Consider the following 57671-nt stretch of genomic DNA (forward strand, 5'->3'; position numbering starts at 1 on the left):
GGTTCAGCACAACACCGCGGTGGCCGAGCTGTCCGGCCCGGGCATTCTTACCAATGTCCAGGTCAACGATTGGGTTATACCGGCGGAATAACCGATAACTGGCGTTCCCGGCAGGAGTCGAACCTGCGACCTGCCGCTTAGGAGGCGGCTGCTCTATCCTACTGAGCTACGGGAACTTGCCGGCGCCGATTATGCCAAAAAGCCACGGTCTTGGGCAAGCTCGCGCCGCTCAATGTTATCCTTGCAACGCGGCTCTTACGGATTGGCGGATGGTTTCATCATCCCAGGGCTTGGTCAAAAAGCGAAATACCTCACCCTCGTTCAGCGCCCGCGCCAGTGCCTCTTCGTCCTGATAAGCGGTCAACACAATACGTTGTGTGTTTGGATACATGGAACGAACATGGGTCAAAAACTCGACACCCTGCATCTGCGGCATACGATGGTCGGAAATAACCACGTCCACGTTATGCTGGGCCAATAAATCAAACGCCTCATTGGCCGAGTTTGCGGTCAAGATATGGTAGCCATCTCGCATCAGTAAGCGCCGCAACGATTTATTCACGTTTTCCTCGTCGTCAACAATCATGACGGTCGCTTCTGAACTCGGCTCGTCGGTACTGATGGATGCCTGATACTGACTCAAAAACTTGTCCAGTTGCGGTTTAGGCATTGGCTTAGCCATCAAAAAGCCCTGCATGGCATCACAACCGCTGCGCCGCAAGTAATCCCGCTGGGCGGTGGTTTCCACACCTTCCGCCATCACTTCCAGTTGCAGGTGATGAGCCATTGAAATGATGCCTTCGGTAATGGCCGCGTCACGGCTGTCGTGAGTGAGTTCGGTGATAAAACTGCGATCGATCTTAACCCAGCTAACCGGCAGGTCTTTGAGGTAACTCAGGCTGGAGTATCCGGTACCAAAGTCGTCCAGCGCCAGTTTGACACCAAGCTGATTCAATTTCGCCAATTTCTCGCTGATCAGCTGTGGATATTCAACCAACACCGACTCCGTCATTTCGAGCACCAGGTGGCGCGCATCAAGGCCACTTTCACGCAATGCCTGCGCCACTTCGTCGACGAATTCATGGCGCAGTAGCTGGATTGCCGAGATATTAACCGATACCGTTGCCTTGTTTGGCATCTGTTGCTTCAATTGCACGAAATCCTTGCAGGCACGCCGCAAGATCCAGCGCCCCAGACGCACGATTTCACCGGTATTTTCGGCAATCTGGATAAACTCGGCCGGCGAAATCATGCCCATGGTGGGATGATTCCAGCGCACCAGAGATTCGACCCCGACCACGTCGTTATTATGCAGATCGAACTGCGGCTGATAGTGCAGTTCAAACTGCTTTTGCTCAATGCCGGACTGCAGTGCATTACGAATTTTTAGCGATTTTACCGTGCGGGTATCCAGTGATTGGTCAAACCATTGGTACTGATTACGACCCCGGCGCTTGGCCTCGAACATGGCCATATCGGCCTGGCGGATTAACTGCAGCGGATCTTCATCATAAAGCTCGGTGGTGGCGATACCGGCACTGGCGCTGATGTGTAGCTCGTTGCTGTCGAGTTCGAATGGCTCCGCTACCGACTGCAACATGCGCTCAGTCACCGCCGCGGCGTCACCGATATGCGACAGATCCGGCAATATCAATACAAACTCATCCCCGCCGAGACGGGCCAGCGTATCGCTCGGCCGAATGTAGGACCGCAGCCGTTCAACCACTTGCTTTAGCAGGCGATCGCCGAGTTCGTGGCCGAGCGTGTCGTTGATCGGTTTAAAGCCATCCAAATCAAAAAATACAACGGCCAATACCCCTTTATTACGTTGTCCGAACGAAAACGCCTGTTTCAGACGATCTTCCAGCAAACCGCGATTCGGCAGGCCGGTCAGACTGTCATAATTGACCAGATCCGACAGTTGCTGTTGTAGCCCCTGCACGGCAGAAACATCTTCTAAATGCACCATCCGTACGGTATTACCATGCCAGACGGTGGGAACGTTAAAATGTCGAACCGGCAATTGCTTGCCATTGGGTAATTCCAGCTGTCCGGTGTTACCCAGTAACGCGTCTTCAGTTAACTGCAGTGGCAGAATTTTGTCGCACAGTTCGCTGTCGGTTTGCTGCAGCAGTTTCTCAGCCGCCGGGTTCGCATACAGAATGCGTCGTTCCAGCGTCACCAGTAAGGCAGCTGTCGGCATATCTTCGAGTAACTGCAGTAGCAAGGTATCAGAAGTCATTTTTTGTCCCGTCGTTGGCCTGCTGCAGCAGGACCTTTATCACACAGCCCTGTTCTGCAGCGGTCTCTATCATCAGTTTTCCGTGATGTATGTCAACTATTTTTTCTGCCAGAGCCAGCCCCATGCCACTGCCTGGGATGCCCTCGGCATCGGCTTCATCACCGCGGTTAAAGGGTCTTAACATCCTTTTTAATTGCTGGTTTTTCATGCCCCTGCCGTTATCGGCAAAGCACCAGGCAACTTTACCGTTGCCGACAGACTGGGTGTAGACAGTGATTTTTAGTCGCCGCGTCGGCGATCTAAATTTGATCGCGTTACTGATGAGTTGTTTGGCCAGCTCATACAACAACCCGGCATCTCCCGTCGCGCTCTCGGCAACCTGTATGTCCAGATTTGCCCGCAAATGCTGCAGCCGCTCATGGTATTCCAGCGCCACCTGATGCGTGATTTCATTTAAGTCACAGCGTCTTTGTTGCGGTTGGTGATTGTCTAACAACGCATAAGCCTGGGTTTCCTGCAGCAAGCGCTGCCAGTGGCGAATACTGCTTTGCGTTTGTTGCAGTAGAGTGGTCGTCTGCGGATCCAGCTCGACATTGCTGTCGAATTGTTGCAGTTGTGTCAGCACCACCTGAACCGGTTCCTGTAAATGCTGATCAATAATGTATGCGAGACTGTCGCGGGACCTTAATGCACGGTCACGTTCCGCTTCGATCTGTGCATACTCTGTACGATCGTTCACGATCATTAACCAATGACCGTTGTAGCGTTTGATCAACAGCTCTACCGGTAATTTCACGCCGTCGCTTAACCAACTGCCGTGCCAGCGCATCGGCTTACGATCGGAGGGTTGTTGCTGCACTAGTTGCTGGCGTAAGACGTCCCAGTCGGCATCACTCAACCAGCAGTCGATACTGCGGCCGGGCAGACGACTATTCTGCGCCGCAATCCAGCGCTCCGCCAGCGCATTGCTGTTAACGATTTTTCCATCGCTCTGCACCACCAACGCCGCCAATGGCAAACTCATTAGACGATCATTCATCGCCACATCAGTGGCCCGACGCGAGTGCAGCAGCGTGACATAAGCCAACAACAGTTGTCGCATGATTTCAATCAGGCTAAGGCCGGCAAACGCCATCACCAGAAACAGTCCGGGCAACGAGTCGTATAAGCCGTCACTCCCCTGCAACGGTTGGTTCACCACGTGTAGCCAGATAAACGCCAGTAATAACGCCAGCGTCAGGTAAGCCCATAACCAGATGTTATCCTGCTGATCCCTGTAGCCGCTGTTCAGGTAAGGCAGCAACCAAAACCCCAGTGCCAGTTGTAGCGCAATAACGGCGCGGTAAATCAGCAAATCTGAGCTTAATCCCTGGTACAAAAACGCAGCGCATGCAACCGCACTGATTAGCGCCAGACCGCGCCAGTACCAGCGTCGCATCGCCGTTAATCGTATCCGCAACCGCGAACTGAGCAGCAGCGCCCATCCCAATACCGCCAGCAGCAACGTTAGCAAACCGTCAGTCAGGGATAAGCGGCTGGATACACTGAACAAGTTCAGAGTCAGCCCAAAACTTAACAAGCCGCCCCAGATCGAGCAGAGACAGGTTAGTGCAAACCAGTAACCGCGTGCGACGATGTTTATGCCGTTATTCGAGTTGTTTGCCATGATTACACTCCTGTGCCAACGGGAACCACACGCCAATACATGTTCCCTTACCGACGTCACTGTCGATGGTTAATTTACCCAAGTGTCTGCGTACGATGTTATAAACCAGTGCCAGACCGAGACCCGTGCCCTCGCCTTCGGGCTTGGTGGTATAAAATGGTTCCAGCGCGCGCTTGCGGGTTTCTTCACTCATGCCCTCGCCATTATCGGCTACTTCGATGTAAACAAATTGCTCGACGACACCGGTACGGATCGTGATCTGCCCAAATCGATTGATTGCTTGCAGCGCATTCACCAGCAGATTCATCATCACCTGATTAAACTGAGCCGGATCGCAGGCAATATTGAGCGGACTGCCATTAAAGTCCCGTTGGATACGGGCTTTGTTTTTAATCTCATTATGCAGCACCCGCAAGGTGGTATTGATCTGTTCGTGCACATTGCATTGCTCGACGTTACCGGGCGCCCGCGCGAACTGCGTCAGCGCTGAGGTGATTGAGGTGATGTGCGCGACGCCCTGTTGACTTTCCTGCAGCAAATCCAGTAAATCAGCCGCAATAAACTCGAAATTTTCCTGTTGCAGTCGTTGCTTTAACAGACCCTCAGCGTTATCCGTTAGTACCTTGAGCAGTTTTTCCACATAATGACTGAGGCTGTTCAAGTTGGACTGTATGTAACCGACCGGGTTGTTGATTTCGTGGGCAATACCCGCTGACAGTTGCCCAAGCGCCGCCAGCTTCTCCGTTTGTAGCAGTTCATAATTGGTGTTTTCGAGCTTTTCCAGTAGCGCTTTTTGCTTGTTACGTTCATTCCGTAAGTGCTGCTCCCGCCGGCTCAGTTCCCGGTTCAGGCTTTCGGTGTATTTGCGTTCCTGGATCAATTGCTGTTGCAGCGCCAGATGTTGATCGGCCTGCATCAGTATCAGTAATGCGGTGTCGTTATCCTGCGAGTGTGCTGACACAATAAACGGCCGACAGCCTTGAGCTGTGTTCAAATATAAGGTTTGTTGTTCGCAGTTCTGGCGCTGACGTAGCTTGATGTCGATGGCGGATAAGTAGTAAAGGCGCGAGGCCGCGGTTAGAACATTGTCCAGACTGGTATTGATGAGTTGCTCTGGTGTACGTTTCAGCAACGCCGCAAACTCGGGACTCAGCTCATGCATGATGCGCCCGTCCAGCGCTATCCGCACGGCCAAACCAGGCCAGTCGGTCAAGTAATCGGTCATAAGGGCACCGTAGCCTGGTTGAGCACTCGTTCGATTTGCGCAATCACCTGGGCCGGTGCGCTGACATGCGGGTAATGTCCCCTGGCATCTATCACCGTCAGCTCGGCCTTAGGCAACTGAGCCACGGTGTACTCCGCCACCCGTTGCGGTACCACGATGTCTTTATTGGCCTGAACCACGGTTACCGGGCAATCAACCTGCGCCAGTTCGGCGCGCACATCGGAATAAAAGGTCGCCCGCGCAAACGCTCGTACTATGCGCTGTTCACCGGCGCTAAACTGACGCGTCAGCTGTTCGGTCAGATCACGGCGTTCCGGGTTTTCCATCACTTGCGGTGCTAAACCCTGCGCCCAGGCAAAAAAGTTTTGTTCCATCATGACCATCAGTTGATCAACGTCTTCGCGGTCGAAGCCGCTTTGATAATGCGGTTTATCGTGAAGATAACGTGGTGACGGGTTAAGCATGACGATGTGCTTAAGCCGTTGCCGAATGGCCGGATAGGCAAGGGTTGCGATACTGCCGCTGACCGAGTGGGCAACCAGGATCAAGTGCTCGGACTCGAGACTGTTAACGACGTCGATTAAATCCTGCGCATAGCCGCTGAGCGACTGATAACGCTGTTCATCGTATTGGCTCAGGTCAGAATCACCGCTGCCGACGTAATCAAAGGTCACCACCGTAGCGCGGTCATGAAATGCAGGCGCAACCTGATGCCAGATGCTCTGATCGCAGCCAAAGCCGTGCGCAAACAGCAGCGTCGGCGACCCGGTTCCGATGACTTTTACGTTATTCCTTAACCGTACCGCTTTATCTTCCATGCTAAACGACTCATATTGTTAACATTTCGTTTACGAGTCTTACCATAAAGCATAAAAAATAGAAAGTCCGACCAGCCTATTTATACGGGGTGCGGCAACGCCATTATTTAAAAGGAATGCGTAAAAGCCCCCACAAACGCGTGGTCAAGTTACCGTCCCGATAGTGTTCGAGGCCGATGTCGATGTGGTCAGAACCGGCGCTGGGCTGGTCGGTATAGCTGTTAAACAGGTGATCCCACCAGCTCACGCTAAAACCATAATTGGAGTTGGTTTCCTGCTTTACGCTGCTGTGGTGGATGCGATGCAATTCCTGCGTAATTAAGACTTTTCTTACCCGCGCTTCCCATTTCGGTGGCAACGCCACATTGCCGTGATTAAACAGGGAACAGGCATTCAGCACCACTTCGAACACGATAATGGCCAATATCGGCGCGCCGAGGGCAACGGCAACCGCCGCTTTGATGCCGAGGCTGAGGAGGATCTCAAGCGGATGAAAACGCAGGCCGGTGGTGACGTCAAAGTCAGGATCGGCGTGATGCACCCGGTGCAAACGCCATAGAATGGGAATGCGGTGAAAAGCGCGGTGTTGCCAGTAAATGGCGATATCGAAAAGCAAGAAGCTGAGTACTACTTCCAGCCAGAGCGGCCAGCTAACGACGTTAAACAAGCCCACGCCCTGCTGTTGTGCCCATACCGCCGCGCCGACGACCCCTGCGGGTACCGCCAGACGCGCGATCAGTGTATCAATGGCAACAATACCGAGGTTCGCCGGCCAGCGCTGCCAACGGGTATAGCGCGACTGTCGTTTCGGCCGCCACAACTCCCAGCCGATCATCAACGCCAGCACCGTCACAAAAATCGTCAGTCGAACTATCGTTTCCATTAACCCCTTTTAACCCTTTAACCCTTTAACCCTTTAACCGCAGAGAGCACAGAGAGCGCGGAGGTTTTTTTATTGTAAAACCACCAGCCCCTCTCATGATATCAACCGCGGTGGTGACAACAGGCACACAGCATCAACCCAACAAAAAAACCAACCCATTGGGTTTTCCATTAAAGGTCTTTTCTCTGCGGTTCTCCGCGCCCTCAGCGGTGAAAACCTCTGCAGCTTAGTGTTTATCCGTCATTTTCAATGTTCGGTAGCCGCTCCACAAGCGTGTGATGGCGGTTATCCAGCAAGCCGCGGCGAACACGTAGGCAAGCGTTGCGAAGTGCTGCGGCCATACGCAAAAGGCGATGAAGGCGACGATGGTTTCGAAACCTTCGGTTAATCCGCCCATATAATGCAGCGACTTGTTTGGGTAGCTGACATTATCAATGCCGCGCTTGGCAGCGACACCGGCAAACGCCAGAAAAGTCGAGCCGGTACCGGTAAAGGTTAGCATCAGCACCCCGGCAGCGATGGCATTTTGCGATACGTCCGCGATTAAAAAGCCCAGTACCACGGCGTTGTAAAACATAAAATCCAGCACGATGTCCAGATAGCCACCGGCATCGGTGAGTCTTGTCTGTCGTGCCACCGCACCGTCCAACCCATCGGCGAGCCGGTTCAGCAGAATGAACAACAGCGCCAGCGTGTAGTACTCCCAGGCCAGTGCCGGCAACGCCAGCAAACCGACAAAAAATCCGCCTAGGGTGACCTGATCAGCATTGATGTTACGGCGGATAAGCCAGCCGGCGGGCGCATGCAGCAACTGCCTCGTTACCGGTGTCAGCAGCGGATCAATCATTGTGTTTCCCCAGTTCAAGCAACGGGCCGTCACCGTGATCGGCCGGGTCGTGTGTGACTAATACCGCAGCGATATTACGGGCCTTTATTTGCGCAAAGGTCCAGTCACGAATTTGTTGACGCAGTTGGGTATCCAGCGCCGAAAAAGGTTCATCCAGCAAAATCGCACGCGGCTCGGCCAGTAACGAGCGCACCAGCGCGATGCGCGCTTGTTCTCCACCGCTGAGTTCGGCTGGCATCGCCTCAGCTTTGCTCTGCAGCCCGACCGCATCGAGCGCGTGTGCGGCGCGCTGCAGTTGCTCACTGCGGCTTGCGCGCGGGAGCGCAAACATCAGGTTTTGCAGCACGCTAAGGTGCGGAAATAAGTCGCCCTTTTGATACATGAGTCCGATACGTCGCCGCTCAATGGGATACTCATCAATACGTTGTTGGCCCAGCCAAAGTTCGCCGTTGGCGTCGAAATCGGTTAACGGTTCGCCCAATATCCAGCGCAACACGGTGCTTTTACCACTGCCGCTGGGGCCGATGAGCGTGGCGATTTCGCCGGGCTCAACGTCAAGCCGGTCAATGCTGACCAACGGTTGCTGGCGACGAGTAATCATCAGCGAACGTATTCGTAAGGCATCAGTAACTGACATCGGTACCTCGTTGTCGGGTTTGCATGAACATCACCAGCGATAACACCAGCAGCGGCAACAGCGCCTGCATCAGCGCGTACAACGAAGCCAGCCGCCAGTCGCCGCCGGACGCAATGCTGACCGCTTCGGTGGTTAAGGTTGGCACGGTGCCGCCGGCCAGCCACAGTGTCGGCAGGTATTGCGCAATACTCACCGAAAAGGCGATGGCAAACGCGGTTAATAACGGTCCTCGCATCATCCCGGGCACCAGTGTAAACCAGGCTCGGCGGTAGCTGTAGCCTAAACTTTGTGCCTGATAAAGCCAGCGTTGACTCAGATTGACCCAAGCGCCGTGCAGAACCAGATAGGCGTAAGGGAAGCCAAACGCGACATGCGCCCACAGCAACAGCGGACCCTCCGAGCCCTGCCCCAGCAGGTGTTGCCAGCCCAGCACCAGTACCAGTTGTGGTAACAGCAACAGCAGTAGCGGTACGACGTTGAGCTGCCGTTGTCCGCGTTGCCGCTGATGCTCAAGTACCGCAACCGCAGCGGCAACGGATAACAGTCCGGTCAGCAACGCCAGCCAGAATGTGTCCCACAGTAACGGCGCCAGATGGGGCCATTCTGTCAGCCAACGTTGCGGTTGCCATTGTTGTGGCAACAGCGCCGGATAGAACCAACTGCCGGCCAGGCTATGCAGCAACAGTGCCAGTACCACCAATAACGACACTATCACCAGCGTCGGGGTGAGCAGGCGACCACCGCCGGCCAGTAGCCGGCGCCAGCGCGAAGCCGTGGTTTTCACCAGACCTTGCCGGGCGCGGTCCGCCAGTCGCTGATAGCCGTTTACCGTAACCGTCGCCGCCAGCAGCAACACCGCACCGGCCAGGATCAATAGCCATACGCCGATGGCCGCCGCTTCCGTATTCGCCCATTGGTAATGTTGTTCAAACGCAACCACCGCGAGTAAGCCCGGCGCGTTAGGCCCCAGCAACAAAGGGATATCAACCACCGAAACGGTATAAATAATGATCGCCGCCAGCGGCAACTTCAGCCGTTGCAACAGCTCAGGAACAATCAGCCACCACCAGGCTCGGGTTGCCGACCAGCCCAGACTCTGAGCCTGCAGCAACCAGCGTTGTAGCGGCAACTGTTTAAGCTGGGTGGCGATCATCAAGAGCAGAAAGGGCAGTTCTTTCAGCACCAGCACGACGGTTAGCGTGAGCAGTGACTTTTCCGGCAAGGGCCAGCCGTTTGCCGGCACCGGTAGCCAACCACTCAGGGCATCAATAACACGCACCAGGTAGCCACTGGGACTGAACAAAAACATCACACCAACCGCGAAAGCAACATGCGGAGTCGCCAGTAACACACTCAGTGCACTGAACCATCGGCTTGTTGCCAACGTCCGCGCCGCCGACAGGCTCAGCCAGGTCACCACCAAGGTACTCAGTAACGTCACCAACAACGTTTGCATCAGCGCGTTCAGCCACGGCGCCAGTGTCATCGCGGACGGCCACTGCAGTGCCGGCAACGCCGCCAGCAACGGTAACCCGACCAGCAGCAGTAGTACCGTTATTGAAAGCGCTCTGACCACGCCTGCTCCAGATACGCTTGCCAGCTGGCATGAAAATCGGCCGCCACCGGTAACCGCTCGGTTTCGTCATCAGCGCTCAAACGGATTACCGCCGGATCGCCCCAGCCGTCGAGTTGCGCCTTACGACGCTGCGCTTTCTCGCTCAGCAGAAAATTAATGACTTGAGTTGCAGACGGTTTCGCTTTCGCCGTTGTCGGCACCGCCAGGTAATGATGGTTGGTTATGGCAGCCTCACCCAGTATCACCCGCTGCGTTTGCGCCGGAATCCGGCCTTGATTCACCAGCGTCTGAACGTCGTTCGGGTTAAAGCTTACAGCAATATGTAAGACACCATTAGCAAACCAGTTTTGCATTTCAGCGGCCGAAGCAGGGAAGTTTTCACCCTGTTGCCATAACAAGGGGTGCAATCGCTCGAGATAATTCCAGAGCGGTCGGGTTAAAGCATCGGCATCGACCTCAGTCACCGGTTGCTGGAACGGCTCATGGTTTTCGCTCAGCGACAGCAATAACGCTTTTAGAAACGTGGTACCGTGAAACTCTGGAGGCTTTGGATAACTGATGGTGCCGGGATGTTGCTCAGCGTACAGCAGCAATTGTTCGGCCGATACGGCATCGCCGATAAGGCACTCGTTGCAGCTCAACAGATAGAATTGCCCAAGTCCCCAGGGTACTTCCAAGCCGTCAACCGGCTCACCGAAGTCCGTGCGCCAATTCAGTTCATTGCTCACCTGACTTAGATTGCTGACCTTATCAGCGACTGGGTAAAGCTTCCCTGCGGCCTTTAAAGCGTGAAAATTTTCACCATTAATCCACAACAAATCGGCATTGCTACGACCATCCGTCAGTTGTTTTACCACCTCGGCAATGTCAGCGACTTTGACATGACGCAGCTCGATATCCTGCCGACGCAACTCGGTTGCAGCCCAGCGCAAATAGTCATTGACCGCCGGGTTACCGCCCCAGGCGTAAAAATACACGGTTTGCGTCTGTGCCAGACTGACGGCGGGCAACAGGCTCGCAATAACGATCAAACACAATAACCACCCTCTCATGTTAGCTCCGGCGCCAGCGATGAAATTTTTCGACCCAGTTCAGCACCCGCTGCGGGGCATGCGCACGTTTCCACTCGCCGGCCACGTATTTATTGGCTTCGGCCAGGGTTGGGTAACTGTGAATGGTACCCAAAATTTTGTTCAAACCAATGCCGTGTTTCATGGCCAGTACGTATTCTGCCAACAACTCCCCGGCATAAGGTCCGACAATATTCACGCCCAAAATCTTATCCTTGCCCGGCACGGTCAACACCTTAACACGACCGTAGGCACTGTCATCGGCAATCGCCCGATCCAGCTCACCGAAGTCATAAGTCGTCACTTCATATTCTTTATTGTGTTGTTGCGCTTGCTGTTCGGTCAGCCCAACGTTCGCCACCTGCGGCGAGGTGTACGTTACCCAGGGAATGACCGAATAATCAACACGAAAGGTCTTAAACGGATCAAACAACGCATTTACCGCAGCATACCAGGCCTGATGTGACGCCACATGGGTAAATTGATAGGGACCAACCACATCGCCACAGGCGTAAATGTTTGGGTAATTGGTTTGCAGCAACTCGTTGGTGTTAATGGTACGGTCGGTTTCAACGCCCAACGCTTCCAGGCCAAAACCGCTAACATTGGCCTGACGGCCCAGTGCTATCAACACCCGGTCGAACGGTATCCGCTGTTCTTTACCGTTGTATTCGGCCACCAATACATGTTCGCCGTCGTGCTGTTCAAAGCGCTTGCCTTTGTGACCGGTTTTTAAGTCAATACCATCCTTTTGTAGCTGCTGAGCTAACAATTCGGCCGAGTCCTGATCCTCTTGGCTTAAAATACGATCCGCCATCTCCACTAGGGTGACCTGTGAGCCGAGCCGCTGAAAGGCCTGCGACAGTTCGCAGCCAATCGGCCCACCACCCAGCACCAGCAATCGCTTAGGCAATTCCTGCAACGACCACACATTATCGGAAGTCAGGTAATCGACATTATCCAGTCCTTCAAATTGCGGGATTAACGGGCGCGCCCCGGTCGCAACCACGATAGCGCGGGTGGTTATGGTTTTCGTCTCGCCATTTTGGGTTATTTCGACTTCCCATGGCGACACGATACGCGCATCGCCGAGCTCGACATTAACACCGAGTTTTTCGTAGCGCTCGACCGAATCATGGGGCTCGATTTTACCGATAACATCTCGTACCTGTTGCATCACTTGCTTAACGTCAACCTGCACATTATCAGCCTTGACCCCAAGATGTTCGCTGTTACGGGTTTGCTGGGCGACATTAGCGGCATGCAGCAGCGCTTTCGACGGCACGCAACCGGTATTCAGACAGTCGCCGCCCATTTTGTCGCGCTCGATCAGCGTGACTTTGGCTTTCACCGCCGCCGCTATGTAAGCACTGACTAACCCGGCAGACCCAGCACCAATAACGACCATATTGTTATCGAACGATTTCGGCTTGTGGTAGCCTTTAAATGCCTTCCGCCGCTTGACGATGCTTAGAATAAACTTAGCGACAATTGGCATAATACCGAGCAATACAAAGGCACCGATAAGGTCCGCCGACACGACATCCCCCAGGCTATTGATCTGCGCCAACTGAGTGCCGGCATTAATGTAAACGGCCGCGCCCAGTAACATGCCCACCTGGCTCACCCAATAGTAGGTCCAGGCTTTAATCGGCGTGAGCCCCATGACGAGGTTGATGACAAAAAACGGGAATAGGGGGACCAGCCGTAAACTCAACAGGTAAAACGCACCATCGCGCTCGATACCGCGATTGATCGCCTCCAGCCGCTCGCCAAATTTAGCCTGTACCCAATCACGCAAAATAAAACGCGCACTTAAAAACGATAAAAAGGCGCCAAAGGAGGCCGCAAAACTTGCCAACAGCAGACCCCAGCCAAACCCAAATATTGCGCCAGCACCTAATGTTAATACCGTCGCACCGGGCAGCGAAAGTGCCGTAGAAATAACGTAAATCGCAAAATAAATCGCAAATGTTGCGAAAGGGTTCTGGGCAAACAACGAATTAAGCTGCTGTTGCTGCTCTTTCAATACGTCCAAAGACAAATACTGTGTCAGATCAAACACAAATGCACTGATAAACAGCGCGACGATCAGCAGTAATAACAACAGCTTTTTAAATGACATAAACTAACCTCAAAATGCGTAACGCACACTTAACTGAGCGTGCACGGGCTGCGATGGAAACGCCAGCGTGGCGCCAAAGTAGCCGCCCTCGAATACCGGTGACCAGTTATCCTGATCGGTGGCATTAAATACATCCAGCCGAGCGGTCAGTTGCGGCGTCACACGGTATTGTGTGTGCACATTGAGAGTATGCTGGTCGCGGATAAACACCGTTTGCAGAAAATCCAGCGGAAAGTGCTTGGTGTAGCTTAAATCACCGCCCACCGACCAATTTTCCGTGATCGACCAGCCCGCCACAAGTGACGCCTGTACCTCTGGAATGCCCTGCAATTGTTGAGTCGATGCCGGGAACAAGGTGAAATTTGGTGAGCCCACACCGGTGCCCTCGATAATATCCGGGCGTGAATCGTCAAAGGCATCAGCCACCTGTCGTGTCCCCTGTGACGACGCTGAATTATCCCAGTAGGCATCGATATAGCTTGCGGCCAATGTTACCCAATATGAGTCCGCGGCAAAATGCCATTGGCCTTCGATACCTTCGGTACGAATACCGCTATTGGAACCGTCACGATTACGCAGGCTGCGGCTTTGGTCAAACAGCGTTGCATCGGCATACCAGCGAGCACCGGATGGCGCGTACTTCAAACCAATTTCGTACAATTCGTTTTCGGTGGCAAAGTTCTGTTCATCAATGACACCGGCTGCATTGAGCACGGTGCCGCCGGCCATAGAATTGGAAGTCGAATCACTTTTATAGGCGGTGGCATACAGGGTTAAATCCGGCGTCCAGTCATACTGTGTCGATAAACTTAATGCCGATAGCCAGTCACTATAACTGTCGCTTTTCGCCGCCACCCCGGCAGGCGCCAGCGGATCTTCAGCTTCCACGTCATAATAATCGGCGCGCACACCGGCAGTCACTCGCCAACGGTCGCTAAGGGCTTGCTCGTGCTGGGCAAACACGCCCCATTGATAGCTGGTCGAGTCGGTGGTATCCGACAGGTTAAAATCGCCGACACCGTCACCGTCTACATCATACTGCGCCCCCGGCGAGACAAACACTCCCGGCCGCAACTCGATTAAGCGTGCTTGCTGCGCGTCGGTCAGCGGAATACGGCGGTTGCTTAATGGCCCGGTCAAATCGATCGGATTGTCGGCTTCGGTGGTGAATTGGCTGTAACCCAGCACATCGTTGACGCGTAAATTAGCGCCGACAACAGTGTTGTTATTAATGTGCAGTTCGGTGCGGTTTTCAAAGGTATGTGCCGCATCGATGATCTCGACAAAGCTGTTCTGATTAATGCCTTCGCGCGTTAAATATTGATAATAAGTGCGGTTTACCAGCACCAGATCGTCGCTGAAATAATGTTGTAATTTTGCGTGCAACAAAGTGGTTTCAGCGGTATTGGTATCCAGTGGTTCGGTCAGTGTGTTGCTGCGATCAATGCGTACTTCGCCAGTTGGAGTGATCACGGCTCCCGCTCCTGGCACGGTTGACCCGTTCGGTTGCACGCCCTGACCTGTAATGTATAGATTATTATCGATTAACCCTTGGGTTGGCCGGTTAATACCCGCGTTGTCGGTCCAGGCAACATCATAGTATTCCAATGCCACATCTAACTGGGTGTCGTTATTAGGCTGCCACTGGTAAGCCACCAGCAAATCATCGCTGCGATGATGATGGTAATCATAAAAACTGTCTTCATCGATGTACTCGGCGCTTACCCGCAGAGCCTGCTCGTCGCTTTTTAACACCGCGTTGTGGTCGAGCTGTAAGCGGTACTGACTCCACTGACCCCACTCTCCGGCCAGTCGGCTGTGTTGACGGTTGACGTTAGCGGTTTTCGGCTGCAGATTAACAAAACCACCAACCCGCTGGGTGGTGCCGAGCATCACCGGCGGCGCGCCTTTTACCACAGCAATCCCTTCAATGGCATTAAACGACATAGGAATGCCCAGGCCATTATTACCGGCCTGACGACGCATGCCGGCTTCAAACAGTTCACCCAACTGACCCCGTAATGTTGGCAGTGACGGGTTGCCAAAACCGGCGGCGGCGTAGCTGTTCGGCGCAAAGCGCGAGATATCGTGTAAATCGTCGATGGCCGCTTCCTGCATCAATGATGCATTGATGACGGTCGCAGCACGGGGAATGTCTTTCAGGCTCTCGGCCAGACCAAACAGCCCTTCAGTCTCGTCTTCTGAGGGTAACAACAACCGCTCGCTGTCACGCCCCATCACTTCAATCACTTCCATCGGCTCTTGCGCCATAACCGGGGCTACCAGCGGGATGGTTGTTAAGGCAAAAATAATCGTTTTCTTCACTTCACTATCCTATCGATTGATCCTGGTTTGGGCGCTTCGCGCGGTGTAGGCTCGTGCTGCGCACTCGCGGTGTAGCTCGCCGCCTTCGGCGCGAGGGGATATAAGCTTCAAGCATTAAACCGGCCGCAGGTCCTATACCCTCGCGCCGAAGGCAGCGAGCTACACCGCGCGAAGCGCCTATACCGCAAAGCCTACATCGCCATTGGTTTACGTAACTCATTGGTATTTTGGATGTTGATTATCGTTCAAGAGAACAAAATTGTATGTCATTGCGTATGCTTTGAATACATACTCTATTTTACAGGAGGCTCCATGGCCGACTTTAAACTGCATGACCAAACATCAGCTCCCGAGGAGAGCAAACCACTGTTACAGGACTCTGAGAAATCTTTCGGCATGATCCCGAATCTGCATGCGGTGATGGCAGAAGCGCCAGGGCTATTAAAAGCCTATCAGACAACTCACGAACTGTTTGCTAACAGCAGCTTCGATGAAAACGAACTAACTGTGGTGTGGCAAACCATTAACGTTTACCACAGCTGCCATTATTGCGTACCGGCTCATACGGCCATTGCCAAGCAGATGGGTGCGGATGACTCGATTACGCGGCAGTTGAAAAATGGCGAAACGCTTGACGACTCAAAATTACAAGCACTGCGTATTTTTACCGAGGCGGTACTGGAAAAACGTGGTCAGGTGGAGGAAACCGACGTACGCCCATTTTTTGATGCAGGCTACGGCAACCGCCACGTGTTGGAGGTTATTTTGGGGATTGCGCAAAAAACCATGAGCAACTACACCAATGCCATCGCGCAAACGCCAATTGATGAGCCGTTTCAGAAGTTCAAATAGGCTCGCTACGCTCGCGGTATGGGCTCGTGCTTCGCACTCGCGGGTTTGGGGGGCATGCTGCAAAGCCACACCGGCCGCAGGCCCTATACCCTCGCGCCGAAGGCGGCGAGCTACACCGCGCGAAGTGCCTAAACCGCGAGGCTGTACAGAACCATCCCGACCGGAGATGCTAATTTCTATGCGCTACCTACTACTCATTCTTATTCTGGTGACGCCCAGTACAATAAGCCAAACCTTTGATCTCCAGCATCAGCGCTTTACTGAGGTGTTGCAGCAGCATGTGGTGGTTTATAATGAAGGCCTGAAGTCTGCGGTCGACTACGCCACTTTGGCATCAGCACCCGAACCATTAAACAGCTACCTGAGAATGCTGTCAGCAGTAACAGAGAAACAATATCAACAGTGGAGCGACAGCCATCAATTAGCCTTTTTAATCAACGCCTATAACGCCTTTACCCTACAGCTAATTATCGAAAACTTTCATACGTTTAAATCCGGCAATGCTGAATCCATCAGGGATTTAGGGGGCTTTTTTACCAGCCCCTGGGAACAGGAATTCTTCACCTTATTGGGCGAGAAACGCACGCTGGACTGGCTAGAACACGAAAAGATACGTGTCGATTTTGATGAGCCGCGCATTCATGCGGCACTTGTTTGTGCCGCCGTCAGTTGTCCCAAACTGCGAGCAGAGGCGTTTGTTGGCGACAAACTTGAGCAGCAGCTCGACGACCAAATGGTGTCGTTTTTACGCGATCGCAACAAAAACGGCATCGACGACCGGGGTCTGTATTTATCGAAGATCTTTGACTGGTATGCTGAGGACTTTAAGCAAGTCAACGAGGCAAGCGTTCGTGAGTATATGCGCCAATATGCACAGGCTTTAGCGGATAACGAAGAGCAGCGTCAGCGCTTAACAGAAACCGATATTGCCATCCGCTACACCGACTACAACTGGAATTTAAACAGTAGGTCGCGCTTACAGCGCGACTGAGAAGTGATGCTCGTGCCAGAGGCACGAGCTACAGCGGGCACGAGCTACAATGCGGCTAAGAACTCACGGATGCGTTCGGCGTTTTTACCGACGTCGCTGCGACCGACGCGGGACTTACTGCGGATATCCAAATGGGTCTGGCCGTCTACCGACTCGATACGGATGACCACGTCGTCTTTAAAGCCAAACCAGGTGGTGGTGTCGGTTGCTTCAATACGGCCTTCGTTTTCGTCGGCTTCAACAATTTCCCAGCCCATGTCATTGGCCGCCTGCAGAGCTTTGGCAAACACCGCGTTAACGTCTTCGGCGGTGGTATAGGTCTGCAGATCCGGGTAGGCCTCACGTTGTTGCTTTGCGGTTTCCTCGCCGGCATATTCCACCGGGTTTGGTGCATCCGCACGCAATGGCGCAATAGCCTCAAATTGCGGAGGGTTAACCAGGTCGGTCGAAATATCATGGATGGGCGGTACCGATGTGGCCGTTTGGTATTGGCTGAACGGCAGGTAAAACGCAATCGCTGCGGCAATGATGGAAAGCACCGAGGCACCGGCTCGAGCACCGGCCGGGCGACGAAAAATAAAGAACAGAACATTAATGACGACGGTGGCGGCTGCCACGTAAGCCGCATACCGCAACAACAAGAAAGCGGTTCCTAAACTGATCAACTCAGACTGATAAAGAGGCCCGGACACAGCCAGCACAATGACGGACAAAAAGCCCAGCAGGATAAACAAGTTTTGCAACGTTTTCATAGCGTACCTATTGTTGTTGTAATGTGTTGTTATTCAACAGTATAGGTACGCTTAATTGATAAAGCGAGATCTACGGTGCTTTACGAATAATGGCCTTTTCGCCCTGTTCACTCAATTGTCGCACCACCTGCTGCGGCACAAAGGTCTGTGCCACGCTCACCACGTCTTTGCTGCTAATATCCACCAGTCGCGCGGTAACCATCACACCGGCACGGTGTTGAGCCCAGGTACCGACCACCACATGGGTAACCGGTAAAATTTCATCAATTTCCAGGTAATCGCGGGTTAAGGCAAAGTCGCCATCGGCGGTTACCCGAATAAAGTCGGTGGTTTTAAAGTCCAGTAACGGCATTTCCTGACGATGCATTTCGGTCATCAACTGCTGAGCCAGGGTTTGCGCAAAGGGTGTTCCTTCGTTGTAATCAGACGTCACGTTACTGAAGGTGGTAACGCCAATGGTGGCCGCCGATAAATCTGCTTTAGCATGGTGCACAAGTTGCTGAGCGATATCACTGGCATATTGCGAGCTGCCCGGTTGTTGATAGGGCTTATCGCAGCTGGACAAGCGCGCCTTGGCATCCGGCTTCGGCAGCACCGTACATCCGCCCAACACCAGCGCGCTGATCAAACCGATGCAGAGGTAGTGTTTCATCGCGGTCCCCTTAAAAATTACGTTGCAGTTTGCCGCCAACCATCTCGCTACGGCGGTTTTCGGCATACAAGTGCTTAGGTACAAAGCGATTGGCTGAGGCCAGCACCTGCTGTGATGTGCGGTCGATAACCCGCAGGTTAACGATGACACCCCCCTGCTCCGGCGCCATCGTACCCACCAGCACCCAGTCCAGTAACGGTTGCTGGTTGAGTCGTTGCGGATCACGGGTCAATAATGTGGCACCCTGCTTCGACAAACTCACATAGTCCTGAGCCCGATAGTCGATTAAGCGCACGTTACGTTCCTGCAGGTGAGTGTACAGGCTTTCACTCAGCTGATGGCTAAGGCCTGTGACTGAATCGTGCGGATGCGGCAGCGCCAGCGAGTCCGCCATCACCCAGCGCGTCAATCCCAATTGTGAAAAGCCGTCATCGGCTCCCTGGCGCTTTAATTGCACCACCAGTTGCTCCGCTAAATCATCGGCCACGCCCTCGTAGGTGTTGGCTTTATGAGCCGCTACCAAAGGGCTCAACACCAATGTCAGCAGCAATAAACCCGCGCGTAACATAAAACTTCTCCGCTAATGCCTTGTTACGCTGTTATCGGCCGTCGAGGTAAATAATTGAGGGGAATTTTTGTGTCGTGCCGAAGGCACGACGTACTCGACATCACAGGTTTAGGGCTGAGAAAAGCGTGTCGCGATAGCCGTTACCGATTTTTAATTCGGTACCGTCACGCAGAGTGACCAGCGAAAACCGCCCCAACTCACTGCTGATTTCTTTAATATGATTCAGGTTTACGATCGCTGAACGATGAATGCGTAAAAAGATCGAAGGATCCAATTGTTGGGTCAGGTTATGCAAGGTTTCCCGGTGCATGTACTTGCCATTTTCTGCGTGAATCTCGACGTAGTTCGCGGCACCCTTGATCCAGCAAATTTCTTCCAGTGGTATAAGTTCTATCTTACCGACAGAGCGAACAGGAAACACACGTTTCATAGCTTTAAATGGTCCATCCCTTTCCATTAGCGTTTCTACAGGATGGTAGGGAAGGAAAACACGAAAAGCAGAATATGTGACAAGCGCGTCGAGTGAGTTTTTATAAAGCACGGATTTGGGGACTGTCACAGTAACTCCTGACCAATATAAAGCGTTAAAGTGTAGCGTGCAGGCAATAAAAAACCCCCGCCGAAGCGAGGGTTTTGCTGTCTGACATCAGCTTATCCGTCGATGTGCTGGTCGAGGAACTGCAACATCCGCGTCCAGCGCTCGATGTTGTTTTCCGGCTTATAAAAACCGTGCCCTTCGTTTTCCTTGTACATCCACTCATAAGGATGGTCTTTCGCTTCCAGTGCATCGCGCAAGGCATAGGCTTGTTCAGGCGGAACCCGAACGTCTTTGCCACCCTGAATGATGAACACCGGTACTTTTAGCTTATCAACCAAGTCCACCGGTGACTGTGCCGCACGTGCTTCTTCGGTATCCGGTAGCGCCATATCAAGGTAGTTCATGCCGGACAAGGTTTCCGGAATATCGCCCTCAACGCGCATCATGTTCAGATCATAAACACCGACAAAGCCAATGGTGCAGTTATACAGATCCGGTTCGCGAATTACCGTCATTAGTGCCGCATAGCCACCATAAGAACCGCCATATACACACATTCTGTCTTTATTTGCGATACCTTCATCGATCAAATGCATAACGCCGTCGGTCATGTCGTTGATCATGGTGGTGCCCCAGTTTTTATAGCCGGATTGCAGGAACTCTTTGCCATAGCCACCGGAGCCACGGAAGTTTGGTTGCAATACCGCATAACCATGTTCCGCCAACACTTTCGCGTCACTGTCTAAACGCGTTAGGGTATCACGAGGACCGTGCGGACCGCCGTGCGGCAGCAAAATCAACGGCAGATCTTTAGCTTCCTTGCCTTTCGGCAGGGTTAACAATGCTTTTATGGTTAAGCCGTCCCGTGCTTGGTAGGTGATAATTTCGGTCTTCGGGATCGTTTCTTTATCCAACCAGGGTTTTGCTTTAATGATCAGAGACAGAGCTCGGTTCTCGGCATCAAAAAGATAAAACTCGGTTGGGTAGTTAGCCGACGACACAGAAACAATCATTTTCGAATTATCGAGTGTTGCTGAGTTAATGCCAACGCTCTTGTTCGGAAACGCTTTGGTCAGGCTTTGGACCACACTGGAAAAATATTCATCGTCAACATCAGCGAAAAACACCGTGTCAATGCCATCGTACTCATAAGCGGCACCAATCACTTCGTTCATGCGGCCATTACGAACACTGACAATCGGCATTAAGTCGGTTTCAGGGTGTTCGGCAATTACTTCAATTTCGCCGGTATCCAGGTTCATTGTGGTTAATGCCAAGGCATCCGTGACCACGTCACTCAAGCCAATCACGGTTTTACCATCAGGTAAAATGTCGATCGGATTAAAGTTGCCCTCCTGCTGACCATAACGCGCAACTTCTTTCCACTCTTCGTTTGCACCAGGACGCGTCATAATCACCTTCTCGTTGGTGTTATGAGGTTCTTCACCGGTTGCTAAACGCGTTACTCCTTCGTCATCGAGAAACACCTGCACACCAGTGCCTTCATAACGACGGACCGGAACTCGTCCAACCGGCATCGTGCGGCCACTATCGACTTTTAGGCGATAAATATCGACATAAGGTTCACTGGTGTTATTCGGGGTCGAATAAATCATCACCTGATCAGGTTCATCGGGCAACAAGTCGATGATGCGGGCGTATTGTTTCAGTCCGTCAGAACGCCACCCGGTCAGGATCTTTTGGTTGCCGCCATCAGCATCCATGGCAAAGATTTCGCCGGTTGGAAACGGCGTTTCATAGGAACCGACCTCACGCGCCATTGTCATCACGATGCGTTCGTCGCTTACCCAGTTAAAGTCACTTACTGACTCGGTACCGCGGCCGCGGGTAACCGACAGTACTTTTTGGTCATCAATATCTAACACCGTCAGAATAACGCCACCTTCCGGCGTACGGGAGGTAGCAGCTAGGTATTTGCCTTCGGGCGAGATCTTGATATTCATAAATTGAGCGTGTTTGGCGTATTTCTCTAACACCGACTCATTGACAACATCTGCTGCCATAACCGACGTCGATAGTGCCAAGCCACTCAATATAGAGGCTATTAAGCGTTTCATAATGTACTCATTTAGTTATTAAACCAATGACTGCAAATAAAAAAGCCCCCGCGAGCGAGGGCTTTGTTTGGTGTTAAACACACATATCGCTCTAAGTCATTAACTTAGAAGTTGTAGGTAATGTTTGCAAACACACGACGACCTAGGTTGTCGTACTGTGAATACAAGGTCGCGTTACCTACTGAACGTACGTATGACGGAGAAACCAGTGGTGGTTCTTTGTCAAATACGTTTGCAACACCAACGGTTACGTCAAACGCATCAGCAAACGTCATGTTACCAGACAGCGTGTGATAGAACGTAGTCGGCGTTTCTGCGACAAAGGTAATATCTTCGCCACGATACGTAGACTCGTTAGTATCGCTGTAGTACTCATAGTCGTTTGTCTTATCGACATAACGCATGGTCCAGGTAACGTTCCAGTCATCACGCGCGAAGGTTGTGGTTAACAGACCAACGTGCTTCGGATAACCGATTTCACCGATCCACTGAGAAGGTTCGCTGTCAGCGAATAGCTGATAACGCTGCTCGATTTGGTTAGTGTGCTCTAGGTTCACACGAAGACGACCGAACTCAAACTCATCTTGATAAGTGAAGTTCATGTCGACACCACGAGTTCCCTGGCTAGCGATGTTAACGTAACCACCGTTTACCACGTCGATACCCCAGTCACCGTTCGTGCCGTCGTTACGAGTGAACAGGTCACACAATGGATCGTCCGGGAAGTTTTCTGATGTGTAACAACCGTTTACGATCTGCGAGCCACCCAGTGATGCGATCTGGCCGCTGATATCAACGTCGTAGTAGTCAATTGACGCTGCGAAGGTGTTTTCTGGGCTAGTCCAGACCAAGCCAACGCTTTCTGCCACAGAAGTTTCTGCTTCCAGGTTACCTGCACCACCAGAGGTGATCAGAGTCGCAGAGCTGGTACCTGCACCGTCGTAATCCAATGGAACACCATCAGCCTGACAGTTTTGGTAAACCTGCTCAGACACGTTACCTGCGTCATATTCCGCGCCGTAGTTGTAACATGGGTCAACAGCCATTTGGCCACCGAAACCGGTTTGACCTGCTAAGTACAGCTCAAACAATGCCGGTGAACGGAATGAAGTACCACGAGAGGCACGTACACGCCAGTCGTCGTTGATTTCCCAGTTCAGACCCAGTTTGAACGTGGTGTCGCTACCGTAGGTAGACACGTCAGTCCAACGCGCAGAACCCGTAATGTCAACACGCTGTGCAAACGCGACGTCGGCAATAACCGGTACACGCACTTCACCGAAGACCGCACGAGAATTCTGAGAACCTGCAGTACGGCTTGCACTGGTCAGACCCCAAGAGTTACCGTTGGCACTTTGAGCGCCTGGCTGGTCGTCGATTTCATCACGCTGATAAGAAGCACCAAATGCTGCGCCTACTGGACCAGCAGGAAGCGTGAACAAGTCACCAGTGATGTAACCTTCTAAGGTTTGTTGCTTATAGATGGTTTCACCCATCTCATAACCAAACAGGAAGTTACGTACTTCATCTGAAGGGTTGCCGTACATTAACTGAGGATCGCCCCATGGTACGTCAACACAGGTTTTGCCTGAGAATTCAGTAACTTCGCCGTCACACGTTGTGCCATTAACGGCATGGTTTTGCGCCATCAACATTGAGTCACGGAAGATAACTTTGTTACCGTACTCACCGCTGTTATAACTGTTCTGGTAAGAAATATCCCAGTCCCAGAAGCCCAAGCTGCCTTCAAGACCAGCAACAAAGCGTGAGTAATCTACCGTTACGTCAGAACCGTAGTGGTCAGTCAAGTGGACAGGCATCGCGTAAGCATTACCTTCCCAGTTGCCCGCCAATGCTTGTACTGGAATGTAACCAACATCACCAGTCCAGAACTGACGATAGCCCTGAGTTTCGGTATCACGCGAGCTATGTAACAACTCACCATATAGGGTAGTGGTGTCAGTCAGGCTGTAGTCACCCTGCAAGAACACTGACGCAGTTACCGTTTCCGGAACCATTGTTTCATTATCAGTGAACGGATGCTGTTTGCCCCACAGACCATCAGATTCTTTATCGTAACCTACGAAATAGAAACCGTCTGGACCACGTAAGTCGCCTGGAGCGGCATAAGTATCGTTGATGCTGTCGTAGCCGTTTGAGCCCAGGAAGCCGTCGTAGTCATAATAACCGTAGGTGCCTGTTGGCGTACGCGGAATGTTACCGGTACCCAGGTCATACAACCATAAGCCGTAGCCGGTATCGTTACAGTGAGGCTGGCCAGTGCGAGGATCGATTGGATCGGCACGGTCACCTTCTGGTGTGAAGTAATAGCGCTCAGTACAGCGATAGAAATCACGGTCGCCACGCTTCAATTCACGTTGTGCGTTGTAGTCAAGAACTAAACGGTAAGAACCTTTGTCAAACGCTTCACCAATTGATGCATTGATACGCTGACGCTCACCGCCTGAATCCATAGGCTGACTTAAGTCAACTGAGAAAGATTTTGAGTCGCCTTTTTTGGTGATGATGTTGATAACACCAGCAACCGCATCAGAACCATAAAGTGATGACGCACCGTCTTTCAGTACTTCAACACGCTCGATGGCTGAAATTGGTAAGGCGTTCATGTCGAATGCAGAAACCTGTCCACGAGTACCAGCTGGTCCCGCACGACGGCCATTCAACAATACCAGGGTACGGTTTGCACCTAAACCACGCATAGAGATGGTTTCAGTACCAGCACCACCTGATGTAACGTAACCAACAGTCAGTGCTGACGTGATCTGGCTCGAGCCGGCAGCAACAGTACTGGTACGTAGTAAGTCACCCAAAGTCGCCAGACCTTGCTCGGTGGCTTCTTCAGCTGAGATGATATCGATTGGTGTTTCGTTAGCAAAAGCATCCGTGCGGATACGAGAGCCCGTTACCTGGATACGTTCCGGTTGTTCTTCTGCTGAGCTTTCTTGCTCTTCAGTTGTTTGCACACCTTGAACGTCTACATCTTGTGCGTCCTGTGCAAATGCCGGAGCACCTGCTAAAAACGCTGAACCTACACCGGCCATCAAGATTGACTTGATAGAGCGGGCTAGTAATGACTGTTCGGTCATGTTCAGTCTCCCTGAATATTTTATTTTTTATTCTACAGTTGTCTAATTATTACTCTTGTAATAACAACCCTAGTTTTCAGAAGCGACCCGACTACAGGCCGCTCTGAGAAGGAAGAAGAACATATTTTCAAACAATTTACAACACTTTTATAACAGTTTGTTACGCTTACTTCTTAGCTTGTACACACTGTCCAACGATACCTGTTTCAGGAAACTGAACTTGCTCCACTTGAACCTCTTTAAAGCCGGCTGCCTCGAACTGTTGTTTTAGCTGTTCGCCGCTCCCTGCCTGCTCTACCGCCTTAACCATGGTCGTCAAGCGTGCCTTATGATCGTTCAAATTGTTGAGGTATTCACTAAAAACACGCTGCGCTTCAGCTGCCTTACCCTGCCCTGCAGCCTGTAAAATATGGCGTACAGCCGGGACGAAGTTGGTGCGATGAAAGGCCGCATCGTTGCGATGTTTTGCGGCAAGCTGATTAAGCTTTTGCTGGGCAATTTGTGCATTTTTTGGCAACGGCTTACCGGCTGCTTTTAAAATCGCCGTATACAAAGGCTCGACCGACTTTTTCAGGTGTTTTATCAGCGTCGGTAACAGCTCATAAACCTTCCGACTGGTTTGCACAATAACCGAGTCTTCCGAGTGCACCAGGGCGATAACCATGCCACCACGCTTAAGGTTTTTATGCAGGTGCGGTAAGCCTTTTGCCATATCGCCGTATTCCAGCCCATAGTGGGACACGATGGTGCCGAACTTCTTATTCGACGGCAGGGTAAAGCGCTCGTAAGGTGTTTCGCCGTGCAGCTTGAGCTTGTCGTTAGCCGGTTTGATCACGGCCGAATCGACCCCAATCAGATCAAATTTCTTACCTTTCTTGTCAGCGAATTCACTAAGCCACTGCGGCACGATACCGTTACCCGTGGCTACATCCAGAATCGGTTGCTTCGGCTCTGTTTCTTCCATCCGCTCAAACCAAAACTTACGCATTTGATAATTTTGCAGCGTCGATTTTTCGTCCAGAAATGCTGCAAATGCGCCCTTTTGCCAGAACACGGACCATGGATTTTGTTTATTTGACATAATACGACTTCCTTACGCCAGTTTATTATTATTTAGCTATCTGTTAGACAAAAAAAACCCGGCCGGAGCCGGGTTTTTCATCGTTAATCGCTATCGATTAAAACTTAACTCCAACACGAGCATACCAGTATTGGCCTGCTGTGTCATAAGAAGAGTTCAAGGTATTCATATCGTTATTGTTAGTAACGTATGGAGGCTGCTTATCAAACAAGTTACGCGCACCTAACGTGAAGGTGGTTGTGTTGCTGAAGAAGTAGCTCATTTGAACGTCGTGATAAACGTAGCTGCCAACTTCTGAAGACAGATCGTCTTCTGCGTAGTTGATGTCGGTTACGCCGTCCTGGAAGCGCGTGATCCAGCTCAAGTCGTAGTCACCGATTTTGTAACCCATGGTCAAGTTGGTACGCAGTTCTGGGAACGCCGCTACACGACCACCGAAGTTGGTGTCAGCGCCGAATTTACCTGCCAGTTCAAGCGTTTGTGCACCTTCTTGTGCCAGGTACTTGTACTCATCCAGGATGGTACCGTCAACACGCAGGTTGAACATACCGTCGCCCAGCTCAGATGCCCAGTTGATGTCGAAATCAAGGCCTGAAGTGGTGAAGGTAGAGATGTTCGCTGTACCCGCTAAGATACCCGCCATGTAACCTTGTGAGTCACGGAAATCAGAACCTGAGTAACCCGGACGACCTACGGCTTCTGGGCCTAAGATCAGGTCACACGATGCAGCACTGAAGTTCGCGCTGTTGTAACACTCAGAGATGATGGCAGAAGTACTTGGCGCACCTAAACCGTCTTCGATTTCGATGTCGTAGTAATCAACGGCAACGCTGAAGTTCTCGATGAACTCAGGCTGATAAACGATACCCATGGTGAAACTTTCAGAAGTTTCTGGTTTCAGATCCGGGTTACCGCCAACCAAGGTTGAAGACTGGTTGTTATCCAGGTTGAAGTCACCTGGCAGGCCTTCTGCGGCACAGTTCGCTTTTACGGTTTCGCTCGCGTTGCTGTTCGCGTAGTCGATACACGGATCGGTGTAGCTGATGTTTGACTCAACCTGTGGCGAGTACAAATCACCGATACCTGGTGCACGGAAACCTTCCGCGAACGTTGCACGAACCAACATACCGTCAGTCGGTACGTACTCTAAACCAAACTTGGTTGTGGTTTGAGCGTCAAGGAAGTCGTAGTCTGAACGACGAACGGCTGCTGACAGGTCAAGACGATCAACGCCTGGCAAGCCAACCAACAACGGTGCGTTGATTTCAACGTACGCTTCCTGAACGTCATAAGAACCTTCAGTTGGTTCAGCTGCAACGCTGTAGATTTGACCTAAGATTGCGCCGCCGTCAGGCTGGTTCTGGTACTCTTCCCAACGCTTCTCAACACCAAATGCCCATGCAACTGGACCCGCAGGCAGGCTTAATGAACCAGTATCACCGGTTAAGTTAGCCATCAACTGCTTAGTCGTCGCACGGTCAACTGGCGAGTTTGGAATGGTTGCGTAGTCTTGGAATTCTTGTGTGAAAGTACCTTCCTGGAACGGGTTCCATACACCAGGGCACTCTTCGTCTGCCGCACACAGTGTTGGATCCAACAAGGTGCCGATACGCTCTGGGTTTGAACGACCGTATTCTACACGGCTGTCAACATAACGTGAGTAGTTGTAAGAAACGTCCCACGCCCAACCGTTGTCCAGGTAACCTTCAAGGCCGAATACCATACGGTAATCAGAGAAGTCCTGAGTGAATGAACGGCCACCGGTTTCTGCCAGACGACGGTAGATAACCAGCTCTTCACCGATAGGGTTGTTTGGGTGATCAGCCGCAACGGTTGGTCCCCAGAACGTACCTTCTGCAGCCATCAACTGGTCTGATTGGCGGTTAGTGAAACCACCTTCCATGAATGCGGTCAGATCACGAGTTAGCTCGTAGTTAGCTGAGGCATTGATAGAGAACAGATCCTGAGGCGTTACCATGTAACTTGCAGGGGCGAAGTTGTACGCGTCTTGCTGACCGTTGTATGGACGAACTTCGCCAGTGACCGGATCAACAACAAAGCTGGTGCCTGCGTTACCTGAGTTGTACTGTGAATCTGGGTCTAGTGCAGACCAGTTACCGTAAGGGATAGTTGAAGAACCACCGGGTACTAGCTCACCGCCAGACTCGCTGTAAGGAACTTTCGAGAAGTCACGATCGCCCTGCCAGATTGGGTTACGGTTTTGGTATTCAAGCGCTAAGGTTACGTTACCTTTGTCGCTGGTTGCGCCAATAACACCCGATACTTTGGTGGTTTCGCCGTCACCTTCACCAGTCAGGTCGTACTGAGCTGAGAACTCAGCGCCTTCGAAATCGTCTTTGGTGATGAAGTTGATAACGCCGGCAATCGCGTCAGAACCATAAATGGTTGAGGCGCCGTCACGCAATACTTCAACACGCTGAATGTATGCCATTGGGATAGAGTTCAAATCGCCTGAAGCGTAACGACGACCGTTGATCAGGATCAGGGTACGTGCTGAACCCAGACCACGTAAGTTAGCTGAAGCGTAACCTACAGAGCCGTTGTTAGTGTTTGAACCGTTGTAACCACCGTTCATCGAAGGAATGTTATGGATGAACTTTTCCATGGTGGTGAAGCCAGAGTTTTCGATCGCTTCTGCGTCAAAAACGGTGATAGGGCTTGCTGTTTCTGTGTCCGTACGTTTGATCCGAGAACCCGTTACCTGAATGCGTTCTACGTCGTCTGCGCCACTGTCCTGTGCAGCTACCAATGCTGGGAAGCCTAAAGTCGTCGCGATCGCCGCCGCGGTCAGGCTTTTTTTAAAGGTACTACGTTTCATGAGAAAACTCCCTGGTACGTCTTTTTGTTAGTTTTGCTTAAAACAAGCGCAACCGTTTTACTCGGTGCAGATACCGAATTCAACTGATCGGGGAGTATTTTTGAGTTGTTTGCCTAATTTTTAGTCTTAATGCGCACTTATTGGTCGAATGTTTTATTTTTTATTAACAGATGTTGTTTTTTTATTAAAAAAATCCCCCGTCTTAACGACGAGGGATTTTATGCTTATAAATGATACGGAAACAATCCGTTATTATGCGTGATTAGAATGTGTAAGAAACACTCGCAAACACATAACGACCCAATGCATCGAAGTGACCTGGGTAAGTGTTACCATTGCTACCTGGAGCACCAGTCAGATATGGAGGATCATTTTCCAGCAGGTTATTTACACCAACGCTGAAAGTCATGTGATCGCCATATTTGTAACGGCCAGTCAAATCAAGGTAGCTTTCTGAACCGATCTCTTGAGGACCATCATCAAGCTGATCGACCGCGCCAAGGTAACGCCAGTTGGCAGAAATCGCTAAACCGTCGCCATTTTCCCAAGTAGCACGTAAGTTATGCTGCCAGTCAGGATTTGGCGAACCACACACGCTTCCCCAGTATCCGGCACACTCATATGTACGAAGACCGACAACAGGCTGTGTATCAAATTTAGTGAAGTAAGTACCAACCAGGTTCAAACGGATTGAACCTTGGTCCAGGCGGTAAGTGTACGTTGAGTTAACGTCAATACCACTACGTTGCTCAAAACCAATGTTAACGTTGGTCGCGACAATGTTATCAGTGCCTAACCATAATGAGCCGGTATCCGGACCACGGTTAATAAGGTCACAGAACTGGGCATCACCTGTGTCTAAACACAGATCCAACGTTGTTTCAGCGGCAACGATACCAATGGCATCTTCAACTTTGATGTCGAAATAGTCCAATGAAATATCGAAGTCCCCGTCGCTGGTGCGGTAAACAAAACCAGCAGAGTAAGTATCTGATACTTCTGGATCTAGATCTGGGTTACCACCAAAAATCGCATTGTACTGGTTAGCAGGGCTTTGGGGGATGTTACCGTATTGATCCGGAGTAACACCTGTTAACTGACAAGCTTCCAGTGAAGCTTCAGGGTTTGCACCGGCACACGGATCGGAATCCATGTCATACAGACCCAACGACTGCGCACTGAAAAGTTCACGGATGTTCGCATGACGAGAAGCGCGTTGGAAACTACCACGAACTTTCCACTCTTGAGTAATATCCCAACCCATTGCGATCTTGTAAGTATCGGTTTCTTTTGCCGTTGAGTATTCAGAATAACGATAACCTAAATCTAGGCTCAACGTATCGGCCCAGTCAGCGCCTTCAACTAAGTAAATCTTAGCTTCTGAGAAAACTTCATCAGCGCTCAGGGTACCCTCAACACCAATTGTTGGACCACCTTGGCCAGCACCGTCACCAGAAGTGAAGCCACTGTCAGGTTGGAATACCAGTTTTTCACTGCGGCTGGTAGCACCAATCAACAGCTCAACGCCGGTATAAGCCCAAGGCGATTTCACACCGTACTCACCCAGGTTACCAACGGCATAAGCGGTGTATTCACGAAGGTTTGTCTCACCTTTTGCATACAGCGGTAGCGTCAGGTAATCAAGCGCTTCTTGACTGATATCCGGGCCGAAAATATTCCATGGCACACAGTTAGGATCAACACCACTCAGTGCCGCACGACATACCGCTTCACCGGTTTCAGGATCTGTCGTTACGTCCAATGCACGACCAATGTTAGTGATACTGAAATCATTCAGATAAACTGAACTCAGTGTCACGTTACCGTAGTTTGCTGATACATCGTAGCTCCAAGCATCATTAATGAAGCCACGCATACCGAATACACCACGATAAGATAGGTGCTCGATATCATTCTGACGTGGACCGCCTTCTACGTTACGCTTACCAACGTAAACATTTTCCCATACGTTTGGATCGCCAGACGCCGTTGCCGGACCATTCGGTCCACACATCACACTGCGTTGTTGCTCAGACAGGAATGGATTATCACAGCTCAGATCGACTTGCGGGAAGAACGCACCAGATTCTGCGATCTGAGATACGCTACGGTCTTTTACGAAGCCAACTTCGGCGAAAAACTCGTGATCGCGGCTGACTTCATAACGACCAAAGGCACCTAAAGTCACACGCTCGTCAGGACGTTGGAAGTAGTTAACGGGTCCGTAGTTGTATAGGCGACCATCGTATTCCTGGAATGTACCATTTTCAATGAAGTAGTCATCCCCGGTAAAATTGGTCACACGACCGTCAGGAATAGTACCAGAACCACCACAGGAGTAGTCACCCGGTGAACCAGCTAACGCACAGATACTGTAATCACGGTTGTCCTGCGTTACCGCTTTGATGTTACGGAAAGTAGCGTAACCAGTGATATTGCCGCGACCATCGTCTGAGTTCACACCAAAGATAGCGGAGAAGTCGTTCATGTGACCGTCACGACCGGAACCTGGTGCCAACTCAAAGCCGGCTTCACGAGATGCTTGTGCAACCGCATTCTCGTTCGCGTTATTGTACTGGTAGAAGCTGTGTTGATAGTCTAACTTCACGCCTTCGAAGTCATCTTTCATGATAAAGTTGACAACACCGGCTACCGCATCAGAACCATAGGTTGCTGACGCACCACCAGTTAACAACTCAACGTTTTCTACCAATGCACTTGGGATTTGGTTCAAGTCAGCTGCGATACCGCCAGCCAGTGGAGAACCCATTACCAGACGCCGTCCGTTCATCAGTACCAACGTACGGAAAGAGCCCAAGCCACGCAGTGAGATGGTTGCAGTACCTGTCGCACCATTTGAATCAGTCGACGACTGCCCAGCAAATACTTGTGGCAAGTCATTGACTAAGTCTTCGGCACGGACGTTACAAGAAAACTCAAACTCCTCTGAAGTTACCTGAGAAATCGGGCTTGAACTTACTACGTTCGCTGACTGAGGAATGCGAGAACCCGTAACCTGGATTCGCTCCTCAACTTCTTCAGCTTGCTCTTCATTATTGCTTTGCTGGTTATCTTGCGCTAACGCAACTGCTGGGAAGCTGATAGCCCCCGCGATAGTTGCCGCAAGCAAACTTTTGCGAAATGTCGTGTTATTCATGAGTTAAAACTCCCCGGAACATTTATTGTTATCACCCACAATAACTGTGGATGATTAAAAGTTAGCAAGAAGTTATTTTAATGTAAACACTTTGTAACGCTCATGTGGTTGTTTTGTTGGTTTTTTGTGAACTTAAGTCAACATCAATTGTCGGGCATTTTTTTCTTATTGCAGTTGCGGGTAAAAAAAAGCCTGACTTGTATAGCAAGCCAGGCTTTCGTGCTTTTTTCTGTTATGTACTCTTTAGAAGCGCGCTTCGAAACCTAAGCGAACATAACGTGGTGTCTGCCATGAGTAGGCCGCACCGTACCATTGGTTGCGGTTACCTTCAGTGACTTCATAGTGCTCGTTTGTCGACGTGGCTTCCTGATTGTTAAGCACGTTGAAAATATCCAACGATGCTTTCATATCAACATCGGCAACGGTGAAGTTGTATGCAATCGATGCATCGACATTAAAGGTCCATGGTGTGCGACCTACCGTTCCGCGCGGAACTCGGTCATAGGTACAGTCGCCGGCATCGTTACAGTCGGCAATATAGAATGTATCACCGTAGCTACCATAAATGTTTGGATCATTGCTTGGATAACCACGGCCAAAGGCTGACAGCGGACGACCACTGGATAAGGTGCTGTTTAAGCCGACGGTCCAGTTATCGTCGATGTCGTAGCTACCAAACAGTTTAAACACATGGCGGCGATCGTTTGCCTGATAACCTTGCGCACCATCCATCAACGCCGGGAAGTCAAAGTCCTGAGTAATACCGGCATCCGCTTGATCGATATCTGACTTAACCGCACCCTCAAAGTTACCGGTGCTACGTGACCAAGTGTAGATAAAGTTCATTCGCAAGTTATCAGTGCGATACTTCAACTCTGACTGCCATGCTACGTACTCGTTATTAGCTTCTGGCATTTGAATTGTGGTGTCGTTCGGGTGCGTTGTTAACGAGCCCTCGTCCGGCTGACCATCAAACAAAGCTAACTTGTCTTCGTCCAGTTGCGTGCCATCCCAATAGTAGCCATCTTTATACCAGCTGGAATCTTCGCCTGGGTTGATCAGTACGCAGTAAGGGTAAGCATAGATACCACAGTAGTCATCCAGCGCACTGGTTACATCACGGTAGGTACCACGTAACGAGAAGGCCAGGTCGTCATTGATCGACTGCTCAAAACCGATAATCAGCTCCTGACGCGCAAACGGATCCGCTTCCTGAGACTGAAAGACCGGTTTGGTTGGTACGATAGAAACCGAACTGGTGGTTTGGCTATTCGACTCACTGCCATTTACCGGGCTGATACCCTGCGGTACGCCAGTAGCTCCATCAATGCCGTCGAAATAATAATAGGTAGTGGTGTCACTGACACCGGACGCGGCACGATAAATGGTGTTGTTAGCAACCGGCAGGTAGTATTTACCCCAAGTCGCGTATACTTTCGTTTCACCTCTACCCATTACGTCCCAACTAACGCCCAAGCGCGGTGCCCAGTCGGTATTAAAGGAGTAGAGTATTTCGTCGGTGGTGCCACTGCCTTCAAACTTGTCCTTGCGCAAACCAAGGTTAACAATGACATCGTCGGTTACACGCCACTCGTCTTCGATGTAGTATGCTGACAATTCAGAACCAAATTGACCACCACCCTCAAAGATACGATCCGAAACATAGTCAATAGGCGCGCCGGTGTCGTTCGAGAATAACTCACCGGTATCGCCCTGCACCGAACCACCCGGTTGTAGGGTCGCGTAGGTCCAGCTATGGCCACCGATGGGACGTGTTACGTTAGTCGATTCGCGTTCCTGATAGTCATAACCGGCGCGAATGGTGTGATCACCAAAATAATATTCAAGATCGAGCCGATACTGCGTATTGGTATCGAAGTTTTCACCGATGGAGCCACCGGGGCCACAGGATGCTGCCGGATCATCGACCTCACGGGTATCAACGACGGTGGAGCATTCGGTGTTCGAAGGCTCGGAACCGTACTGAGTTTCGATTTCACCGGCCATACCGGTAACGGTTAAATTGTCGGTCCAATAACCCGTGTAACTGATACTGTGTGCCGTACCACCGCGTTCAAAAATGGTGGTGCCGATTTCATCACCGATAACCTGAGTGTTCGGATTATATTGGAAGGTCTCCCGTTCGGTAGTGCGCTCATCCGAGTAACCAAAGTAGCTGAGACGGTGATTGGCATTAATATCCCAATCAATTTTTGCGCCCCAGAATAGATTATCACTGCCGGACGAGTCTTCGTAGTTGATGCGGGTATCTGGGGCAAATTGCCCACCCGTTGCCGCCGCAGCCGTCGACTCTGTGCCGCGTGGGTTCACCAATGCGTAGATAAATAAGGTATCTTCAATGATTGGCCCTGACGCACTTAAGCTAACGCTGTATTCATCGTTCTCGCTAACACGTTCATCGCGGAAGACATTACCGACGCCGCCGGAGCCGCGTGAGAAGGATCCTTCTTCCTGTAAGCCGGAAGGTTCAAAATGGGTAACGGCCGCGAATTCCCACATATTGGTACCGCTTTTTGTTACCGCATTGATAACACCGCCCGTAGAACGCCCATATTTAGGCGACATACCGCCGGTCTTAACCTGAAACTCTTTATAAAACTCGAAAGGAACCGAACCACAACCGAGCCCCTGACGTGTGTCAGTCACTTCTAAACCGTTGATGTAACATGAGTTTTCGGCAACTGACGCACCACCAAACGAGGCCGTGTTACCAAATCCGGTGTCACCTTTTACTGTACCCGGCGCCAATAGCGCAACGGAGGTCAGGTTACGTGCAACCGGCAGTTTGTCGAAATCAACTTCGCCAACCACCAAACCTGAGTTTGTTGTTGTTACATCAACGTTCGAGATGCGACTACCCATCACCTGAATGGTTTCAACGTCATCACCGACTTCGATTACCGGCGTAGCGTTGGTACCGAGTGACACCCGAACCGTACGCGTTGCAACGATTTCATCGCCGCGTCTTACTTGTAGCTGATATGAACCTGACGCCATCGCCGGAAAGCGAAACTGACCATCAACCACTTCCACTTGTCGCGAATAACCCGTTTCCGGATTGGTTGCGGTTACCGTCAGACCCTGGATATTTTGTGCTTCGATTTCGCCCAAAATGCTGGATTGCTGTTGTGCGGTAGCGGGCAATGCCGCCGTTAATGACGCCGCAACCGCCGCCGCGGTTAGCGTGCGCTTAAAGAATTGTGCCTTCATGGTTGTTAATACCCCCTGGAGTATTGTTTTTATTGCGCCCAACACCGAAAAGCCGGAATTGTGACGTCAGTTGACGTTAACAACCAGGGGTTGGCATGTAAACATTTTGTTTCAAAAAGGTTGCTTTTATATTAAATTTTTACACTTTCTTAGCAGTTCTAATGTTTTCATCTCAGGCTCTGCATTTTTAAAGGCTTGCGCCAAAAACAGTTCAGCACATGCAAGGGTGTCGGTAAACGCGTGGTGAGATGTATAGGTGGGAAGGCCATGTCTAGAGCGACAAGCGCTCAAGGTTAACTGCCCTTTTTTGGGAGGATGATCCGGATCTTTGAAAAAACTGTTTTTTTCGAAGGCTAGCGTGTCAAAAATTCCCAAAGGCTGAAAATTGATAAGAAATTGTTTTTCAATATGTTTTAAAAAACGCCAGTCCATGCCTTTGTGGTGACAAACCAGTACCGCACCGGATAACGCCCGGCTTAACATGGCGTAGGTTTGTCGCGGCTCCGAGCTGTGCAGAAAATCCTGTCGGGTTAAACCATGAATGGTTGGGCTTTGGCCTAACTCAAGCTCCTGCCCATGCGAAAACACATGATACTGGGCGCTGCCGGTGTGCATCACCGGCGGCTCTATCGACATCCAGGCGATGGCAAGCACCTGATGCTTCTTCGGATCAAGACCGGTGGTTTCAATATCGAGCGCGACATAACGCTGCTGTGTCCAGGGCTTTTGCAGTTGTTGCCGGCGTTGATACCAATCGGCTAAGGCACCAAGAAGTTTACCCATGACTAATAACCCTGACGACTGAATTTAAGACCGACACCCTGCTGGGCTTCTTTAATGATCTTAAACGCCGACTTTAACTGGCGTCGTGATAGCGTGCTGAGCTCATCGGGATCCAGTGCGTTCTTCGGTTTGTCCGTATCCCACACCGCCAACTGATGATTTAACCTGAGCTGAGTCAGGAACTGCCACGCCTCAAGCAACGACTGGTTGTCGCGCCGGTTCAGCAGCTTACTGCTTTCCAGTGCTTTCAGCCGCGCCGGCGTACTCGGCATCGTAAAGCCCGCTTGCAACGCGTAAATGCGCGCGATGTCATTAATCAGGGCAATGCCATAGCGCTTGATGTCAATGGTATCGCCCTCGTCGGTATCCTCGGTTCGAAACCGGTTGAACAGCCCTAAGGGCACCGAAATACGATTGACCAAAATCGCCAGATTGCCGAGAAACATCTCATTTTGCGCCAGTTTTGCGACCTGCTCACGGTAGTTTTGATAAAAACGGTTGTTACCGACCACGGCACGACTGTCAAAAAATATCTGGCAATACATCAGTGCCTTCGGCGTCGGACTCTGGGTCCAATTACGAAATCTCGCCAGCCACTCGTCGGTGGTTCCCCGACAATCCGGATTGGACGCCATGATATTGCCCGGACACAACGGAATGCCGCATTCATGCAGACCTTCGCAAACGTATTCGCCGAGCCCCTTAAACCAGTCTTTTTGTTTATCACTGAGGCCATTAGCCAGCAGTAACCCATTATCCTGATCGGAGCTTAGGGTCTGATCTTCGCGCCCCTGCGAGCCAAACGCCAACCAACTGTATTGAGCCGGTGCTACGCCGTAATCTTTTTCATACAGTTGGATTAACTGACGGGTCATACCATCGGTCAGCGAGGCCATTAACTGGCCGACCACCGTGGTGCGCTTCACGCGGTTGGCGAAGGTTTTTAAATACTCGGGTACTTTCTGTGCTTCCTGAATCAATTGCTCACGACTTTCGGCTTTACGAATGGCGCTGATCAGGTAGACCGGCTCACTGCGTTGCTGGCGGATAAGGTCGGTCGCCGTCACCATACCCACCGGCTCATTGTTACTGTTTACCACCGGCAAGTGGTGAACATTATTGGCCGTCATCGTGGTTAGCGCGTCCAACAACGAGCGGCTCTCTTCGACCGACTCCGGCAATTGCGTCATCACCGCGGCCACGGTCACCTCATAAGACAACCCTTGAGCAATCACCCGGTTGCGCAAATCGCGGTCGGTTAAAATCCCCACCAGTTGCCCGTCATCCACCACCAGTACCGAGCTGATGCCGTGTTCGGACATGACTTTTGCGGCGTCCTGTATCGAGGTATCACTGCTCAGGCTGACCGGCGCCATGGTCACCACCGACCCGACGGTCTGCTCGGTCCAGTCATCACTGCTACCGTCATTACTGCCGCCCTTTTCGGTCAGCAACCGCTCGCCATGGGCTCGAATAAAATACTGTTCAAATTGTTTGGAGGCATTACGCAGACGATCAAACGCATGCTGAGGCAGCACATAGACAATGCCATCTTCAATCGCCGTCAAGCGATTGACAATCTCGCGGCCGGTCAACAGTGATGGAAAGCCGAACAAGTCGCCGCTTTCAAGCCGTTCAATTAAACGCCCGTCGCTGCCGCGTAAATCGTAAACTCCGGAGCGGACAATGAACAACGCGGGACGCATCTGTCGCAGGATATCGTTACAATTGTCTTCATTCATATAGACCGACTGCAATTGCGATACTGCCCACTGCCGCTGCTCGGCCTCCAGCCCGTCAAAGGGCGGGCAGTCGGTCAAAAATTTATCCGGCTCCATGGCTTGCTCCCTAACACTGTGATTTAAACCTGAGGTTTAAATCACAGTTTCACATAAAACAATATAAAAAATATTAAAAAAAACATTGCCGATACATGGACGTTTTCAGAATCATGACATAACTTTATTTACGGTTCTATTTTGCAGTGTGAGTTGATCATGCTCGACCTATTCATTGACTATCTTTACGTGCTGAAATTTATCAGCATTTTTCTACTCATTGTGTTGTTTTTATTTGGTCTGGACGATCTGTTTATCGATGCCTATTACTGGCTACGAAAACTGCGCCGTAACCGCACCATATATACCCAATTTAAACATGCTGATCCCAGCGATCTGTTTGTGCCCAAACAAAAACCAATAGCGATCTTAGTGCCTGCATGGCAAGAAGTTGGCGTTGTCGGGCCAATGGCCGATGCTGCCGTTAAAGCCCTGGATTATGAAAACTATCAAATCTTTGTCGGCACTTACCCCAACGATCCAGCCACCCAAGCGGATATTGATGAAGTCTGTCGTAATTACGACAACGTGCACAAAGTTATTTGTGCGTTGCCGGGGCCAACGTCAAAAGCAGACTGCCTTAATAACATTATTGCAGCCATCATGGAATTTGAGCAGATCAACAAGTTTGAATTTAAAGGGTTCGTGTTGCACGACGCCGAGGATATGATCTCGCCACTTGAGTTACGATTATTTAATTATTTACTCAACAAAAACAAAGACCTGATTCAGATCCCGGTTTATCCATACACCAAGCACTGGTATCAATTTACCGCGGCGCATTACATTGATGAGTTTGCCGAATTGCATGGCAAGGACGTCGTGGTCCGCGAGTCAATTGCCGGACAAGTTCCGTCGGCAGGAGTCGGCACCTGTTTTAGCCGCCAAGCGATCATGAAGCTTTTACTCGAAGGTGACGGCGTTGCGTTTGATACCCGTTCTTTGACTGAAGACTACGATATCGGCTTCCGGCTTAAAAAATGGGGCATGAAGGAAATTTTTGTTCGGTTTTCTGCCGAAGCCGAAGATGCTTCATTAAGAGAAAAACACCACTTTGTGCACGACCGCGAGCATCGGGTAATTTGTGTGAGAGAATATTTCCCCAGTCGCTTTACACATGCCGTGCGGCAAAAGTCACGCTGGATTGTCGGCATCGTCTTTCAAGGCTTCAGAACGCATCGCTGGAGCAAAGACTTTCACATTAACTATTTTCTTTGGCGCGACCGCCGCGGAGTTATTGCCAATATCGTCAGCTTTCTAGCCATGTTGGTGTTCTTTCAGTTGGTGATCATATACGCCTATCAAGCCTGGGTTCCTGACGCCTATCGTTTTCTCTCGATCTTCAGCGACGATATGATCGTGATAGTGTTATTAAGCGCCAACTTATTGATGTTTTTTAACCGTCTTATTCAGCGCTTTATTTTTACCACACAGTTTTACGGTATGACACAGGGATTCCTCTCAATCCTGCGCATGGTGTGGGCTAATGTCATCAATTTCGTTGCCGTACTGCGTGCCATTAAACTGGTTATCCTGGCAAAAGGTTCAGCGGTAGCGTGGGATAAAACACAGCATGACTTCCCTCATGTCCTGGATGCCAAAAAACGTGTCATCGGTGAACTGCTGCTGCAGCATAACCTGCTCACCGAACAGCAACTAACCGATGCGTTAATCAGTAAACCCTTGGGAATGCGGCTCGGCGCGTACTTAATACAAGAACACATCCTTTCACCGCGACAGCTGGGTGAACTGATTGCTCAGACCAGCGGCCTCTCGTTTCAGCGAGTCGACCCTTTTCAGCTCAGTAGCGACTTAATACAGAAAATTCCGGGTCGCAAAGCACTGATGTATCGGGTGCTGCCGGTCGCCTATGATGCGTCGAAAAACCTGCTGACTGTGGCATCGGAAAACGAACCGAGCAAAGTTGCGCTTGCGAGTTTGCGCCGAGCCACCAAAACATCAATCAACGTCGTGATATCACAGCCGGGGGCTGTCAGTGTTGGGCTGCGCTACTGGTATCTCAATGATGAGAGTGTCAAACAGCGCGCGCAACAGCAATCCGACCAGGACACCTATTTTGCCGTCAATGAATCATTAGGGCAGATTCTGGTTAATATGAATCTTATTGCGCCAGCAACCTTACGACAGGCGGAACTGGATTATTACGACAGCGAACCAACCACCCGGTTTGGTGATCTGTTAATTGCTCACGGCTGGCTCAAACAGGACCAACTCGATCTTGCATTGAATGAGCAAGCCCGTCGACTCAACCTATTGGCGGGAGTATAACCGTTATGAACGGCACCCTAGATCTGCCCGGTAGACGTTCTACTATGATCACCAAACGTCTTGTTTTGCCAGCACTTATTGCACTGTTATTGGCCCCGGTAAACGCAGCTCAAAATTCCACTGAGTTACTCAGCGGTCTTTCAGAATATCAGCGCTTTAAAGCCTATCCTCGGGTCGACATGGCTTATCGGCTGGTCGCCGAGGATCGTATCGCCGACGCTATTGTCGAAATTGAAAAAGCACGCGAAGCCATTCCACTCTACCGGCCGCTGGCACACTATCATGCCAACCTCCTGTTACTTGAACAGCGTTACCTTCGCGCGGCTGAGGTTGCCGCTCAATTTCCCGACGATGCCGAGTTAACCGACTTAGCGGCAGAAGCCTACAAGCAATATGCACTTAGAGCATCGACCGGCGCGGAAGATATGATCAAACTTGCCAGTCGATTACCTGTTGCTGAACGTGACGCGTTGATTCGCTTCTTTGTCTTCAACCACCAACAACTAACCAACCGCGAATTAAAAGCGCTTTATGAGTTGATCCCGGCAACGTTAGTCACTAGCGATACAGCGATACTGTTTAACCAACGATTTATCCAACAAGGTGACCGCACCGCCGTGTCTCGCTACCAACAACGAATTTGTTCCGCACGAAGCTGTAACTATCCCGAATGGCGTGCACTGTTCATGGCTTACATCGAACAACAACAATTTGATCAAATTCAGCAGACCTTGAAGCGACTGCCTGAGCTCCGTCCCCGGCTTATCGACGACATTATCGAGCGAATGGTTGCACGCGGTCATTATCAGAGTTTGCTCACCGTATTGGCACCCTATATCGATAACAACTCGTTGACGCCTTCACAAGTCGCCAGGCTTTACACGGTCGCCCGTACGCTTGGCGATCAGGTCATCTCACAACAGTTGTTAGCGCAATCCGATCTGTCATGTGCCGAACGAGCGCAGCAGCAACACGAGCTTGGGCAAACCGCCGCGCTTCGAGAAACGCTCACCAACTGCCCGGTTACCGCTGAAAATGCTAAGCAGCAATTACTGCTGTTAACTGAAAACCGGATGTATGAAACGTTGGCGCACAAACGATTCGATGACGAGAAGCTGATAAAGACGCAACGTTCGGCCTTAGTAGATCACTATAACAGCAGCAAAGATTGGTCTCGGTTGGTCGCGTTGTTGTCACCTTTTCCGTTGGATCAACTGACCGCCAACGAGCGAAGGGTATTAGCAACAGCGCTAAAACAACAGCAGCGTGTTGATGATGCCAGTGATGTCGTGGTGGCGAATTGGCAACTTTCAAACGTGCCCTCCGACCTTGAACTTGCCACCTACTATTTGACCGAACAGGGGCAATACCAACGCGCACTGGCATTAATTTCCGCAGCGCTTAACGAACAGCCTGATTTATTCGACCGTTCAACGTCTCTGCGCGAGAGAGCGCAATTCATCATTGATACTCAGGTACTCTCACTGACTCCTGAACAGCGCTCACTTTTTGCATCCCTCGATCCGACCAGTGATATTTTGATTAATGCTTTGCTGAGAAATAACGCCTGCAGTGAGGCAATGAGTCTCTATGCAACCGTATCGGAAGCGTCGAAAGATGCGATCACCTTCAATTGTGAAGCGGCCATCGACAAACGACTCGCGCGATTATTGCAGAACCTTGAAGAGCGGCCTGCCAGTCAGCAGGCAGAAGCCGCATTTCTGCTTATTGCACAGCAGGACTACGAACAAGCCGATGCCATTATCGTTGGTATCGAAGACTGGCAGGAACAGTGGCTATTGGTTGACGCACGTTTGTCGATAGCCGCACAACAAAACAATAAAGAGAAACAACGACAGCTGTTTGCCATCGCCGACCAATTTTACGACCGAGTCGCAGAAACCGCCATTCGTAAAGCTTATTTTTATTACAGCGAGGGAGACTTTGTCGCATCCGCTCGGCAATTTAACGTCGCCTTTAATAACGACAGCGGCACACAAACAACCGCCAACCTGGAGCAAGCTGCTTACGCTAACCTTTATATCGATAAAGATACGGAAGCAAAAAAACTGCTGACTAACAGCCTCGAACAACGCCTTAACCACGTTCAGACAACAGAACATGAAGACGTCGCTAAAGCACAACAACTCTACCAAGAAGTCGATTCTCCCTGGGGCGTAACACTAGCCGGCTGGGTTGGTGACAGTTCTGCGGTGTCAGTAGTCACGGCCAATGACTTTCAAGCGGACTATTTTTTGAACGCCGAGGTCAGCTACAATCTTAACTACGACAACCGCGTTGGATCCGACATAAGTCTGGCTGTCGCAACGCTTTCCGGTGGCGAAAACACCTTTTTTGACAATGAGGAGCTTGATTTTCACTTAGCCTGGCGCCCCTGGAGCGACCAACAAGCCGTTGCGCGGTTCGGTATCCGACACAACTTCGACAGTGACAATTCACGTACCTACATCCGCGCTTCTTACGACCCGCTACAAAGCATGGCTAAGGCAAAATCGTGGTCACAAGACCATTTATGGCCCTCGCAAAGTCTGTTCTTAGATGCCATATACTACATTGATAGTGGAACTTACGGTGGTTACGCCCGCTACAAACCGAGTTATGATTTTGCCGGTCGTCAGCGGTTGTTTTATCAGGGTAGTTTCTATCCGTTTGTGCAGTATCAGTTAACCAATGACACGTTAGCGAAATCGACACTGTCAGACACGCGTGCCGGTCTCGGTATCAGTAGCCGCTCCCGTTGGGGGAAAAATCGCTACCGAGGTTATAACGTATTTCTGGAGGCATCATTAGAATGGCAGTACGTTATCAACAGCGATATTTCAAAAGAAAACGACAATGCTTTGCTGCTGCGTTTTGCGCTCTATTACTAAACGCCTGCGCCAGCAGTGTCGCCGATACCACCAACGGTTGGGAGAAAGGCATTTTCTTCCAACCGTTGCATCAAGATGCCTATCTCAGTGATGCCTACTGGTTCGATCTTACTGATTATTTAAAGCGCGTTGGCATCCGTCGCGTCTATGTGCAATGGACACGGCACGATAATCATCGATTCCAATTCCCCGATAACTGGCTATTAAGACGGCTTAAATGGTTGGACAAGGACTTTGAACTGATTATCGGCTTAGATGCAGACAGTCAGTATTTTGAGTTCATTAATGAAAGCGCCGACAGTCGGTATTTTCAAGCTTATATTCAACAAAACAAAGACTGGCTGAATGAGCTGAGCAACCTAACTAACGCATTGAATATCCATGTTGACGGATACTATTTTCCCGGCGAGTTTAATGATTCCGCCTTGTCTGACCAAAACTTCCTGAATCACGTTGCGCGCACCTTCTCACAATGGCAACAGACGCTCAGTACCCCCATCTACGTGAGCACCTTTTATAGCGGTAAAGTCAGTCCCGAGCACTATCGTAAACAGCTTTTACAACTGCAACAATCAGGCATTCGTCTGCTGCATCAGGACGGTGTTGGCACTCAAGCCGTAGCGGCGACACTACGAGCTAGCGTGCTAAAAGCCATACCCACGCAAACGGCAGTGATCAGAGAGCTGTTTGAATACCAGTCAGGCACCTTTGCTCCTCGTTCTAATACTGACATAGAGGCAGCTATTGCTGCAGCAACAGATTCGGATGCATTTTTTTCGCTACGCTATCTGCCATTAACAAAAAGTGAATAATTCGCTGACAGGCGCGCCCGTCGCCGTAGGGGTTGTGCGCGCGTGACATATCGGCATAACATTCGGGACTCGTCAGCAGCGTGCTAACGTGATCAATGATCGCTTTAGGATTTGTACCAACCAGCTTAACCGTCCCGGCCACAACAGCCTCAGGTCTCTCGGTGGTATCGCGCATCACCAGCACGGGTTTACCCAGCCCCGGAGCCTCTTCCTGGATGCCGCCACTGTCAGTCAACACTAAGTAGCAACGTGCCATCAGATACACAAACGGCTCATAGCTCAACGGCTTGATTAAGTGAACATTAGAAATGTTACTCAGCATCGCTTGCACGGGCTTTTGCACGTTTGGGTTTAAATGCACCGCGTAGATAAAGTCTACCTCTGGAAAGCGTTCAGAAAGTCGCTTAATGGCGGTACAAATATCATCGAAACCCTGACCAAAATTTTCCCGCCGGTGACCGGTGATCAACACAAACGGACGCTGGTGTGGATTAATCCGCAAACCGGCTTCCATTAATTGCTGTCGTATTTGTTGCTTTAATTGCGTTGAACCAGCAATTTTTGCTGTAACCCACTGCAACGCGTCAATCACCGTATTGCCGGTAACCACAATATTCGTCGCGGCAATTCCCTCACGCATTAAATCCTGCTTGTTTCGTTCGGTTGGCGCAAAATGGTAAGTCGCTAAACGTCCGGTCAACTGCCTATTCGCTTCTTCCGGCCAGGGCGACATGAGATTGTGTGTGCGCAGACCCGCTTCGACATGGCCCACAGGAATACGAGCATAAAATGCAGCCAACGTGGCGGCAAAGGTTGTTGCGGTATCACCGTGAACCAATACTAAATCCGGCTTCGCATCGTTCAACACCTGTCGCATCCCCAGCAATACCGCTGCGGTGATATCAAAGAGGTCTTGGTTCGCGCGCATGATATCCAGGTCAAAGTCGGGCACGATATCAAACAAGCTGAGCACCTGATCGAGCATTTGTCGGTGCTGCGCAGTAACGGCAACCAGCACATCATATTGTTCATCGGCTTTCAGCGCTTTCACCAACGGCGCCATTTTAATCGCTTCGGGCCGTGTACCAAACACCAAGAGAATCCGTCGTTTAACTACCACACTGCACCCGCCATAGTCTGTTTTGTTGTTAATTAAACAGTAGACCAGAAGCGGAAATATACAATACGGTTGAAATAAAATATCGGTGGGTAAAAACGCAGCGTGCGCCTGAGGCGCACGTTACGAATAATATGTGGGGAAGGTAAAGTGCGCCAAAGGCGCACGATACGTTTAATGGTCAGTCGCTGCGCCAGCACCTTTCGGATAGCGAATTGACTCAACCAGCTCCTGAATGTCTTCAGGGGCATCACCGGTCATTTTGTGGACAATGGTAGCGACCACAAAGTTGATGATCATACCCAAGGTACCGATACCTTCCGGCGAAATACCAAAGAACCAGTACTCCGGTGTGTTCAGTTCAGGCGAGATGAACTTGAAGAACACGATGTACGAGAAGGTAAACAGAATACCGACAACCATACCCGCTACTGCACCTTGACGGTTCATGCGTTTATGGAAGATACCCAGAATGATCGCAGGGAAGAAGCTTGCTGCGGCTAAGCCGAAGGCAAAGGCCACCACCTGCGCCACGAAGCCGGGCGGGTAGATACCAAAGTAGACCGAAATAAATATCGCGATGGCCGCCGCCAGTCGGGCGTAGAACAGCTCCTTCTTGTCGGTAATGTTCGGCATCAAGTTTCGTTTCAGCAAATCGTGCGAAACCGAGGTCGAGATAACCAACAACAGACCTGCGGAGGTTGACAGCGCGGCAGCAACACCACCGGCAGCAACCAATGCCACCACCCAGGCCGGCAAGTCGCCGATTTCCGGGTTAGCCAGTACCATGATGTCACGGTCGATGGTCATTTCGTTGCGATCATCGCCCGAATAGAACATCTTGCCGTCGCCGTTTTTGTCTTCCCAGGTGATCAGACCGGTTTTTTCCCAGTTCTTGATCCAGCTTGGTGCGTTTTCATATTCAACACCCTGTAAGTCAGGACCATTAATGGTGTTAAAGATGTTCACTTTGGCGAACGCAGCGATGGTTGGTGCAGTCAGGTAAACGACTGAGATGAAGGTCAGAGCCCAGAACGCTGAACGGCGTGCATCACGTACTTTCGGAACGGTGAAGAAGCGCACGATAACGTGTGGCAGACCAGCGGTACCAACCATCAGTGCAGCGGTAATAAAGAACACATCCACTTTACTGCGCACACCTTCGGTGTATTCGGCAAAGCCGAGTTCAACCGACAAGCCATCCAGTCGTTCCAGCAGGAACTGTCCGGAGCCCGGCACCCCATCGGCAATGGTACCGCCGAAACCAGTTTGCGGCAGCACGTGACCGGTGATCAAGAGTGACAGGAAAATCGCCGGAACGATGTAAGCAAACATCAGTACAATGTATTGCGCTACCTGTGTATAGGTGATGCCTTTCATACCACCCAATACCGTGTAGAAGAATACGATCACGGCACCGATGATAACGCCGGTAGCAATATCGACTTCCAGGAAGCGCGAGAACACCACCCCAACACCACGCATCTGGCCTGCAATGTAGGTAAAGCAGATCAGGATCGCGCAGAGTACCGCGATGGTACGTGCTGTCTGTGAATAGTAGCGGTCACCGATAAAGTCCGGCACGGTGAACTTACCAAACTTACGCAGGTAAGGTGCAAGACACATCGCCAGCAGTACATAACCACCGGTCCACCCCATCAGGTAAACCGAGCCGTCATAGCCTGCAAATGCGACGATACCCGCCATTGAGATGAAAGAAGCCGCCGACATCCAGTCCGCCGCGGTTGCCATACCATTGGCAATGGGGTTAACCCCGCCGCTGGCTACGTAAAAGTCGTTGGTTGATCCGGCACGAGACCAAATTGCGATACCGATATATAACGCGAAGGTCAGGCCGACAATGATAAATGTGAGCGTTTGAATATCCATAGCGCACTAGTCCTCGTGAACTTCGTATTTATTATCGAGTTTGGCCATGCTCCGTACATAAATGAATATGAGCACGATGAAGGTAATGATGGAGCCTTGTTGCGCGAACCAGAAACCCAGCTTAAAGCCGAAGAATGTGATTTCGTTCAACACGTCCACGAGCAGTATTCCAAAGCCATAGGATACGATAAACCAGACAACCAGGAGCTTTAGCATTAAGCCCAGGTTCTCTTTCCAATACGCTTTGGCATCACTTTCGTTTTTAAATGCCATAAACGTCCCCTCTTGTTTGTTGATAGTTATTGTCGAACGTGATTTGTTGTTCGCTAACAAATGTAGATGGGGTTGTTAATAAAAAGAATTGGACTTTGGTCTAACAGCCGCTGTATGTCGCTCCGCGACGGCTATTTGTTGCTGCGCAACGGCTGTTTGCGATGAGCCTTCGGCCATCGCGGCTTTTTTGCATTCGCTTCGCGAATGCAGGAAAACCATGCTTGACCATTGTTTTCTTTCTCACCCCAACAGCCGCAACGAGCGAAGCGATGTTGCCAACAGCCGCACCGCAGGTGCAAACAGCCGTCGCGCAGCGACATACAGCCACACCATCGATGAGCACATTGAGTAGGTCGCGCATTCTGCGCGACGATACAAGCAGCGAAAACGACTCCGCGCCTAGCGTTATCGCGATGAGATGTACTTTAACAAAGCCTTCAGCGATGCCGGTTTAACCGGTTTGGGCAGGAAGTGCAGTTTTGCCTGTCTGGCTGCTTTTTTCACATTATCATCACGCATTGCCGTGACCAGCGCTCCCGGTAGGTTGTCCGTTTGCCAGATATGCCGCAGCTCGTGCACCAACGCCAAACCATTGCCCTCACCCAACTGATAATCGAGCAGCAGGCCGTCCACTGCCGGTTGCGCTTGTGCATAAGAAACCGCCTCCGCATAACTGCGGCAGGTAACCGCACGACATGCCCATTTTTCCAGCAATGCGCTGACTGCGTTTAAATTTTCCTGATCATCATCCACCACCAGTAACGTCAGCTCGGTGGTCGGTGTTTCATCGGCTTTATACTGAGGCTTATGCACCACCTGTGCCGCGTTGCCCAGGGGTACCGTCACCGAGAAACACGAGCCCTTGCCTTCGACCGAGGCGATCTGCAGTTCACAGCCGAGTTGTTCGCTCATCCGTTGTGCCACACTCAGGCCGAGACCAACGCCCTCAACGTTCTGATTCTGGATCCGGTAAAACGCGTCAAAAACTTTGTTCTGTTGCTGTGCCGCTATGCCCGGACCGGTATCCCACACCGCAATCTGCAGGTAGTCACCGCGTTTGCGCACGCCCAGCAAGACCTTACCCTTAGGTGTGTATTTAATCGCATTGGATAAAAAGTTCTGCACAATACGCCGTAAATACGTCGGATCGGTGTACACCGGACGATCGTTAAAAAACGCCTTGAATTGCAATTGCCGCTGCTCGGCCAACACCGTGTATTCCTCAACCAACGGCGCTAAAATCGAGCTGAGCTGGACATGACGAAACTGTGGCTGCAGTGCGCCCTGATCCATTTTTGCGATCGACAGCAACGTCGACAGTAAGTGCTCCGTCGAGCCCAGAGCGGTGTCTAACTTGCCAACCAGGCCAAGGTTGCGCTCGGATAATTCCTTCTCGTCAATGGCCGACAAATACAGCCGGGCTGCGTTTAGTGGCTGCAAAATATCGTGGCTGGCCAGTGCTAAGAAGCGTGTTTTCGAGGCGTTAGCGGCTTCCGCTTCCGCTTTGGCTTTTTTCAGTTGCTCTTCGACCTCTCGACGGCGATCAATCTCCGCCGTCAGTTCCTGATTGATCTCACGGATCTCCTGGGTACGGGTATCCACCCGCTGCTCCAGATCAATATTGGCATCTTCCAGCGCCTGCTGCGTTTCGACGTGTTCGGTGATGTCGGTAAAACTGGTCACAAAACCACCGCTGGGCAACGGATTGCCCACCATCTCGATCACCCGGCCATCGGCGCGGCGGCGGATAAAGCGGTGCGGTGAGCCCATCTGCATGTAACGTAAGCGCTTACTGACCAATTCATCAATATCGCCGGGGCCACACTCACCACGTTCTGCGTTGTAGCGGATCAAAGTCGCAATCGGCTGACCCGGCTTGACCATGCCCTCGGGGTAATCAAACAAATCCAGATAGCGGGCATTCCAGGCCACCAACTTAAGATCGTTGTCGACCACACTGATGCCCTGTGCCAGATTCTCCAGCGAGCTGAACAAAATCGACTGCTGGGTCTGCAACGCCTGAGTGGTGTCATCAAAAAAGTGCACCACTTCTTCCAGGTTCAGTTGCTTGTCTCGTAGCGCAGCCTGGATCAGCGAGCGCGCGGTAGCTGAGCCCAATACCCCGGCAATGGCGCGTTCAACGTACTGGATCAGCGCCCGGTCAGCCACCGCTTCGGCCCGCAACGACTGACTCTCGTCCGGCGCCTGATAATAAGACATCAGTTGTTGAGCCCGCTCGGCGCCGAGGAAGGTTTTCAGCAGCAACATCATATCGGCGTTGGTGGCGTGATGATTTTTGTGCAGGTTATTATCCGGCAGTTCAGCGCGCGGTTTCACAAAGGCCGTCGCCTGAATGCGGTCGACCAGCCGCGGCTGCGCCATCATTGAGAAGGCGATATACGCAATCAGATTCATACTGAGCGAAATCACCGTCCCGCGCGTTATGATTTCAACGTCCGTGGCCGTCGCGGTCGAGTACAACGGCACCAGTACCGCAACCACCCAGCCGATGGATCCGGCAGCCAACCCGGCATAAACACCGCGGGCATGACCTTTGCGCCAGTACAGAGCGCCGAGCAAACTTGGCAGCAACTGCAACACCAATGAAAACGCCAACAGACCGATACTGACCAAGTCGGTGCGGGAGGCCCAGAAGTAGTAACACAAAAACGACAACGCCATGGTCACGGCGATCGCCCAGCGGCGGAATTTCAGCAAGGTTCGGTCATACTCGCGGCGGCGTTCTTTTAACGGTAGCCGGGATTCCCGTTGCAGCAGGATCGGCATAATGACGTCGTTGGTTACCATGGTACTTAAGGTAACCGACGCGATGATCACCATCGCCGTTGCCGCCGAAATACCGCCGATAAAGACCACCAACGACAACCATAACTGGTCCTGCAGCAAGGGTAACTGCAGCGAAAAGGTCGAGCCATCAGAGCCCGCCGGTAGAAAGTAAGTACCCGCTACCGCAATCGGAACGATAGCAGCCGCGGTGACCGCCAGATACAGGGGAAAGCCCCAACGTGCCGTTTTTAAATGTTTAACATTAACGTTATCCACCACCGCAACATGAAACTGACGTGGCAGACAGAGAATGGCACCGGCGGCCATAAAGGTTTGTACGATAAACTCAAACTCGCCAAAGGCAGCCAGGCTCCATTGCGGCTTTTCCGGCGAACCGAAGGTCTGCACCATTTGGTACTGCGTGTCGGTGCTGATCAATTCCCAGGCGAAAATACCGGCAGCCACCAGCGCTGCGAGTTTTATCATTGACTCCACCGCGATCGCCAGAATCATGCCGCTGCGGTATTCGGTCACCTCGACATGCCGGGTACCGAACAACATGGCAAACAGCGCCATCAGCGCCGCCGCACCGAGCTCCTTCAGTGAAAACTCACTGACCACCGAATCGTTTTCGGTCAGCACCGAAAAGCTTAACCCTACGGCTTTCAATTGCAGCGCAATGTAGGGCACGATGGCCAGCGCAGCGATGGTCGTAACGACAACCGCAAGCCGGCGTTTTTTGCCATAACGGGAAGAGATAAAGTCCGCAATCGAGGTGATGTTCTGCTGTTTACTGACCGACACCAGTTTTTCCAGTACCTTGATGCCGAATAAAAACAACAGAATGGGGCCAAGCAGGATCGGAAAAAACGCCCAGCCCTCATTGGCGGCGTTACCGACCGCGCCGTAATAGGTCCAGGAGGTGCAGTAGATGGCCAGTGACATGGCGTACACAAATGGCCGATGGCTGAGCCGATTGGCCCAGGAATCTTTCTGGTCGCCCCAACTGGCAATGGTGAACAAAAACACCACATACAACAGCGAAGCCAGCACCAAAATCCATGTCATTGTTTACATTCTCTGTTGGTTGAAACCTTTAAACCTTTCACCGCAGAGGGCACAGAGCGCGCGGAGGTTTTTATTGTAAAACCACCAGCCCCTCTCATGATATCAACAGCGGTGGTGACAACAGGCACACTGCGCCAACTCAACAAAAAACCCACCCATTGGGTTTTCCATTAAAAATCTTTTCTCTGCGGTTCTCCGCGCCCTCTGCGGTAAAAAAAGCTCCCCGTCGTGCCGAGGGCACGACTTACAACTGCAGGCGTTCAGCGACGAGTACTGCCTGGGTACGGCTGTATACCCCGAGTTTACGGAAGATGGCGGTGATGTGTGCTTTCACCGTGGCTTCGGTAATATTCAACTGGTAGGCAATTTGTTTGTTCAACAGCCCTTCGTGCAAGAAATGCAAAACCCGGTATTGCTGCGGCGTCAGTTCCGACACCTTACGCGCCAGTTCCTGATCCTCATCGGTAATGCCATCCAGACGACCACGGGTTTCTTCCGGCACCCAGGTATCGCCCTGTAAAATGGTGTCGATCGCTTCGGCAATTTTTGCCGATGACAGCGATTTAGGGATAAATCCCAACGCCCCAAAGCCAATGCATTTGGCAACAATTGATGCGTCTTCCGAGCCCGAGATGATCGCCACCGGTAACAACGGAAAGTCTTCCCGTACCCGAATCAAACCGTACAGATCACCGCTGCCGGGCATATGCAGGTCCAGCAACAACAAGTCGACATCGTCATCCTCGTTCAGCGCCGCCAGCGTCGAGTCCAAATCCTCAGCCTCGCGCAGCGTCAGTTCCTCAAAATGATTCCCCAGCGCTCCCTGCAGCGCTTCGCGAAACAACGGATGGTCATCCGCGATCAAAAATTTAGCCATAATTATTCTTATACTCGGTTCGTTAGCTATAAGCTACCCAACTTAAGCCGCTCACGCAAGCCAACGACGGGGAGTCAGGCCGTAAAGTGAGTAGCTTGCGCCTTTGGCGCAAGTCACCGGCAACCGTGACAAGCCGGGGCTTGTTAGAACATCATGAATCCAGTGTAGGGATAACACCGTGCAGTCGCTCGATGTCGCCTTCGGTGACTCCGCAGTCCCGAAAATGTGTTTGCCATCCTTCGACGAGGTCGCTGATGTCATGAATGATTGCCTGGGCTTTGCGCTGACTTAAGCCAAAACGTTTTGCCTGTGACAATAAATTGGAACGGTTTGCTAAACGCCCGTCATCACCTAGGCCTAAAGCGTGTAATTTGCTGTTATTAACCGGCAAGACGTCGTATGCCGGTGATAATTGCCAGCCTCGTTCTTTTAAGTTCCAAAGCATGGCATGGTTTCGTCCATGATCATCGGTGTTGCCGACAAAGGCATTAAACACCATCCGTTTGAACAGTTCTTCGGCATCTTCGGCACGTACGCTATAACGACGCAAATACTCGGCCAGAGCGCCGTAGGTGTACCATTGAGAAACGGCTGATTCACTCACGTGTCCCTGTAAAAGTAGTGAGTTAGCGCTAATAAGGTGATGCGTCACCATACAGTCGTTACGATCGAACCGCTTTACCAACAATAAGTCTTCTGCTCCGCGGACCAATTCAGTATTAGCGACATTGACGCCATCGATTTTCGCCAACAAACGCATGGTTGCAAACTCCGCCCGACACACATTAAACAGATCGTCAGCGCGGTTAAATTTCACCAAATACATCTGATTATTATGCGTCAACACGGTTTTCGGACGCGCGCCACCCATTGAATCGCCGTACTGGAACGCCTTTTTTACTTCAACCGAAACCGACTCAGACGCAAGGATTTTATTTTTTCCATCAATCAACAAATCCAGATCGTTAAGCGCGTTTCTATTGAGTGGCGTTTTGGTTTTGCTGCGCGATAGACTGAAGCTGATCGCGCCGACGCCCATAGACGCTCCCGCGATGAGAAACTCAAGTTCATTTTGCGGTTTTGTCTTGCGCAGCTGCAAAATAAGCTTACGTCCCCATGCATCAGCGCCTGCATCTTTCAATACGCCAAATAGCCCTTTGTTTAATCGCGTTGAAAAGACATCCTCGGTCAAAGGTAAATGGATGGGATCCAGAGCAAAAGCGTCTTGTCTTGCCAGGTAAGATTTACCGTATCTAAAACGTCCTAATTCATGTTTGGCATCGTAGCGTATCGCACCACAAATCACCGGTTCTGCTTCCAACCCTTCGATAAAGACATAAGCCTCAGAAATCATTAGAAAAATCATCCTCAGGTTTGCGTTTCTTACGAACCGGAGCCGTTGCTAAACGGGCGCTCTGTTCATCAGTTACCGCGATATAGTCATCCAAAAGGCCCAGCAATTCCAATGCCGTGAACAGCGTTTCAGCGCTAACCGGTTGACCATTTTCAAGTCGCGATAACGTCGCCACGCCACAACCGACCCGCTGAGCAAAATCCGCTTGTGCCATCGATTTAGACCGCGTTCGTTTGATCACCCCACCCAATGACACCAAAAAATCATCGACCTTCATAAATACTCAAATTTGATTAATAAACGTATTACGTATCAAATATAGTAAGCTAATCCGATATTTCAAGTAAAAATCACCTTACAACCTTGGCCGTAGCTTGCGCCTTTGGTGGTAGCTTGCGCCTTTGGCGCAAGGGGGCGGCAGCCGTGACAAGCAGGCTTTACAGGCTCTGTTGCACCCGCGGCAGGGGGACGCTACAAGCCCACACGGATGATGAGATGAACACCTCTTGTTGTTTTCGGCGTCAATGCGCCACTATTGGAGTTGATAAATCAATAGAGAAAAACAAGAGGTGTTCAAATGAACGTTACATTAATTGGCATCGATTTGGCAAAGTCTATTTTTCAGGTGTGTGGGGTTAATCAGGCTGGCAAGCCCGTGTTTAACCGACAGGTACGCCGTAAAAGGTTACTTGAGCTGCTTATGCAATATCCCGATGCAACTATCGCTATGGAGGCGTGCAGCGGCTCTAACTTCTGGGGAAGAGAACTTAACAAGCTCGGTTTCACCGTGCGGCTTATTCCTCCTCAGCACGTTAAACCGTTCGTAAAGGGGAATAAAAACGATAGAAACGATGCTTTTGCGATAACTGAAGCGGCCTGCCGACCGAATATGCGATTTGTGGCGCCAAGGACGCTTGAGCAGACAGATGTGCTGGTGCTGCATAAAGTGCTCGAACGCAAAATCCAATCCCGGACAGCCTTAATCAATCAGATACGAGGCTTACTGAATGAATACGGTATCGTGGTGGCCCCCGGGAAACAACGATTGTTGAGAGCGCTGCCAGAGCTACTCGAAGAGCCTGAAAACGGACTTACTGTAGCTGTCAGAGAGTTATTAGCCACATTGCTGACAGAATGGCAGGCAGCTAACGAACAAATAAGCTCCTATGAAAAAGAAATAAACCGATTAGCTCACAAATCCGAGCCTGCCAGTCGGTTGATGGAGGTTAAAGGCGTGGCAGAGAAAATAGCAACGGCCACCGTTGGTTTCGCGGGTAACGGGCATGCATTTAAGAGTGGCCGTCATTTTGCTGCAAATCTGGGCTTAATTCCCAAAGAGCACTCAAGCGGCGGTAAGAAGCATTATAGAGCGCCGGGGAAAGCACAAAGCTGCCGTTGCCGTCGCCAATAAAATGGCTCGTATTCTATGGTCTATGCTCTACCACAAAACGCAATATCAAGCGGGTTAGTTCAATATAGATAAAGGCAAGTTCACTCCATATAAAAAGCGGTAAGTAATGAGTTAACAGGTTAAACCGGCCCTTGTGAATGCTGGCGAGCACACGGAATATTCATTCCGAACGGACGATAAGCAACAAGGGCGCGGTTCTCATTAGGGCCAGAGCAACTAATTATGCTCAACAACAAAGGCCGGATATACGTACGCAGTTTTTCCTGATTAACTTTTATACTTCACCGGCACAACTGGACTTGCACAACAAGAGGTCTACATATATGTGCTCGTGGCGGTTCCTGGTCAACCCCCCTCGAGCTCTGACAGAAGCAGGCTTGCTTTGCGGCTCCCTTGCGCCAAAGCCGCAAGCTACGGCCAAGGCGCAAGCGGCAGCGCACGAGGCGTGCCGGAGGCACGCGCTACTTGTTTTTGCGGTTTTCGATGAGGTCGTCGACGACGGATGGATCGGCGAGGGTTGAGGTGTCACCCAGGCTGTCAAACTCGTTGGCGGCGATCTTACGCAGAATGCGGCGCATGATCTTGCCGGAACGGGTTTTTGGCATGCCGCTGGTCCAGTGGATCAGATCCGGCGTGGCGATTGGGCTGAGCTCCGAGCGTACCCAGTTGCGTACTTCCTTGGTCAACTCATCGGTCACTTCCACACCCTCAACCGGCGTCACGTAAACATAGATACCCTGCCCTTTCAGGTCATGCGGATAACCGACGACAGCGGCTTCGGCAATTGCCTTGTGAGCAACCAGTGCGCTTTCAATTTCAGCAGTACCGAGGCGATGCCCGGAAACGTTCAGGACATCGTCCACACGACCGGTGATCCAGTAATAGCCATCGCTGTCACGACGCGCGCCGTCACCGGTAAAGTACACGTTTTTGTAGGTCGAGAAGTACGTTTGCTCAAAGCGTTCGTGGTCTCCCCACAACGTACGCATCTGACCCGGCCACGAGTCTTCAATGATTAACCCACCTTCGGCTTCCCCTTCCAGCTTATTGCCTTCGTTATCCACCAACGCCGGTTTCACCCCGAAGAACGGACGTGTTGCCGAGCCCGGCTTCAGATCCGTCGCACCCGGCAGTGGCGTGATCATGATGCCACCGGTTTCGGTCTGCCACCACGTATCCATGATTGGGCACTTACCGTTACCAATGCTCTGGTGATACCATTCCCAGGCTTCCGGGTTGATCGGCTCACCCACACTGCCCATGATGCGCAAGCTGTCACGGCTCGAGGTTTTCGCCGCTTCATCGCCTTTTGCCATCAGCGCACGAATCGCCGTTGGTGCGGTGTATAAAATGGTGACTTTGTGCTTATCAACGATTTCGCCGATACGGCCAACGCCCGGATAAGTCGGTACCCCTTCAAACATCACCGTAGTTGCACCGTTTGCAAACGGGCCATAAACGATATACGAGTGACCGGTAATCCAGCCGACGTCTGCGGCACACCAGTAAATATCGTCGTCGTGGCAGTCAAACACGTACTCGTGTGTCATCGATGCATACACCATATAGCCACCGGTGGTGTGCACCACGCCTTTCGGCTTGCCGGTTGAACCCGAGGTATACAGAATAAACAGCGGATCTTCGGCATCCATGACTTCGGCCTGACATTCGCTGCTGACGTCAGCAACCAGTTCGTGCCACCAGACATCGCGACCTTCGGTCCAGTTCACCTGACCTTCGGTCACTTGTGCCACAATGACGTGCTCTAATGTCGGACAGGCGTCATCATCCAGCGCAGCATCGACGTTTTTCTTCAACCCAATGGTGTTGCCACCGCGGCGACCTTCGTCGGCGGTAATAATGGCTTTGGCACCGCAGTCATTGATGCGGTCAGCAATAGCGTTCGGCGAGAAGCCACCGAAGATCACCGAGTGCACAGCACCGATGCGCGCACAGGCAAGCATCGCATAGGCGGCTTCAGGCACCATCGGCATGTAAATTGCCACGCGATCACCTTTGCTAATACCTAATTTTTTCAGGCCATTAGCAAAACGGGATACCTCTTTATGTAACTCGCGATACGTGATGTGTTTGTCTACACTCGGGTCGTCGCCTTCCCAGATAATTGCGGTTTTGTCCGCTTTATCCGCGAGGTGGCGGTCGACACAGTTGTAACAAGCGTTTAAGGTACCGTCCTCAAACCATTTGATATTGACGTTACCCGGTTCAAAGGTCGTGTTTTTGACCTTCGTATAAGGAGTGAACCAAGTGATGCGTTTACCTTGTTCACGCCAAAACCCTTCCGGGTCGTCGACGGACTGTTGGTATAGTTCTAAGTACTTGTCGTTATCAAGTTTTGCAGTTTGCTTAATGTGATCCGGCACTTTATAGAGTTGCGACATTACCACTTCCTCCTTATTCGCATGATGCATCTTTTGTACGTAATACCTGGGCTGAACACTATTAGACCATAGTCTAGATTGCGAAAATTTGAACAATTAACGAGAATTAATGGCGTTTATAAAGCTTATCTTAAGCACTAAAAACTTGGCTGACACGGGAGAACACACGATGGCTTCAAGTTCGAACAAGAACAAATTCTTACTGACGGCTGCGGCAGCAGCAGTGATGGGCGTCACCAGCTTCGGCGCTCAGGCGCAGGACTCAGAGTTCACGTTTGGTGGTTTCGTTAAACTGGATATGATGGTATCGGATTATGCCGACGGTGCGGCACCGGAAAGTGGTAGCATTGCTCGCCAACAGTACATTCCCAGCCTGACGCCGGTCGGTGGCGACGGTGATGACATGGCAACTGATTTTCACGCCCGTCAGTCACGCTTCTTCATTACCAACAAAACCGAACTGGATAACGGTGAAACCCTGACCGGCCATATCGAAATGGACTTTATGCTGACGCCGGACGGCGACCAGCGTATTTCTAACTCCTACAACCCGCGTTTGCGTCATGCGTTCATCAAATACGGTAACTGGACCTTTGGTCAAACCTGGTCAAACTTCCAG

At 51.2% G+C, this 57671-nt stretch carries 39 protein-coding genes, 1 tRNA gene and 1 pseudogene (2 of these 41 only partly in view); 9 read left to right on the top strand and 32 right to left on the bottom strand.

Annotated features, from left to right (window positions below; translation table 11 throughout):
• Positions 1-91, top strand: partial view of a flagella assembly protein FlgT gene (locus CWE23_RS03425; RefSeq protein ID WP_126819480.1) — the final stretch only. Its footprint begins 1073 nt before the window's first position; only the last 91 of its 1164 coding nucleotides appear in the window; its start codon lies off the left edge, out of view; it ends in the stop codon at positions 89-91.
• An 8-nt stretch (positions 92-99) separates the two neighbouring features.
• On the opposite strand, the gene CWE23_RS03430 is transcribed toward CWE23_RS03425, so the two are convergent.
• From CWE23_RS03430 to CWE23_RS13815, 12 genes are all read right to left on the bottom strand, one after another.
• Positions 100-176, bottom strand: a tRNA-Arg gene (locus tag CWE23_RS03430).
• Positions 177-235: 59 nt separating this feature from the next.
• A complete protein-coding gene (locus CWE23_RS03435) occupies positions 236-2242 on the bottom strand; it encodes an EAL domain-containing protein (protein ID WP_126819481.1) in 2007 nt (668 codons plus the stop codon).
• On the bottom strand, positions 2232-3908 hold the full coding sequence (locus tag CWE23_RS03440) for a sensor histidine kinase (RefSeq protein WP_126819482.1): 1677 nt from the start codon (positions 3906-3908) through the stop codon (positions 2232-2234). Before CWE23_RS03440 ends, CWE23_RS03435 begins: the two co-directional genes overlap by 11 nt.
• Positions 3889-5133, bottom strand: a complete 1245-nt coding sequence (locus CWE23_RS03445; RefSeq protein WP_126819483.1) for a sensor histidine kinase — start codon at positions 5131-5133, stop codon at positions 3889-3891. The genes CWE23_RS03440 and CWE23_RS03445 overlap by 20 nt, the downstream gene beginning before the upstream one ends.
• Positions 5130-5951: an alpha/beta fold hydrolase gene (locus CWE23_RS03450; RefSeq protein WP_126819484.1), complete on the bottom strand. Its 822-nt coding sequence runs from the start codon at positions 5949-5951 to the stop codon at positions 5130-5132. The genes CWE23_RS03445 and CWE23_RS03450 overlap by 4 nt, the downstream gene beginning before the upstream one ends.
• A 103-nt stretch (positions 5952-6054) precedes the next feature.
• Complete coding sequence (locus CWE23_RS03455) at positions 6055-6834, bottom strand: sterol desaturase family protein (protein WP_126819485.1); 780 nt, start codon at positions 6832-6834, stop codon at positions 6055-6057.
• 226 nt (positions 6835-7060) lie between these two features.
• Positions 7061-7681: a CDP-alcohol phosphatidyltransferase family protein gene (locus CWE23_RS03460; protein ID WP_126819486.1), complete on the bottom strand. Its 621-nt coding sequence runs from the start codon at positions 7679-7681 to the stop codon at positions 7061-7063.
• Positions 7674-8318, bottom strand: a complete 645-nt coding sequence (locus CWE23_RS03465; protein WP_105305802.1) for an ATP-binding cassette domain-containing protein — start codon at positions 8316-8318, stop codon at positions 7674-7676. Before CWE23_RS03465 ends, CWE23_RS03460 begins: the two co-directional genes overlap by 8 nt.
• Entirely contained in the window at positions 8305-9894 is a 1590-nt protein-coding gene (locus CWE23_RS03470; RefSeq protein WP_126819487.1) for an ABC transporter permease family protein, read from the bottom strand. The genes CWE23_RS03465 and CWE23_RS03470 overlap by 14 nt, the downstream gene beginning before the upstream one ends.
• The gene (locus CWE23_RS03475) at positions 9873-10946 is read right to left on the bottom strand and encodes an ABC transporter substrate-binding protein (RefSeq protein WP_126819488.1); all 1074 of its coding nucleotides are present in this window, start codon (positions 10944-10946) and stop codon (positions 9873-9875) included. Before CWE23_RS03475 ends, CWE23_RS03470 begins: the two co-directional genes overlap by 22 nt.
• Before the next feature lies 1 nt (position 10947).
• The gene (gene lpdA / locus CWE23_RS03480; protein WP_126819489.1) at positions 10948-13089 is read right to left on the bottom strand and encodes a dihydrolipoyl dehydrogenase; all 2142 of its coding nucleotides are present in this window, start codon (positions 13087-13089) and stop codon (positions 10948-10950) included.
• Between the two features lie 9 nt (positions 13090-13098).
• Positions 13099-15360 (bottom strand): TonB-dependent receptor, encoded by a 2262-nt coding sequence (locus tag CWE23_RS13815; protein ID WP_157982914.1) that lies wholly within the window; start codon positions 15358-15360, stop codon positions 13099-13101.
• 366 nt (positions 15361-15726) lie between these two features.
• Between CWE23_RS13815 and CWE23_RS03490 the strand changes: the two genes are divergently transcribed.
• Positions 15727-16266, top strand: coding sequence for a carboxymuconolactone decarboxylase family protein (locus tag CWE23_RS03490; protein WP_105305798.1), 540 nt, complete (start codon positions 15727-15729; stop codon positions 16264-16266).
• A 178-nt stretch (positions 16267-16444) separates the two neighbouring features.
• A complete protein-coding gene (locus tag CWE23_RS03495; protein ID WP_126819490.1) occupies positions 16445-17257 on the top strand; it encodes a DUF547 domain-containing protein in 813 nt (270 codons plus the stop codon).
• A gap of 44 nt (positions 17258-17301) precedes the next feature.
• Here CWE23_RS03495 and CWE23_RS03500 read toward each other — a convergent pair whose 3' ends face one another.
• From CWE23_RS03500 to CWE23_RS03555, 12 genes are all read right to left on the bottom strand, one after another.
• Positions 17302-18009, bottom strand: a complete 708-nt coding sequence (locus CWE23_RS03500; RefSeq protein ID WP_126819491.1) for a DUF1499 domain-containing protein — start codon at positions 18007-18009, stop codon at positions 17302-17304.
• A 70-nt stretch (positions 18010-18079) separates the two neighbouring features.
• Complete coding sequence (locus tag CWE23_RS03505) at positions 18080-18661, bottom strand: FlgO family outer membrane protein (protein ID WP_126819492.1); 582 nt, start codon at positions 18659-18661, stop codon at positions 18080-18082.
• 10 nt (positions 18662-18671) lie between these two features.
• Positions 18672-19229 (bottom strand): FlgO family outer membrane protein, encoded by a 558-nt coding sequence (locus tag CWE23_RS03510; protein ID WP_126819493.1) that lies wholly within the window; start codon positions 19227-19229, stop codon positions 18672-18674.
• 100 nt (positions 19230-19329) lie between these two features.
• The gene (locus tag CWE23_RS03515) at positions 19330-19659 is read right to left on the bottom strand and encodes a LytR/AlgR family response regulator transcription factor (protein WP_157982902.1); all 330 of its coding nucleotides are present in this window, start codon (positions 19657-19659) and stop codon (positions 19330-19332) included.
• A gap of 221 nt (positions 19660-19880) precedes the next feature.
• Positions 19881-21845 carry a S9 family peptidase gene (locus CWE23_RS03520; RefSeq protein ID WP_126819495.1) on the bottom strand — a complete coding sequence of 655 codons (1965 nt, stop codon included), beginning with the start codon at positions 21843-21845 and terminating at the stop codon, positions 19881-19883.
• A gap of 104 nt (positions 21846-21949) precedes the next feature.
• A complete protein-coding gene (locus tag CWE23_RS03525) occupies positions 21950-24952 on the bottom strand; it encodes a TonB-dependent receptor plug domain-containing protein (protein ID WP_126819496.1) in 3003 nt (1000 codons plus the stop codon).
• Between the two features lie 166 nt (positions 24953-25118).
• Positions 25119-26033 carry a class I SAM-dependent methyltransferase gene (locus tag CWE23_RS03530; RefSeq protein ID WP_126819497.1) on the bottom strand — a complete coding sequence of 305 codons (915 nt, stop codon included), beginning with the start codon at positions 26031-26033 and terminating at the stop codon, positions 25119-25121.
• A 97-nt stretch (positions 26034-26130) separates the two neighbouring features.
• Positions 26131-28872: a TonB-dependent receptor plug domain-containing protein gene (locus tag CWE23_RS03535; RefSeq protein WP_126819498.1), complete on the bottom strand. Its 2742-nt coding sequence runs from the start codon at positions 28870-28872 to the stop codon at positions 26131-26133.
• 262 nt (positions 28873-29134) lie between these two features.
• Positions 29135-32029 carry a TonB-dependent receptor domain-containing protein gene (locus tag CWE23_RS03540; RefSeq protein WP_126819499.1) on the bottom strand — a complete coding sequence of 965 codons (2895 nt, stop codon included), beginning with the start codon at positions 32027-32029 and terminating at the stop codon, positions 29135-29137.
• Between the two features lie 243 nt (positions 32030-32272).
• Complete coding sequence (locus CWE23_RS03545; RefSeq protein WP_126819500.1) at positions 32273-35260, bottom strand: TonB-dependent receptor; 2988 nt, start codon at positions 35258-35260, stop codon at positions 32273-32275.
• Positions 35261-35386: 126 nt separating this feature from the next.
• Entirely contained in the window at positions 35387-36043 is a 657-nt protein-coding gene (locus CWE23_RS03550; RefSeq protein WP_126819501.1) for a 3'-5' exonuclease, read from the bottom strand.
• A gap of 2 nt (positions 36044-36045) precedes the next feature.
• A complete protein-coding gene (locus CWE23_RS03555; RefSeq protein ID WP_126819502.1) occupies positions 36046-37881 on the bottom strand; it encodes a DUF294 nucleotidyltransferase-like domain-containing protein in 1836 nt (611 codons plus the stop codon).
• A 159-nt stretch (positions 37882-38040) separates the two neighbouring features.
• On the opposite strand from CWE23_RS03555, the gene CWE23_RS03560 reads away from it, so the two are divergent.
• The 3 genes from CWE23_RS03560 to CWE23_RS03570 are packed head-to-tail and all read left to right on the top strand — an operon-like array spanning position 38041 to position 43873.
• Positions 38041-40170, top strand: a complete 2130-nt coding sequence (locus CWE23_RS03560) for a glycosyl transferase family protein (protein ID WP_126819503.1) — start codon at positions 38041-38043, stop codon at positions 40168-40170.
• Between the two features lie 5 nt (positions 40171-40175).
• On the top strand, positions 40176-43061 hold the full coding sequence (locus tag CWE23_RS03565; RefSeq protein ID WP_126819504.1) for an NfrA family protein: 2886 nt from the start codon (positions 40176-40178) through the stop codon (positions 43059-43061).
• Positions 42983-43873: a DUF4434 domain-containing protein gene (locus CWE23_RS03570; RefSeq protein WP_126819505.1), complete on the top strand. Its 891-nt coding sequence runs from the start codon at positions 42983-42985 to the stop codon at positions 43871-43873. The genes CWE23_RS03565 and CWE23_RS03570 overlap by 79 nt, the downstream gene beginning before the upstream one ends.
• Here CWE23_RS03570 and wecB read toward each other — a convergent pair.
• The 3 genes from wecB to CWE23_RS03585 all read right to left on the bottom strand — a co-directional run bounded on the left by wecB (position 43803) and on the right by CWE23_RS03585 (position 47153).
• Complete coding sequence (gene wecB, locus CWE23_RS03575) at positions 43803-44936, bottom strand: non-hydrolyzing UDP-N-acetylglucosamine 2-epimerase (RefSeq protein ID WP_126819839.1); 1134 nt, start codon at positions 44934-44936, stop codon at positions 43803-43805. The genes CWE23_RS03570 and wecB overlap by 71 nt on opposite strands.
• A 228-nt stretch (positions 44937-45164) precedes the next feature.
• The gene (locus CWE23_RS03580) at positions 45165-46880 is read right to left on the bottom strand and encodes a sodium:solute symporter family protein (RefSeq protein ID WP_105305781.1); all 1716 of its coding nucleotides are present in this window, start codon (positions 46878-46880) and stop codon (positions 45165-45167) included.
• 6 nt (positions 46881-46886) lie between these two features.
• The gene (locus tag CWE23_RS03585; protein WP_105305780.1) at positions 46887-47153 is read right to left on the bottom strand and encodes a DUF4212 domain-containing protein; all 267 of its coding nucleotides are present in this window, start codon (positions 47151-47153) and stop codon (positions 46887-46889) included.
• Between the two features lie 217 nt (positions 47154-47370).
• On the opposite strand from CWE23_RS03585, the gene CWE23_RS13930 reads away from it, so the two are divergent.
• Positions 47371-47505: a hypothetical protein gene (locus tag CWE23_RS13930; protein WP_275046263.1), complete on the top strand. Its 135-nt coding sequence runs from the start codon at positions 47371-47373 to the stop codon at positions 47503-47505.
• A 53-nt stretch (positions 47506-47558) separates the two neighbouring features.
• Here the strand turns inward: CWE23_RS13930 and CWE23_RS03590 are convergent, their stop codons facing one another.
• The 4 genes from CWE23_RS03590 to CWE23_RS03605 form a co-directional block, all read right to left on the bottom strand.
• On the bottom strand, positions 47559-51008 hold the full coding sequence (locus CWE23_RS03590) for a hybrid sensor histidine kinase/response regulator (protein WP_126819506.1): 3450 nt from the start codon (positions 51006-51008) through the stop codon (positions 47559-47561).
• Positions 51009-51252: 244 nt separating this feature from the next.
• On the bottom strand, positions 51253-51885 hold the full coding sequence (locus CWE23_RS03595) for a response regulator transcription factor (RefSeq protein ID WP_105305778.1): 633 nt from the start codon (positions 51883-51885) through the stop codon (positions 51253-51255).
• A gap of 151 nt (positions 51886-52036) precedes the next feature.
• Complete coding sequence (locus tag CWE23_RS03600; protein ID WP_126819507.1) at positions 52037-53239, bottom strand: type II toxin-antitoxin system HipA family toxin; 1203 nt, start codon at positions 53237-53239, stop codon at positions 52037-52039.
• Positions 53229-53516, bottom strand: coding sequence for a helix-turn-helix domain-containing protein (locus CWE23_RS03605; RefSeq protein ID WP_126819508.1), 288 nt, complete (start codon positions 53514-53516; stop codon positions 53229-53231). Before CWE23_RS03605 ends, CWE23_RS03600 begins: the two co-directional genes overlap by 11 nt.
• Positions 53517-53816: 300 nt before the next feature.
• On the opposite strand from CWE23_RS03605, the pseudogene CWE23_RS03610 reads away from it, so the two are divergent.
• Positions 53817-54708, top strand: a pseudogene (locus CWE23_RS03610) (IS110 family RNA-guided transposase).
• Positions 54709-55111: 403 nt separating this feature from the next.
• Here the strand turns inward: CWE23_RS03610 and acs are convergent.
• Entirely contained in the window at positions 55112-57052 is a 1941-nt protein-coding gene (gene acs, locus CWE23_RS03615; protein WP_126819509.1) for an acetate--CoA ligase, read from the bottom strand.
• A 169-nt stretch (positions 57053-57221) separates the two neighbouring features.
• Between acs and CWE23_RS03620 the strand changes: the two genes are divergently transcribed.
• On the top strand, positions 57222-57671 hold the 5' end (the start) of the coding sequence (locus CWE23_RS03620) for a DcaP family trimeric outer membrane transporter (protein ID WP_126819510.1). Its footprint extends 723 nt past the window's final position; only the first 450 of its 1173 coding nucleotides appear in the window; its start codon is at positions 57222-57224; its stop codon lies off the right edge, out of view.

Origin of the sequence: Idiomarina aquatica (assembly GCF_003987185.1) — a bacterium.
GTDB lineage: Bacteria > Pseudomonadota > Gammaproteobacteria > Enterobacterales > Alteromonadaceae > Idiomarina > Idiomarina aquatica.

Excerpts from the sequence above, each read along its gene's own strand:
- CWE23_RS03435 (WP_126819481.1), bottom strand. The coding sequence starts at position 2,242 with ATGACTTCTGATACCTTGCTACTGCAGTTACTCGAAGATATGCCGACA.
- CWE23_RS03440 (WP_126819482.1), bottom strand. The coding sequence starts at position 3,908 with ATGGCAAACAACTCGAATAACGGCATAAACATCGTCGCACGCGGTTAC.
- CWE23_RS03445 (WP_126819483.1), bottom strand. The coding sequence starts at position 5,133 with ATGACCGATTACTTGACCGACTGGCCTGGTTTGGCCGTGCGGATAGCG.
- CWE23_RS03450 (WP_126819484.1), bottom strand. The coding sequence starts at position 5,951 with ATGGAAGATAAAGCGGTACGGTTAAGGAATAACGTAAAAGTCATCGGA.
- CWE23_RS03455 (WP_126819485.1), bottom strand. The coding sequence starts at position 6,834 with ATGGAAACGATAGTTCGACTGACGATTTTTGTGACGGTGCTGGCGTTG.
- CWE23_RS03460 (WP_126819486.1), bottom strand. The coding sequence starts at position 7,681 with ATGATTGATCCGCTGCTGACACCGGTAACGAGGCAGTTGCTGCATGCG.
- CWE23_RS03465 (WP_105305802.1), bottom strand. The coding sequence starts at position 8,318 with ATGTCAGTTACTGATGCCTTACGAATACGTTCGCTGATGATTACTCGT.
- CWE23_RS03475 (WP_126819488.1), bottom strand. The coding sequence starts at position 10,946 with ATGAGAGGGTGGTTATTGTGTTTGATCGTTATTGCGAGCCTGTTGCCC.
- lpdA (WP_126819489.1), bottom strand. The coding sequence starts at position 13,089 with ATGTCATTTAAAAAGCTGTTGTTATTACTGCTGATCGTCGCGCTGTTT.
- CWE23_RS13815 (WP_157982914.1), bottom strand. The coding sequence starts at position 15,360 with ATGGCGCAAGAGCCGATGGAAGTGATTGAAGTGATGGGGCGTGACAGC.
- CWE23_RS03490 (WP_105305798.1), top strand. The coding sequence starts at position 15,727 with ATGGCCGACTTTAAACTGCATGACCAAACATCAGCTCCCGAGGAGAGC.
- CWE23_RS03495 (WP_126819490.1), top strand. The coding sequence starts at position 16,445 with ATGCGCTACCTACTACTCATTCTTATTCTGGTGACGCCCAGTACAATA.
- CWE23_RS03500 (WP_126819491.1), bottom strand. The coding sequence starts at position 18,009 with ATGAAAACGTTGCAAAACTTGTTTATCCTGCTGGGCTTTTTGTCCGTC.
- CWE23_RS03505 (WP_126819492.1), bottom strand. The coding sequence starts at position 18,661 with ATGAAACACTACCTCTGCATCGGTTTGATCAGCGCGCTGGTGTTGGGC.
- CWE23_RS03510 (WP_126819493.1), bottom strand. The coding sequence starts at position 19,229 with ATGTTACGCGCGGGTTTATTGCTGCTGACATTGGTGTTGAGCCCTTTG.
- CWE23_RS03515 (WP_157982902.1), bottom strand. The coding sequence starts at position 19,659 with ATGAAACGTGTGTTTCCTGTTCGCTCTGTCGGTAAGATAGAACTTATA.
- CWE23_RS03520 (WP_126819495.1), bottom strand. The coding sequence starts at position 21,845 with ATGAAACGCTTAATAGCCTCTATATTGAGTGGCTTGGCACTATCGACG.
- CWE23_RS03525 (WP_126819496.1), bottom strand. The coding sequence starts at position 24,952 with ATGACCGAACAGTCATTACTAGCCCGCTCTATCAAGTCAATCTTGATG.
- CWE23_RS03530 (WP_126819497.1), bottom strand. The coding sequence starts at position 26,033 with ATGTCAAATAAACAAAATCCATGGTCCGTGTTCTGGCAAAAGGGCGCA.
- CWE23_RS03535 (WP_126819498.1), bottom strand. The coding sequence starts at position 28,872 with ATGAAACGTAGTACCTTTAAAAAAAGCCTGACCGCGGCGGCGATCGCG.
- CWE23_RS03540 (WP_126819499.1), bottom strand. The coding sequence starts at position 32,029 with ATGAATAACACGACATTTCGCAAAAGTTTGCTTGCGGCAACTATCGCG.
- CWE23_RS03545 (WP_126819500.1), bottom strand. The coding sequence starts at position 35,260 with ATGAAGGCACAATTCTTTAAGCGCACGCTAACCGCGGCGGCGGTTGCG.
- CWE23_RS03550 (WP_126819501.1), bottom strand. The coding sequence starts at position 36,043 with ATGGGTAAACTTCTTGGTGCCTTAGCCGATTGGTATCAACGCCGGCAA.
- CWE23_RS03555 (WP_126819502.1), bottom strand. The coding sequence starts at position 37,881 with ATGGAGCCGGATAAATTTTTGACCGACTGCCCGCCCTTTGACGGGCTG.
- CWE23_RS03560 (WP_126819503.1), top strand. The coding sequence starts at position 38,041 with ATGCTCGACCTATTCATTGACTATCTTTACGTGCTGAAATTTATCAGC.
- CWE23_RS03565 (WP_126819504.1), top strand. The coding sequence starts at position 40,176 with ATGAACGGCACCCTAGATCTGCCCGGTAGACGTTCTACTATGATCACC.
- CWE23_RS03570 (WP_126819505.1), top strand. The coding sequence starts at position 42,983 with ATGGCAGTACGTTATCAACAGCGATATTTCAAAAGAAAACGACAATGC.
- wecB (WP_126819839.1), bottom strand. The coding sequence starts at position 44,936 with ATGGCGCCGTTGGTGAAAGCGCTGAAAGCCGATGAACAATATGATGTG.
- CWE23_RS03580 (WP_105305781.1), bottom strand. The coding sequence starts at position 46,880 with ATGGATATTCAAACGCTCACATTTATCATTGTCGGCCTGACCTTCGCG.
- CWE23_RS03585 (WP_105305780.1), bottom strand. The coding sequence starts at position 47,153 with ATGGCATTTAAAAACGAAAGTGATGCCAAAGCGTATTGGAAAGAGAAC.
- CWE23_RS13930 (WP_275046263.1), top strand. The coding sequence starts at position 47,371 with ATGCTTGACCATTGTTTTCTTTCTCACCCCAACAGCCGCAACGAGCGA.
- CWE23_RS03590 (WP_126819506.1), bottom strand. The coding sequence starts at position 51,008 with ATGACATGGATTTTGGTGCTGGCTTCGCTGTTGTATGTGGTGTTTTTG.
- CWE23_RS03595 (WP_105305778.1), bottom strand. The coding sequence starts at position 51,885 with ATGGCTAAATTTTTGATCGCGGATGACCATCCGTTGTTTCGCGAAGCG.
- CWE23_RS03600 (WP_126819507.1), bottom strand. The coding sequence starts at position 53,239 with ATGATTTCTGAGGCTTATGTCTTTATCGAAGGGTTGGAAGCAGAACCG.
- CWE23_RS03605 (WP_126819508.1), bottom strand. The coding sequence starts at position 53,516 with ATGAAGGTCGATGATTTTTTGGTGTCATTGGGTGGGGTGATCAAACGA.
- acs (WP_126819509.1), bottom strand. The coding sequence starts at position 57,052 with ATGTCGCAACTCTATAAAGTGCCGGATCACATTAAGCAAACTGCAAAA.